Genomic DNA, 56,438 nt, shown 5'->3' on the forward strand with positions numbered 1-56,438 from the left:
AAGGTCGCAAAGCGCCTCGTGGAAGTCGGCCAGACCGTTGATGTCGGCCAGCCGCTCGCCACCCTCGATGAAGTCGATCTGAAGCTGCAGGCCGAGCAGTCCGAAGCGGAATACCGTGCCGCGACCGGCGTGCTGGCGCAGGCCTCCGCGTCCGAGCAGCGCGCCAAGGATCTGCGCGCCAAGGGCTGGACCACGGACGCGCAAATGGATCAGAGCCGCGCCGCCGCCGATGAGGCCCGCGCGCGCTTCTATCGTGCCGAACGTTCGGTCGAACTGACCAAGAACTCGCTCTCTTATGCGACGCTGATCGCAGATACCCGCGGCGTCGTCACCGCGACCCTCATCGACGCCGGCCAGGTGGTCGCCTCCGGCCAGACCGCGGTCCGCGTCGCGCGCTTTGCCGAAAAGGAAGCCGTGGTCGCGATCCCGGAAACCCTTGTTGGCCGCGCCAAGGATGGCGCTGCCTCCGTCACGCTGTGGTCGGACGCCAACAAGAAATACGTCGCAAAACTGCGCGAGATCGCGCCGACGGCGGATCCGGCAACGCGCACCTATCTGGCAAAGTTCTCGCTGCCCGGCGCCGGCGACAGCGTGTCGCTCGGCATGACCGCAACGTTGACGCTGTCCGATCCCGCCACCGAGAACGTCGCGAAGCTGCCGCTGTCGGCGCTGTACAGCCAGGGCGGCAATCCCTCGCTCTACATCGTCGACGATGCCGGCGCCGTGACGCTGAAGCCGGTCGTCGTGAAGTCCTACGAGAGCAATTCCGTCGTCATCACCGGCGGCGTGCCTGAAGGCGCCAGGGTTGTGGCGCTCGGCGTGCAGAAGCTCGATCCGGCCCAGAAGGTCAGGGTCGTCTCGTCGCTGTCGTTCTGATCCGCGGTCGGTAACAACGGAAAACGTTGGAGAGTGACATGAAGCGCTTCAATCTGTCGGGCTGGGCGGTAAGCCATCCGACGCTGATCCTGTTCCTGATGATCGCGCTGGGTGTGGCCGGCTTCTTCTCCTACGAGCGGCTTGGCCGCGCCGAGGATCCGTTCTTCACCGTGAAGGTGGTCAACGTCTCTGCGATCTGGCCGGGCGCCACGGCGCAGGAGATGCAGACCCAGGTCGCCGATCCCATCGAGAAGAAGCTGCAGGAGCTGCCTTACTTCGAGAAGGTACAGACCTATTCCAAGCCCGCGTTTACCGCGATGCAGGTCACGTTCAAGGATTCGACGCCGCCGGCGCAAGTGCCGTATCTGTTCTATTTGCTCCGCAAGAAGCTCGCCGACGTGCAGGGCCAGTTGCCGGCGGGCCTGCTCGGCCCCAACGTCAATGACGAATTCAGCGACGTCGATTCCATCCTCTATATGATGACCGGCGACGGCGCCGATTACGCGCAGCTGAAGAAGGCCGCCGAAGGCATGCGCCAGCGGCTGCTGAAGGTACCCGGCGTCACCAAGGTCAATCTCTACGGCGCCCAGGACGAGCGCATCTTCGTCGAATTCTCGCACGCCAAGCTGGCGACGATCGGCGTCACGCCGCAGGCGCTGTTCGATTCGCTGGCCAAGCAGAACAACGTCACGCCGGCCGGCACGGTGGAAACTTCCTCGCAGCGCGTGCCGCTGCGCGTCACCGGCGCGCTCGACGGCGCCAAGGCGGTTGCCGAGACGCCGGTCGAGAGCAACGGCCGCATATTCCGCCTGGGCGATATCGCCACCGTCACCCACGGCTTCGTCGATCCACCGACCTTCAAGGCGCGCCAGGAAGGCAAGCCCGCGCTCGGTATCGGCGTGGTCACCGCCAAGGGCGCCAACATCCTCGAGCTCGGCAAGGAAGTCGAGAACGCGAGTAATGACTTCATGAAGGCGGTGCCGCAGGGCATCAATGTCGAGCAGATCGCCGACCAGCCCAAGGTGGTCGAGCGCGCGGTCGGCGAGTTCGTGCACTCCTTCGTCGAAGCGCTGGCGATCGTGCTGTTCGTCTCGTTCCTGGCGCTTGGCTGGCGAACCGGCATCGTGGTGGCGATGTCGGTGCCGCTGGTGCTGGCGATCGTCTTCATCGTCATGAACGCGATGTCGATCGATCTGCACCGTATTACATTGGGCGCGCTGATCATCGCGCTCGGCCTGCTCGTCGACGACGCCATCATCGCGGTTGAGATGATGGTGGTGAAGATGGAGCAGGGCTGGGACCGCGTTCGCGCGGCCTCCTTTGCCTGGGAATCGACTGCGTTTCCGATGCTCACGGGAACGCTGGTCACGGCCGCTGGCTTCCTCCCCATCGGCTTTGCCAATTCCGCGGTCGGCGAATATGCCGGCGGCATTTTCTGGATCGTGGCGATTTCGCTGGTGGCGTCCTGGTTCGTCGCGGTGATCTTCACGCCTTATATCGGCGTCAAGCTGCTGCCGAACATCAAGGTCCACCACAACCACGATCCGCACGCGGTCTATGAGACCCGCGTCTATCGCATCCTGCGCAGCATGGTGCAGTGGTGCGTCGACCACCGCATCAAGGTGGTGGTGGCAACCGTCGGCGTGTTCGCGCTCTCGATCGTCGGCTTTGGCAATGTCCAGCAGCAGTTCTTCCCGCTGTCCGAACGCCCCGAACTGTTCCTGCAGCTGCGCCTGCCCGAAGGCACCGCCTTCAACGTTACCGAGAAGTCGGTGAAGAAGGCCGAGGCGCTGCTCAAGGACGACAAGGACATCGCGACCTACACCTCCTATGTCGGCCAGGGTTCGCCGCGCTTCTGGCTCGGCCTTAACCCGCAACTGCCGAACGAGGCCTTCGCCGAAATCGTGATCGTCTCCAAGGACGTCGACGCCCGCGAGCGCATCAAGGCGCGGCTGGAGAAGGCGGTCGCCGGCGGCGACCTCTCCGAGGCGCGTGTGCGCATCGACCGCTTCAATTTTGGCCCGCCGGTCGGCTTCCCGGTCCAGTTCCGCGTGATCGGCCCCGACCCCAACAAGGTCCGCGACATCGCCTATCAGGTGCGTGACGTAATGCGGCAGAATCCCAATGCCCTGGAGCCGCAGCTCGACTGGAACGAGCAGTCGCCCTACCTCAAGCTCGTGGTCGATCAGGACCGTGCCCGTGCGCTTGGTCTTACCCCGCAGGACGTCTCGCAGGCGCTCAGCATGCTGATCTCGGGTGCGCCGGTGACGACCATCCGCGACGGCATCGAGAAGGTCGGCGTCATCGCCCGCGCGGTTCCGTCCGAGCGGCTCGATCTCGGCCATGTCGGCGACCTCACCGTGACTTCACGCAACGGCGTTGCCGTGCCGCTGCAGCAGATCGCCAAGATCGAATACGCCCATGAGGAACCGATCCTGTGGCGGCGTAACCGCGACATGGCGATCACCGTGCGCACCGACGTCGCCGACGGCGTGCAGGCGCCCGACGTCACCAACCAGATCTGGCCGAAGCTGCAGCAGATCCGCGATAGCCTCGAGCCGGCCTACCGGATCGAGCCGGGCGGCGCGTTCGAGGAATCCGCCAAGGGCAACGCCTCGATCGCCGTGCTGTTTCCGCTGATGGCGCTTGTCATGCTGACGCTCTTGATGATCCAGCTGCAGAGCTTCTCGCGCCTGATCCTGGTGTTTTTGACGGCGCCGCTCGGCATCGTCGGCGCCTCGCTCGGCCTCAACATCGCGGGCCAGCCGTTCGGCTTCGTGGCGCTGCTCGGGCTGATCGCGCTGGCCGGCATGATCATGCGCAACGCGGTCATTCTGGTCGACCAGATCGAGACCGACGTTTCCCATGGCATGACGCGCAAGGAAGCCATCGTCGAAGCCACCGTGCGGCGTGCCCGGCCGGTGATCCTGACGGCGCTGGCCGCGATCCTGGCCATGATTCCGCTGTCGCGTTCGGCCTTCTGGGGTCCGATGGCGATCACCATCATGGGCGGTTTGTTCGTTGCAACCTTCCTGACCTTGCTGTACCTGCCGGGCCTCTACGCGCTCTGGTTCCGCAAGAGCCTGGAAGAAAGCGGCCAAACCAAGCAGCCCGATCTTGCGCCGCAGCATGCCGCCAAGGATCTGAGCACGTCTCCGCTCGCATTTCCGCTTGCCGACGCGGCGGAATAATTGAACATTGGTTCTGACATGACGCTGATTGCTGAAAATGTGGAAACCGACACGCGGGAGCGTATTCTCGTCGTGGCGGAGCGTCTGTTCAGGCAGCTCGGCTACCAGAAGACGACGGTCGCCGACATCGCCAAAGAACTGCGCATGAGCCCGGCCAACGTCTATCGCTTCTTCGATTCGAAGAAGTCGATCCACGAAGGCGTGGCGCGCACCCTGATGGGCGAGGTCGAGACCGAGGCGCGGCGGATCGTGGCTGCACCCGGTCCGGCAAAGCCGCGCCTGCGCGATCTGCTCACGACCGTCAATCGCATGAACTCGGAGCGCTATGTTGGCGATAACAAGCTGCATGAGATGGTCGCGATCGCGATGGAGGAGGACTGGGACGTCTGCGTCGCCCATATCGAGTGCGTCACCGGCATGATCGGCGAGGTGATCGGGCAGGGCGTGGCGTCCGGCGAGTTCGAGGCCCCCGACCTGCCGCTGGCCGCGCTCTGTACCTGCACCGGCATGATCCGCTTTTTCCACCCGCAGATGATCGCGCAGGCCGTCAACAAGCCTACCGCCACAATCGACCAGATGATCGATTTCCTGTTCCGCGCGCTGGAGCCGCGGCAGGCGAAATAGCCGGATTTCCGACGTAGGGTGGGCAAAGGCGCATGCGCCGTGCCCACCATTCCTACTTCAATTAGGGCGGTGGGCACGCTACGCTTTGCCTAACCCACCGATTGAAGGAAACACCGGAAAATGGACGCCAAGAGCCCGAAAGACCTGCATTTTTACGAGCCTGCCAAGGGCCACGGCCTCAAGCACGACCCCTTCAACGCCATCATCGCGCCGCGCCCGATCGGGTGGATTTCGTCGCGCGATACCAACGGCAACGTCAACCTGGCGCCTTACAGCTTCTTCAACGCGTTCTGCTACAAGCCGCCGATCATCGGCTTCTCCTCCACCAACTGGAAGGACAGCGCCGCCAATATCCAGGAGACCAAGGAGTTCGTCTGGAATCTCGCCACCATGGACCTGGCGCAGCAGATGAACGCCACCGCGGCCCACGTCGCCCGCGACGTCAGCGAGTTCAATATCGCCGGCCTCACGGCGGTACCCGGCAAGCTCGTCAATGTGCCGCGCGTCGCCGAAAGCCCGGTCGCGTTCGAATGCCGGCTGACGCAGATCATCCAGCTGCAGGGCGCCAATGGCGACAAGGCGCAGGCCTGGCTGACGCTCGGCGAAGTCGTCGCCGTCCACATCGACAAGGCCATGATCAAGGACGGCGTCTACCAGACCGCGATGGCCCGCCCGATCGTCCGCGCCGGCCGCAGCGGCGACTATTTCGAGATCAAGCCGGAAAACATGTTCGAGATGATCCGGCCGGATTGATCGTCTCACTCCGCGCTTCGCGGGGTTCGCAAATCGTTCCTGCGATTGAACCAACACCGGTTCCGGCTACACCCAAACCGTGTAGCGCGGATGCAACGACTGCCGTGACCCGGCCGATTACGGCCTGGTCATCGAAGCAGCGCTTGACGACGGGTGTCGAATGCAGTTTTTCCTTTGTGAGATTGTCGCTCGCCTCGTCGCGATCTATTTTTGCTTCGATTGCGGCCGCAGATTCTGGAATGGCCTCGTCGAAAGAAAAATCGAGCTCGAGGGCGAGGATATTCTGGACTACGAGACCTGGATTTTTCAGAAAGACGAAGCGCCGGTCCGTTACTGGATCTCAATGGGCTGGAATTTGATCACCCTGGCTGCGTGCGTCGTTGTTGCAATATTCGGGTGGTGGCTCCCAAAGACCTGAGCCTCCGCTGTCGCAGCATGCAGCTCAACCCGATCGCCCCGCGCGACAATGGCCGGTCCTGAACCGGCTTGGCACTGGACGCGACTAATTGTCCGGTCGGCCACGCCGGCCAGTCGCCGGCAATGATTTCTCCCTTGATCTAGCCAAATTGGCTTTAGAGATGAACATGAACAAGCGGGCTTTGTTCTCCATCACAGCTGTGCTCGTGGTTGCGCTTCCGTTGGCGTATGGCGCTGCGACGCAGGCGCTGTCGAACGATCCGGTGCACCATGAGCAGGATGGTGACGAACCGTCAAAGGACGACCGCGAGGCCGCTGGTATCCTTCAGTTTGCCGCTGACCAGGGAGACGCCGGCGCGCAGGTCGATCTCGGGATCGTCTATGCGCAAGGGCGCGGCCTGCCGAACGATGACCGCGAGGCCGCGCGCCTCTTCAAGCTCGCTGCGGGCCAGGGAAATCCCGTGGCGCAATACAACCTCGGCGTCTTCTACGACGAGGGACGTGGCGGATTGCAACAAGACGACCGCGAGGCCGCCCGCCTCTTCAAGCTGGCTGCCGATCAGGGATACGCCAGCGCTCAGGTCAATCTCGGGCACTTCTACAGCGAGGGTGCCGGCGGACTGCCGAACGATCGCCGCGAGGCCGCTCGCCTCTACAGGCTCGCTGCGGAGCAGGGCGACGCCACGGCGCAATACAATCTCGGGCTCTATTACGACCAGGGCCGTGGCGGATTGCAAAAGGACGACCGCGAGGCTGTCCGCTTCTACAAGCTCGCCGCCGACCAGGGATACGCCAGCGCTCAGGTCAATCTCGCCTCCTTCTACGACGAGGGCCTTGGCGGACTGCAAAAGAATGAGCGCGAGGCCGCTCGCCTCTTCGAACTTGCTGCGGACCAGGGAGACGCGACAGCGCAATACAACCTCGGGCTCTTCTACAGCGTGGGTCATGGCGGACTGCCAAAGGACGAGCGCGAGGCCGCCCGCCTCTACAAGCTCGCCGCTGACCAGGGCGACGCCAGCGCTCAGCTCAGTCTCGGGAACTTCTACGACGATGGCCTTGGCGGTTTGCAGAAGGATGCGCGCGAGGCCGCTCGGCTCTTCAAGCTCGCTGCGGAGCAGGGAAACCCTGCCGCGCAATTCAACCTCGGGCTCTTCTACAGGCAGGGTCATGGCGGACTGCAACAGGACGACCGCGAGGCCGCCCGCCTCTACAGGCTCGCCGCCGACCAGGGAAGCGTCAGTGCCCAGGTCAGTCTCGGGCACTTCTACGCCGAGGGTATTGGCGGCCTGCTAAAGGACGAAGGCGAGGCCGCGCGCCTGTTCAAGCTGGCTGCGGAGCAGGGAAATCCGACAGCGCAACAAAACCTCGGGCTGTTCTACGAAGAGGGTCGCGGCGGCCTGGAAAAGAATGAGCAGGAAGCGGCTCGTCTCTACAAGCTCGCCAACGAGCAGCGAAGCTTGCTTGAGAAAATGTCACGTTTGGCGATGCAGAGCGCGCGGCTGGCGATTGAGATAGCCTCGCGCTTCTAGCCACGTGCTCCGGTCTATCTGGCTTTAAGCACTCTGAGAGCCGCAATAGCCTCAGCGGAAGGTTCTCGTGCGTGCGGCTCACGAGACATCCAGAACCGATATTTGCGCGGCTCGCGGCGCTTGAGGATCGGCCAGGTAAATGCCATCGCGCGCGTGATACTGCCATCATTATCAACGAGCCAGATCCGACCGAGGCTCAACGGTATCGGTGTTTCTTCTATTCGCTTCCATTTGCTGGGACTGGGTTCGACGGCCCGTCGAAATCGCTTGAACAGCATTGGCTATCCCTCGTTTCCCCGCACGTATTCTACTAGCCAAAACCCGGCCGTCCAGCGGGCGCTTACACGCGCCGCCTGTGCGATGGTCCGGCTTCCGCGCACCCTTCCTGGGGCTTCCGGACCGCTCGGCTCCTGCGAGCTTTTCTAGCTTGACGCAAAGCGCTCTCGCCAGCGGCGCAGTGGCAGGCTTCTGCGAGCTCGTTCAGGAAATGGCGACCGCAGCCTGGAATTGTTCGGCGAAGACGGCGTATTGCGATTGCGAAGGAGTTCGCCGAGCCCGATGCTGAAGTGCAGGCCTGTCCTGTTCACGCTGCTCCTCGAATAGCTGCGGTCTGGCGTCGGCTGATCAACCCTGCTGATGGGTGGTGCGGCGACGATGGGCGTGCCCTTGTCGGCCAGTCTGGCCTTGTATTCAAAGAAGATCTCGCCCGCGACACCTCCAGCCACCAACGCGACGCATATCAATGAAGCCAAGGTCTCGACGCCATGAAACCAAAATATGCAGCTCACAACCTCAAGAAAAAGACCGGCAAGCAGCACATAACCGGCTATGCGCGCGCGACGCAAATTATAGTCGGCGTCTCCGAAGTCTCTACAACGGTCGTCGGAGCGTGTTGTCATAGCTGATAATCCCTGTTTGCAGTCGGGCGGTCCCATCCGTCCCTGTTCGTGATCTACATCTAACCTGCGCGGTGCCACTGTGATGAACGTCACTCGGCACGCGCCGGCGCGGTAGTTGATGGCGGGCACCAGGCTTCGGGCAGGGCGACTCAATCCACCTCACGCACCTCGTGGCTCATTCGATCACACGGTCGGCGCTGGCGGTAACGGACGCTGGTATCGTGATGTTGAGTACGCGCGCGGTGCGCAAATTGAGCCATACTTCATAAACAGTAGGCTCTTCACGGGGATACTGGCCGGGTTCTCCCCTTTCATGATCGGAAGTGGCCGGCTTTAAGGGCGAGCGCCATAAACCTTCGTATAGTTCCGCGACCCGTTGAGATACCCGACGTTTACCTACGTCCAATTGAGCCGCCGATCGCGATCATCTTAGCTAGGGGCTCCGGTAGCGCCCCTCGCGCTATCGCTGCCCTCCTTGGGCGTTTCCTCCCTAGACTTGGGCCGCTTGCACCAACGCAGGCGGCCTTCTTTTTGTGTATGCCGTCACGTCCGCAAACAAATCCGCGCCAGTACGGATTCCAATCCACAACCCGGCCGTGGTGCCTGCTCCTGCCACTTCGGCAAGCAAGGGAAGACGTGGAGGAGGAAATGATCCGGTGGCGCCTCGCCGACGGCGAACGGATGCGCAGGCTGCCTTGAGGACTTCCTGAAGCAGGGCGCGAATGATCGCGTAGAAACCTGCGAGTCCGTTCATGGCACTTGTCGCACATGGCGCGATCCGCCCGGCATGTCCGAGCTGCCGCGGTGAGCGGACATCGACGGGCACGCCAGCATCGACGCGAATGACCCACAGCCGAATTTGTTGGACTTCAATCTGCCTACTTCCAGATGGCCGGTCGGAGCGGCTACAATGCCGGCCGTCGTCCGAGGAAAAATCGATGAGGCGGCGCGAGTTCATCGCTGCAATTGGGAGTGCGGCCGCGTGGTCGCTTCCTGCTCTGGGACAACAGGCGGCTTCGCGGACTCTGGGCGTCCTTGACGTTGGATCGCTCGAGGGGGCACGGAGAAATTTTGGCTCGGTCCAGGACCGCTTGGCCGAAATGGGCTATGTCGAGGGCCGAAATCTCGCGCTTGAATACCGTTGCGCCGATAGTCACGAGGACCGACTAGGTGAGTTGGCCCGTGATCTGGTTCGGCATCGAGTAAATGCCATCGCTGTTTTTGCAGGGCCTTCAATCATGGCCGCCAAGGCCGCCACCACGTCAATTCCGATCATTTTTCTGACCGGTTTTGACCCTGTCGCAAGCGGTTTCGTCGTAAGCCTGAACAGACCGGCCGGCAACGCGACGGGGGTTTCAGTTCTCAATGTAGAGGTAATGACCAAACGGCTGCAGATGCTTTGTGAACTGGTGCCGACGGCGAAGTCTATTGGGTTCTTCTATAATCCAACAAGCCTCGTATCAGGGTACGAGGACACTCTGAGGAGATTGGAACTGGCGGCTGATACCTTGGGAGTGAAGCTGCTCCGTGTCGAGACAGGAGGCCCCGATGATTTCAAGGAGGCTTTCGCAAGGATGGCTGGCGTGCGGCCGGATGCGTTGTTGATTTCGGCTGACGCATTGATGCTTCGAAACCGCGAAAGCCTTGCTGGTCTGACAGCTCAACACCGCATACCGGCACTCTATCCAATTCGTGAATTCGCTGCTGATGGCGGATTGGTAAGTTACGGACCGAACTACGCCGAGGCCCGCCGACAGGTGGGCGACTATCTTGGCCGGGTTCTGAACGGCGAAAGGCCGGAAAACCTGCCGGTCCAGCAAGTCACAAAATTCGAACTCGTCATCAACATGAAGACAGCAAAGGCGTTGGGCCTTGGTGTACCAACTTCGCTGCTTGGCCGCGCCGACGAAGTGATTGAGTGAGCTTGTTGGAGTGCATAGGTCCGTTGTTGGCACCTGTTGGCCATGGCGCGGTCCGCCCGGCAGGTCCGAGCTGCCCAAGTGAGCGGACATCGACGGGCACGCCAGCATCGACGCGAACTGAGATGTTGGCCGAGCACAACGGCAACGCTCTGGATGCGGGTTTCGGCTAGCAGATCAATGGGGCCGGGCGCCGGCGCAGCACGCCTGACCTGCGTGAGTGCTCAGTCGCGTTCGAGGATCTTGGCGCCCGGGTAGACCTGGCGGGCGTAGGCAACGACCAGCGCGCGGTGCTGTGTCTCGAGGAACGGAGTCCGGATCTGACACGACCCGACGATGAGGTGCCACAAGCCGTTAATCTTCTGGATAATGACGTCCATGACTGTGCTTCCTTTGCAGGTTTCGCGGTGGGTTACTCCGCCCAGCGCTCACATTCGCGAGCAACTGGCCGAGCCAATGCCTTGGCCGCATCAGCGTGTGCGGCCTTCTCAGCTCCGCCGCTCGATCCCGGTTCGAACGGCATAACGCCGTTGAACTACAACCTCTCGCACAGGGACGGATCGGACCATTGCACGGACGTTCAGCAGTGCCTTACATTCGTTTGGGACGATGATACTTAGGTTTATGATTGACGACCTGCGGGGCTTGTCGCTGCTTCATCGGAGGTCCGCCGCGCGCCCATCATTGCCGCATGGTCCTGTGCTTTCCCGCGACAAATTGACCCGACGGGCAAATCAGTTCCGATTGTCAGAAATCGTGTCAAGTCAAAAATTTCCGAAAATCAAAAATATTTCTCTTTCCTTCGACCCAAATCACCGGCACATTCTCGCCATCCCGTCCCACTCAGAGGGGCGTTGGCCATCGTCACGACGAGGGACGGGTCGCGGTGGACGCTGAGGTTGCGATTGACGGTCGCGGCTGAAGCGTACGGCGAAAGCGTGTGGTCCTGGCGCCCGTAACGGCGTCAAGTCTTTCGGGAGCCAACGCTTCGGAGGGACGACGGTGGCAATAGAGGCCGTCTCACCGGGGAGAGCGCGTCATAAGCCGTAAAGCCATTGCGCAGGGAATGTCGGATGCTCTCCGCTGCCCTGTATGCTCGTGTGCACCATCTTGTTGCACAATCGCACACGAGACCGCGGGTGCAGCGCGCATCCGGCATTCCCTGCGCCCTCTGAATTGAAGAGGGTAAGGAATTTCTGGCAAAGCTCGGGCGTAATGCGCCGCGAGAATGCGGACGTGCATCTAGGATGACATGCGGCCACACACTCACTGTCGTCCCGGGCTTGGCCTCAGATGCGCAATTGCGCATCGGGGGACCCATACGCCGCGGCCCTTGTTGTTGAAGAAGGTATCTGACGCCAGCGTTCTCACCGATGGGCCGCGGCGTATGGATCCCGGCTCAAGGCCGGGACGACGCGAGGCGGAGAGCGAGCACGCTACCCCTCAGCTCCGGAACTGACACGCCCCACGGCCGTTATCTCCCGCCGCCCGGCCGCGTCAATTTCGCCCGATTTTCAAGGGCGAAGTGTTCACCCAAACCCCGCATCATCAGCTAAAATAGCCTTCCGCGCCGCCGATCCATGAGGACCGCCATGAGCTTCCGCCGCGATTTCATCACCAAGCCGATCTTCTCCTGGGCCCGCGGCGTGTTGCCGTCGATGTCCGACACCGAGCGCGAGGCGCTGGAGGCCGGTGACGTCTGGTGGGACGCCGACCTCTTCACCGGCAATCCCGACTGGTCGAAATTGCTTGGCTACGCGCCGGCGACGCTGACGGCGGAGGAAGAAGCCTTCCTCCATGGTCCGGTCGACGAACTCTGCGCCATGCTCGACGACTGGAAGATCAATTGGGAATGGCGCGACCTGCCGCCGGAGGCGTGGGCCTTCATCAAGCGCCACAAATTCTTCGGCATGATCATTCCCAAAGAGTATGGCGGCCTCGGCTTCTCGCCTTACGCGCATTCCGAGGTGGTGCGAAAACTCTCGTCGCGCTCGCTGACCGCCGCCGTCACCGTGATGGTGCCGAACTCGCTCGGGCCCGGCGAACTCTTGATGCGCTTCGGCACAAAAGAGCAACAGCAGCAATGGCTGCCGCGCCTGGCCGATGGCCGCGACATTCCCTGCTTCGGGCTGACCAGTCCGGAAGCCGGCTCCGACGCCGCCTCGATGATCGACACCGGTATTATCTGCAAGGGTCAGTTCGAAGACCGCGAAGTGCTGGGGCTGCGCCTTAACTGGCACAAGCGCTATATCACGCTCGGCCCGGTCGCGACGCTGCTCGGCCTCGCCTTCAAGGCCTACGACCCCGATCATCTGGTGGGCTCGCAGGAAGAACTCGGCATCACCGTGGCGCTGATCCCGACGCACCTTCCCGGCGTCGAAATCGGCAAGCGCCATCTGCCGGCGATGCAGGTGTTCCAGAACGGCCCGAACTGGGGCCGCGATGTCTTTATCCCGATGGATTACATCATCGGTGGCCAGGAACGTCTCGGCCAGGGCTGGAAAATGCTGATGACCGCGCTCGCCGCCGGCCGCGGCATCTCGCTGCCGTCGCTGTCGGCCGCGGGCGCGGCCTATGCCGCGCGCACCTCTGGCGCCTATGCCCGCATCCGCGAGCAGTTCGGCATCTCCATCTCAAGATTCGAAGGCATCGAGGAGCCGCTGGCGCGCATTGCCGGCACGGCCTATTTGCTCGACGCCGCGCGGCGGCTGACCTGTGCGGCGCTCAACCAGGGCCGTCATCCCGCGGTCATTTCCGGCATCATGAAGCTGCACGCCACCGAGCGGATGCGGATTGCGATCGACGACGCCATGGACATCCATGGCGGCAAGGCGGTCATTGACGGCCCGCAGAACTATCTCGGCAACCTCTATCGCTCGGTGCCGGTCGGCATCACCGTCGAAGGCGCCAACATCCTGACCCGTAATCTGATCGTGTTCGGGCAGGGCGCGATCCGCGCCCATCCCTATCTGCTCGACGAGATGAACGCGCTCGGTGAAGCCGATCGCGCCAGAGGGCTGGATGCTTTCGACAAGGCGTTCTGGAGCCATGTCGGGCATAGTTTCAAGACCATGTTCCGCGCCTGGGGCCGCAGCTGGAGCTTTGGCATGTTCGCGCCGGCGCCAGACGCTGGTGATGCAACCAAATTCTATCGCCAGCTCTCCCGCTACTCCTCGGCCTTCGCGCTCTGCGCCGACATGGCACTGTTGACCTTGGGCGGTGCGCTCAAGCGCAAGGAAATGCTCTCGGCCCGGTTCGGCGATATCCTCTCCGAACTCTATCTGCTTTCGGCCGCGCTGAAACGCTGGCAGGACGAGGGCCGCCAGCAAGCCGATTTCGCCGCACTGGAATGGTGCATGGCGAGCGGCTTCAAAACCATCGAGAACCGCTTTGCCGAGATCCTCAATAATCTGCCCAATCGCTTCGTCGCAGTGATCCTGAAATTCCTGATCCAGCCGTTCGGCTCGCGGGTGGTCGGTCCGACAGACCGGGTCGTCCATCTCTGCGCGCAGCTGGTGCTGTCGCCATCGGCGGCGCGCGATCGGTTGACGGCTGATTTGTCGCATGTCGACGACGACCGCGGCGTTTTCAGGCTGGAGAAGGCGTTCCTGCTCGTCACGGCTGCAGATGACATTTCAAAGAAAATGCACGCCGCGCGGCTGCACGACTGGAACGAAGCGGTGCAGAAGGGCGTCATCACCCAGTCCGAGGGCGAAAGGCTCGCCGCGGCGCATGAAGCTGTCGCAAAAGTGATCGAGGTCGACGATTTTGCGCCGGAAGCGCTGTCACCGATTTACAGGAAAGCCGCCGACGTGCATCAATTCTTCCAGGAATTGGGTGAGCAGAGGGCGGCGAGCTGATGGCGCGACCGGTTTTTATTGTCGACGGCAGCCGGACGCCGTTCCTGAAGGCGCGCTCCGGCCCCGGGCCCTTCACCCCGGTCGATCTCGCCGTGCAATGCGGCCGGCCGCTATTGGCCCGGCAACCCTTTGCGCCCACCACGTTCGATCAGGTGATCTTGGGCTGCGTCAACGTCATTGCCGACGAGATGAACCCGGCGCGGGTCGCAGCGCTCCGGCTCGGCATGGGCGAAAAAATGGTCGCCTTCACCGTGCAGATCAATTGCGGCTCCGGCATGCAGTCGATCGACACGGGCTACCGCTACATCCGCGAGGGCGTCTCCGACCTGATCCTGGCCGGCGGCGCCGAGGCGCTCAGCCACGCGCCGCTGGTGTGGCCGCAACAGGGCGTGCGCTGGTTCGCCGGCCTTGCCGGAGCCCGGGGTATCGGCGCAAAGATCATGGCCGCGCTTAAGGTGCGGCCGTCTTATCTCAAGCCGATCATCGGCCTCGAACGCGGGCTGACCGATCCCATCACCGACCTCAACATGGGCCAGACCGCGGAAGTGGTCGGGCATCTCTTCGGCATCACCCGCGCGCAATCCGATGCCTATGCCGCCGAGAGCCACAAGCGGCTCGCCAATGCCCAGAGCCAGGGCTGGCTGAAGGGCGAGGTCGAAACCGCGTTTGCCCGCGACGGCAAATTCTATGACCATGACGACGGCGTGCGGCCGGACTCCACGGCCGAGACATTGGCAAAACTGAAGCCGGTGTTCGAACGGCCCTGGGGCAAGGTCACCGCCGGAAATTCCTCGCAGATCACCGACGGTGCGTCATGGGTGATCCTCGCTTCCGAGAAAGCCGTTGCCAAGCACGGCCTGACGCCGAAGGCGGTCATCCTCGACAGCCAATGGTCGGCGCTCGATCCCTCGATCATGGGTCTCGGGCCGGTGCTGTCGGCGACTGAACTATTGAAGCGAAATAGTCTGACTCTCGGCGATATCGAGACCTGGGAATTGAACGAGGCCTTTGCGACGCAGGTGCTGGGCTGTCTCGCAGCCTGGAACGACGAAAAGTTCTGCAAGGAGATTTTGGGCCTCGACGGTGCGGCCGGTGCCATCGACCAGACCAGAATGAATGTCGATGGCGGCGCGATCAGCCTTGGCCATCCGGTCGGCTGCAGCGGCAACCGCATCGTGCTGCATCTCGTCAACGCCATGAAGCGGTTGGGCACACGGCGCGGCATCGCCACCGAATGTATCGGCGGCGGGCAGGGCGGCGCGATGCTGATAGAGACGGTGTGATCATGGAATCAGAGATCATGGGCGTTCTCGGCGATCGCGTGCTCGAACTCGGGCCGAAGCCCGACGCGGGCGGACCGTACAGGAATTTCAAGCTGACCCGCGACTCCGACGGGATCGCCTGGCTGCTGTTCGACCGCGAAGGCGCCAGCGCCAATACGCTGTCGGCGGATCTGATCGAAGAACTCGGCAAGGTGCTCGGCGAACTCGAAAGCGCACGGCCCGCGGGCCTCGTGATCCGTTCCGCAAAGGAATCCGGCTTCATCGCCGGCGCTGATGTCAACGCGTTTCGTGGTGCGAGCGATGTGCTGTCCGTCGAGACCGAAATCGGCCGGGCACATGCTGTCATCGACCGGCTCGAAGCGCTGCGGATCCCCACGGTCGCCGTGATCCACGGCTTCTGTCTCGGCGGTGGCCTTGAGGTTGCGCTGGCCTGCCAGATGCGGATCGCGATCGATGATGCGCGCTTCGGCTTTCCCGAGGTGATGCTCGGTCTGCATCCCGGTCTCGGCGGCACCGTGCGCTTCACGCAACTGGTCAATCCGATGCAGTCGATGCCGTTGATGCTGACCGGAAAGACCATCGACGCGCGCAAGGCCAAATCGCTGGGTCTGGTCGACGCGGTGACGCAGGAGCGGCACGTCCGCAGCGCGGTGAAGGATGCCGTGTTCGGGCGGCTGAAGCGCGCCGCACCTGGCCTGCTCACCTCGGTCCTGAACTGGGAGCCGGTGCGCAAACTCCTCGCCTCGCGGATGCGCGGCGAGGCGGCCAAGGCGGCGCCGCAGGAACATTATCCCGCGCCCTATGCGCTGATCGATCTCTGGGAAAGTTATGGCGGTGACAGGTACGGCATGCTGCGGGCCGAACAGGCGTCGTTCGCCAAATTGATGGTGACGCCAACGGCGCAGAACCTGATCCGGGTGTTCTTCCTGCGCGAGCAGATGAAGAAGCTCGCCGGCAGCGGCAACAAGATCAACCACGTTCATGTCATCGGCGCGGGCGCGATGGGCGGCGATATCGCGGCCTGGTGTGCAGGTCAGGATATGCGGGTGACGCTGGCCGACATGAAGCCCGAGCCGATCGCCGGCGCGATCAAGCGCGCGTCTGACTTGTTCGGCAAGATCCTGCGCAAGCGCACCAGCGTGCGCGATGCGCTGGACAGGTTGATACCCGACATGGGCGGCGAGGGTGTCCGCAGCGCCGATCTCATCATCGAGGCGGTGCCGGAAAAGCTCGCTCTGAAGCAGAAGGTCTATGCCGGGCTCGAGCCCATCATGAAACCCGGCGCCATCCTTGCCACCAACACGTCGAGCATTCCGCTGCAGGATCTGCGCACCAGTCTGCAAAAGCCCGAGCGGCTGCTCGGCCTGCACTTCTTCAACCCGGTGTCGCGGCTGCAACTGGTCGAAGTGGTCAGCCACGACGGCACGGATGCGCAACTGTTGAAGGAGGCGCTGGCCTTCGTCGGCGCCATCGACCGCCTGCCGCTGCCGGTCAAGTCTTCGCCGGGCTTCCTCGTCAACCGTGCGCTGACGCCTTACATGCTGGAAGCGATGGTGATGCTCGACGAAAAGATCGACAAATCGGTCATCGACGCTGCGGCGAAAAAATTCGGCATGCCGATGGGCCCGATCGAACTCGCCGACCAGGTCGGCCTCGATATCTGCCTCGATGTCGGCGACATGCTGCGCTCGAAATTCGGCGACGCCCTGCCGCCCACACCCGCGTGGCTGCGCGAAAAAGTCGCCAAGGGCGAACTCGGGCGCAAGACCGGCAAGGGATTTTACGTCTGGAAGGACGGCAAGGCGGACACCTCGTCGGCCGCGCCTTCCACCTCGGAACCATCCGCCGAAATGATCGATCGCCTGATGCTGCCGATGTCGAATGTCTGCGTCGCGTGCCTGCACGAAGGCATCGTCGACAATGCCGATGTGGTCGACGGCGCCGTCATCTTCGGCACCGGATATGCGCCGTTCCGTGGCGGCCCGCTGAATTATGCCCGTACCCGCGGCGTGGACAATGTGGTCGCGACCCTGCGCGCGCTCACCGAAAAATTCGGCGGCAGATTCACGCCCGATGCCGGCTGGGAGAATTTCAAGTGAACGAGACGCATGCTCCCCTGAGCACCGAAACCGAGCCGCGCGGCGATCTTTGCATCCGTACCTTGGCGATGCCCGCGGATACCAACGCCAATGGCGACATCTTTGGCGGCTGGCTGCTCAGCCAGATGGATATCGGCGGCGGCGTGTTCGCTTCCAAGATCGCGAATTCGCGCACCGTCACGGTCGCGATCGATGCGATGAATTTTCGCAAGGCCGTCTATGTCGGCGACCTCGTCTCGGTGCACGCCAATCTGGTCCGGATCGGCCGGACCTCGATCACGGTCCATCTCGAGGCCTGGTCGCTGCGCCGCGAAGACAGGCTGTCGATCCTGGTGACCGACGGCAATTTTACCTACGTCTCGATCGACGAGCAGGGCCACCCTCAAGCCATCAAGCGTGAGGGGGCTCCAATCTCGACTTGAGTCTTATGGGCAGGGACGCTCGTAACCGTCACGGCCGATGAACGTGCCGCGGCGCGGATCATAGCTCCGCGAGCGCATGCAGCGCGGCGTGTCGTCGTAAACCCGGGCCGGCGGCGGCGCGACGTATTGCGCTTCCATGCCGCAATAACGCGGCGAAACGGCCACCCAGCCGCCGGGTTGCTCCACATAGCAGCCGTTGTTGTAATAGCGGTAACCGCCCGGGCGGGGCTCGCCCTGGGATGCAATCGCAGCTCCTGTGCCGGCGCCGATGATGGCGCCCGCCGCCGCGCCGCCGCGTCCACCGAGGGCGCCGCCGACGACACCGCCAAGCACGCCACCGACGATCGCGCCGCCGATCGCATCCTGCGCGGCGGCCTGCTGGACCGGTGCGCAAATCGCGAGGGCCAGAAGCGTCGTAACCGCCAATTTCGATACCATGTCCGTTCTCCGGCCTGTTTGTCGCAAATCACTGGATTCGCGGGGAACACTGGCGGCGACTTTGCCGCAGGTCAAGCCCGCGGAGGGGCCGCTTGTCCCACGAATCCGTATTGAACCGGCCTTGCCGGGCGCTGATTCGCCAGACAATCGTCGATGACGTTTCCGTGCAGGCGCGGCTTTCCGGGCTGAGGAACATTTCGGCAGACGCTCCGTTATTTGCGCGGAATGCCATCGAGGCTGGATAATATGTCGGATACCTACATTATCGAAGTCGGTTCGCAGACCGCCGGGATCGTCGTGCGTGGCCCCGGCGGCTATCGTTTCTTTGCGGCCTCTCATCGTTTCGACCAGCTGGAAGGCCAGCTGTTCCGCAACGCGCGCGAAGCCGAGCGCGCGGCGAGACGTCTTGCCACCGGCGTTCTGACGCTGGCCGCGTGAAGCGGCCGTCCCTGCGATATTCAGAAGCGCCGAAAGGCCGGCGGCGTAGATTCGGCATTTCCGGTCCGTATTAATACCGGCCAGGTTCACCGCCTGATGGACAGCGCAGCGCGTTGGAACTGCGCTGATTTCCGACGATTTTAAGCTCACCCTTTACCAAGGTTTTTTACGCGCAATTTCCTTCCCCCCGCTAGCCTTGCCGACCAATCGGTATGGCGCCCTGATGAACATTCGCAGGTATTTTCGACGGTGGTTTTACATCGGCAGCGCCGCCACACCGGCGGGCGGTGCGTTGCTCATCGAGCAGTTCCGCATTCTGACGAGCCAAATTCCCGTCCTCTACGGCGTGCTGATTGTCGAGAGCGTCAGCGTCTCCTACGTCTTGCCGGCCTCGCTGCCGCTCTGGTTCCGCTTCGGTGTGCCGGGGGCGCTGCTGCTGATCAGCGTGATCAGGATGATCTACTGGATCAAGCTCCGGAAGGTGGTGCCGACAGCTGAACAGGCGCTGAAGCATCTGTTCAAGACCCGCATCCTGGCGTCCGCGCTCAACGCCGTCTTCGCGGTCTGGACCCTGGTGCTGTTCGACAGCGTCGAGGCGGACTCGCGCGCGCCGTTGGCGCTGCTGGTTTTCCTGGGTTCGGTCGGAAGCGCATACTGCCTCGGAAGTTTCCCGAGTGCCGCCCGGCTCACGCTGCTGATTTCGGCGGTTCCGATCTCGCTGCGGTTGCTGATCTCGGGCGAAGCACTGCACGTCTGCATCGGCATCAATCTTTGCATGCTGGTGGTGCTGTTGATCCGGATGATCAACACCAACTACTCCGATCTGGTGAATCTCGTCGCTTCGCGCGCGGACCTCGCCGTCGAAGGCGAGCGGGCGCGAAGCGCCGAGGTGGCTGCCCTTACGGAACAAGCCAATGCGCGCGAGATCGCCGACCGTTTCGATTCGGCGCTCAACAACATGTCGCAGGGACTTTGCTTCTTCGACGGTGCGCAGCGGCTCATTGTGTGCAACCGCCGCTACGTCGACATGTACGATTTGCCGCCGGACAGCGTCAAACCTGGTATCTCGCTCAGAGAGATCGTCCAGCTGCGTTACGAGGCGGGAAGCCATCCCGCGATGACCGTGGACGAATATCTCGCCTGGCGCGATCAGCTTGCCGTCAGCGCGGAGCAGCACGACTCGGTTGTTGAACTGGCCAATGGCCGCGTTGTCCGGATTTACCACCGGCCGATGCCGGATCGCGGCTGGGTGGCCACGCACGAAGACATCACCGATCTGAGGCGTCGCGAAGCCTCGTTCCGCCTGTTGTTCGAGGAGAATCCGCTCCCGATGTGGGTGGCCGACGTCAATACGCTCGAGCTTCTGGCCGTCAATGCCGCGACCTGCCGGCACTACGGCTACTCTCGCGAGCAGATGCTGTCGATGAACGTGGAGAATCTGCGTATTCCGGAGGACATCAGGAAGGTTCGCGACGAATTCCGGCAGCATCAGGGCATGCAGACGGCGCACGATACCCGCCGACACGTCACGGCCGATGGAAGAATAATCGAGGTGGCGATCGAGGCGCGCCCGCTGCGCTACAACGGCCGCGATGCCTGCGTTGCGGTGGCGTTCGACATGACCGATCGCAAGCGCGCGGAACAGCGGATCCTGCATCTGGCCTGGCATGACGCGCTGACGGATCTGCCGAACCGCGCCGCGCTGGATGGTCATTTTTCGAAGGTGCTCGACGCGGCCCGGGAACGCAGCGGAAGCTTCGCGGTCCTTTGCATCGATTTCGACCGCTTCAAGCAGATCAACGATCTGTTTGGGCATTCGATGGGCGACGCGGCGTTGCGCGAAGCTTCGCGGCGTCTGCAGACGGCGTCACAGGGTGCCTTCCTGGCGCGGATCGGCGGCGACGAATTCATCGCGATCACCGAACAGGACCCGCTGCCATCGAGTGCGGAGCTGCTCGCCGACCGGCTGCGCGGCGCGCTGGACCAGGATATCGAAATCGACGGCCATTCCTTCGAGCTTGATCTCAGCATCGGGATCGCGGTCTATCCTCGCGACGGCCATGACGCGCGGTCGTTGTTCGCCAACGCCGATGCGGCGCTGTATCGTGCCAAGCACGAAGGCCGCGGGGCGATACGGTTCTTCACCGCCACGATGGATCAGCAGTTGCGCGACCGCCGGGCGCTGGAACACGATCTGAAATCGGCCGTCGCAAACGGCGAGCTCTATCTGGAATATCAGCCGCAGCGGCATGCCGGGGGCGAGATCATCGGATTTGAGGCGCTGGTGCGCTGGATGCATCCGCAACGCGGCATCGTTCCGCCCGCGGAGTTCATCCCGATCGCCGAGGAAACCGATCTGATCGTCGAGATCGGGGAGTGGGTCTTGCGGGAGGCATGCCGCGAAGCCGCGTGCTGGAAGGCGCCGCTGCAGGTCGCCGTCAACGTCTCGGCGATTCAATTCCGCCGCGGCAATCTGCAGCAATTGGTAGGCGATGTTCTGCGCGAAACCGGCATCTCGCCGGCGCGTCTCGAACTCGAAATTACCGAGGGCGTGCTGATCGAGAACGTTGCACGTGCGACGCTGATGCTGAAAGGCCTCAAGAGGCTGGGCGTCAGCATTGCATTGGACGATTTCGGAACCGGATATTCCTCGCTGTCCTATCTGCAAAGCTTCCCGCTCGACCGGATCAAGATCGATCGGTCCTTTATCGCCAGTCTTGGCCGCACCGATCGATCGCTGGCGATCGTTCGCGCCGTCATTGGTCTCGCGCACGGGCTCGGACTTCCGGTGCTGGCGGAAGGTGTCGAGACCAATGATCAGCTCAGGACGCTGATATCAGAGGGATGCGATGAAATGCAGGGCTATCTGATCGGCCGTCCGCGCCGGATCGAAGTTTATGCCAATCTGCTGGGCCGCAGCGATGCAGCCGGCCACATGCGCACCGCGACATAACTCAAAGGCGTCTCGCGGACCGCGCGAGCGCCGGAGCCGCGTTCAGCTCTGACCGATCAGCCGCTTGCAAAATGCAGCGCTATCGCTGATCGCATCGCGGCCTTTCCAGACCAGGCCGGACAACATTCCATTGCCGTGCGCACCGCGCAGTTGCAGGATGTGGCCGACTTCATCGGGAAACCGGCTCACTTCGGTCTCCACATCGGCCACGATCGCGCTCCTGATGTCGCGCAGCCGCGCGCCCCATTCGGAGGCAGCGAGTTCGCGGATGGCGGCCTGCACCGCTGCTTCTGTCTTGTCGATGTCGGCCAGGATGTCGCGCGCGTCGACGACACGGTTTTTCTTCAGGGCAACGCGCAAGGCGATGCGTTTGTCGTCGATCTGGTCCAGCACCATCGAGACGGATATCGCATAGGGCGTGGCAGCAACATCAACGGCGCGCCGGCTGCGCGCGGGTTTGGTGGCAAGACGGAGCAACTCGCGGGGCGTCTTGAGACGTCCAGCAACCAGCGCCAGCGCAAAGGGTACCGCGCCGGGATCCTTTTTCCGGAATGCATCCAGCAGCGCCGTGACCTTGTCGACCTGCGCGTCGTTGAATTTCAGGATCTTTTCCGGCAAGGCTTTGCTGAACCCTGCCAGCGCCTCGCGTGCGCGCAGCGCGCCCATGATCTTGACGAGGTCGCTATAGACCGACGGCGAAGCCGTGTAGGCCGCAAGCTTCTTGCGTGCCCGCTCCGCGCCATCCGCCGAAGCCAGATTTCCCTCCAGCGATTTTGCGACCTTGGTCTGGAAGATCGATGCCGCCTGTTGCGCGTCGCGCGGCCGGTTGGAAGCGATAAACCCCTTCATCTGGCCTTCGTAGTCGCGGGCCATGATCGGCAAGAGATCGCGGTTGATCCATTCCCAGATCGGAACAAGTGAAGTCCGCGCAATCCGGCCCGTATTGGCATGCTCCGGCGCACCCGCGACGACCAGCGGCTCCAGCGGCGCGAAGAAATATTTCGACGGCGTTGGGGTCTCGTTCGGTCCGTCCGGGCGCAGTTCGGCCCGCAGCCTGGCCTGCAAGTCCGCGGTGCCCGGCATGTCGACGCCGCACGCCTCCAGCCGCTCCAGCTCGGTGAGCAGGCAGCTGCGCGTCAGCGGGCTCAACCGCTGGAGGAATTCCCAGATTCGATCGACCCGCATTGCAGCGATTTTCCGATATCTGGCCCGTTTCCCGGGCCTAGCGACGGCAATGCAATCACAAAACCGTTAAGAACGGCAAAATCGCACCGGTAAAATGCGGCTGGCGCAATGCCAATGGGCTTATCATGCCTCTCGAACGCCGCCTTTTTAACAGATGGTTAACCATGATGTCAGGCGCATCCGGTTTCGGCCGCGTTGACCGGAACCACAAACCACCGCACCATAAGAAACTTCTTCCTTGAGGCGCCACCCGTGGCCGGACTGTCCAACCGCCAGACTGAAATTCTCAACATCGCCCGCGCCTTCGGCCGGGTGATGGTGGAGGATCTCGCCAAGCGTTTCGAGGTTTCGGCGCAGACCATCCGCAAGGACCTCAACGATCTCTGCGACCAGCGCTCGCTGACGCGGATCCATGGCGGCGCCATCATCGCCTCCGGCGTCGAGAACCTCGCCTATGAAGCGCGGCGCTTCGTCGCCGCCGAGGAGAAGCGGGCGATCGGCATTGCCGCCGCCTCGCGAATTCCGAACGGCTGCTCGCTGTTCATCAATATCGGCACCACGACGGAAGAGGTCGCCAGCGCGCTGACCTCGCATGAGGACCTGCTCGTCATCACCAACAACCTCAACGTCGCGATGCTGCTGTATCGCCATCCGCGCATCGAGGTGATCGTGGCGGGCGGGGCGGTGCGCCGCGCCGATGGCGCGGTGATCGGTTCGACCGCGATCAGCCTGATCGGCCAGTTCAAGGTCGACTACGCCATCATCGGCGCCTCCGCGATCGACGAAGAGGGCGCGCTCCTGGATTTCGACTACCGCGAAGTGCAGGCCGCGCAGGCGATCATCGCGAACGCGCGCAGCGTGATGCTGGTCGCCGACTCGACCAAGCTCAGGCGCAGCGCGCCGGTGCGCATCGCCCATCTCAGCCAGATCCAGACCTTCGTGACCGACGCCGCGCTTCCCGCCGGTCTCGCCAACATCTGCCACACCCGCGGCATCGAGGTGGTCGAGGCGATGGACAAGCCGGCCCCCGATATCGACGAACCGGTGGCGGAGACGGCTTCGACTGTCACGCGTCTGCGCTAGACGCAAAAAACCCTTCACTTCGTTCCAGCATGAAATGGCCCCGGCATCGTCCGGGGCCTTTTCATGAGAATTCTGACCTGGAATAGAAAATCTAATCCAGCAGTGCAGAAAAAATGGTTTGTGCTGGACGAACCTGCCGGTGCACGAGGTGTCCTCTCAGGAAAAAGGAGAACCGAATGCAAATCCGACGCATCAATTCCGAAGCGGCACTTGTGCCGACGACGGGCTATAGCCAGGCGCTTGAGGTCGCAGGCCATACAAGGATGCTTTTTGTCAGCGGCCAGATTCCAGTCGGGGCCGACGGTGCCGTGCCCGAGGGCTTTGAAGCGCAGTGCAGGCTCGCCTGGAGCAACGTCGAAGCGCAGATCAAGGCCGCCGGCATGACGCTCGACAATCTGGTCATGCACCGGACCTATCTCGCGGATCGGCGCTACACCATGCTCAATCGCGCGGTGCGAAGCGAGGTGCTTGGCGGCCGGGAAACCGCGCTGACCGTCGTCATCGCCGGAATCTTCGACGAGGCCTGGCTGCTTGAGATCGAGGCCGTCGCCGCGGGTTAGGCGATCATCGCGAAGGTGCGTGGCGTCCAATTTTCGGCGCCGCGCGCCGATGCGCATCGATCGCGTTACGCTTTGCCTCAAATCCGATGACCGTTCGCGATCTGGATGATGCGGTCAGCCAATTGGAACTGGTTCGTTATCTCGTATTTCTCCGATGGCGGGGTCCAAACTTCTCCATTCCAGCATTGATGAAGTAGCTTGGCGACAACGAGCTTGTTCAACGGACGCTCCGAAAAGTGCGCAGCCTGAATTGATTCAGGGATCGTCTGCCACGCAAGCGTTGCTTCTGCATCAAGCTTCGCTTGTTCGGTCTCGGCGAAAGAAACAAAGTTCTCATCCCACACATAGGCCGCACGCATCGCGGGACCGATGAGCTCTGACCAACGAAATTCATTGCCGATTCTTTCAGCGTATCCTGATCGCGCCAGCACGGACATGGATGCCAGGAGGTATGCCGGCGGCGAGAACGGCGCATGCCGATCGGAGAGATAATCGTAGTGGCAAAACACCTGCAGGAAGGCGACCAGCAGGTCGAACAGCCGGCCGTCACCTTGAGGAACGCTGCTTGACAGGAGTTTCGGCATGTCGTTCGCGTCAATGGTCAAGGCGTGAAGGCAATACCAGGTCTCGCCGGGCATATCGGCGCGAGGGACCGGCTCCAGCAGGCCGAACTTCGTCAGCACCTCTGTCGTCGCCTCGAAGGCTGACATTGAATCGTGGTAGAATGCAGCGCCTTTGGCGCCGGGCTGCTGAGGTCCGTGAGGTTGAGCGGTCACTCGCCGCGCGAGGGCCGCGGCCAATTCTCCGCTAAGCCGCCCGTCTGAACTGCCGAATTTCGTAACGTCCGCCATCGACATCAAATCATGTCAGGCAGTCGCTCACGAACTCTTAGCGGGCGCATGGCGTTTTCAAGCGAAGTGGATCCCGGTTCGCGCGAAGAAAACGCATCCAAGCAAAAGCGGTGGCCCGGTGATGTACCCCCAACTCCATACATCCCGACCGATGCAAATTCCCACTTCCGGTTCCGCTTTCACTTCCCGTTTTCATCTTGCTTTCGTTTTTCTTTGTGATTAACTCCGATCCGAAAGTTAAATCGCCGAAGTGAAGAGGCGATCGCCGGGGAAGCGTCTGTTGGATCGGATTTTCGACCTCGCCATCATCGGAGGCGGCATCAACGGCTGCGGCATCGCGCGCGACGCGGTGGGCCGGGGAAATTCCGTTTTCCTTTGTGAAATGAATGATTTGGCGAGCGGGACGTCGTCCTGGTCGACCAAGCTGGTGCACGGCGGCCTGCGCTATCTCGAATATTACGAGTTTCGTTTGGTCCGCGAGGCGCTGATCGAACGCGAAATCCTCTGGCAGATCGCACCCCACATCATCCGCCCGCTGCGTTTCGTTTTGCCGCACCATTCGGGGTTGCGGCCGGCATGGCTGCTGAGGCTAGGGTTGTTCCTGTACGACCACATCGGCGGCCGTCATCTGCTGCCGCCGACACGTTCGGTCGATCTCGCGCATGACGAGGTCGGAAAACCCTTGATCGCCAACCGCTACACCAAAGGTTTTGAATACTCCGACTGCTTTGTCGATGACGCGCGCCTGGTCGTGCTCACGGCGCGGGACGCGGCAGATCGCGGCGCCGAGATCCACACGCGCACGCGGGCGGTCGAGATCAGGCAGGTCGACGGCATCTGGCAGCTCACCGTCGAGGATACGCAAAGCGGCACGCGCACCACGATCCAGGCGCGCGCGCTGGTCAATGCCGGCGGCCCCTGGGTCGAACAGGTGCTGTCGTCGGGATCGGGCGTCAACGCGCGCGCAAAGGTTCGCCTGGTGCAGGGCTCGCATATCGTGGTGCGCAAGCTCTACGACCACGACCGTGCCTACATTTTCCAGAACGCCGACGGCCGCATCATCTTCGTCATTCCCTATCAGGATGATTTCACGCTGATCGGCACCACCGATCGCGATTATGACGGCGACCCGGCCAAGGTGAAGGCCTCCACCGATGAGATCGCCTATCTCTGCGCCTCCGCCAGCGAATACCTCGCCAAACCGGTCAAGCCGGAGGACGTGGTCTGGACTTATTCGGGCGTGCGCCCGCTGTATGACGACGGCGCCAGCGAAGCAAAAGCTGCGACGCGAGATTATGTGTTCGAGCTCGATACGCCCGGCGGCGCGCCGCTGCTGTCGATCTATGGCGGCAAGATCACGACTTATCGGCGGCTGGCCGAAGAAGCGCTGGAACGGCTGGCGCCCTATTTGCGCAGTTCAAAGAAGGAAGGCTGGACCGGCAAGGCCGCGCTGCCCGGCGGCGACATGGATGTTTCCGCAATCGCGGCGCTGACGGCGGAACTGACGCGGGACTATCCGTTCCTCATTCCCGCACATGCGAAGCGGTTGGCGCATGCCTATGGCACCCGCGCCAGCAAGGTGCTTGGCAACGCGAAATCGGCGGCCGATCTCGGCCAGTCCTTTGGCGCGACCTTGACGGAGAGCGAAGTCAGGTACCTGATGTCGGCCGAATGGGCCTGCACCGCCGAAGACGTTGCGTGGCGCCGCTCCAAGCTCGGATTGCGGCTGTCCGCGGGCGAAATCGCCGTCCTCGATGAATGGATGGCCGCCCATCGCGCGTCCGGTGAACGACCCCTGCGTGAAGCGGGAGGACGGACATGAGCGTCACGCTCGAACACGTCACACGAACCGTCGACGGCATCGCGACCATCCGCGATGTGTCGCTGACGCTTGAGCGCGGCACGCTGAGCGTACTGCTCGGACCGACGCTTTCCGGCAAGACCTCGATCATGCGGCTGCTCGCCGGGCTCGACAAGCCGGGATCAGGCCGCGTGCTGGTTGACGGAAAGGACGTTACAGGATTCGACGTGCGCAAGCGTTCGGTCGCGATGGTCTATCAGCAGTTCATCAATTATCCCTCGCTGACGGTCTATGAGAATATCGCCTCGCCGTTGCGGGTGCAGGGCAAGCCGCGCGCGGAAATCGAGAAGCGCGTGCAGGAGGCGTCGCGCCTGCTCAAGCTCGAGCCGTATCTGCACCGCACGCCATTGCAACTGTCCGGCGGCCAGCAGCAGCGCACTGCGATTGCACGCGCGCTGGTCAAGGGCGCCGATCTGGTGCTGCTCGACGAGCCGCTCGCCAATCTCGATTACAAGCTGCGCGAGGAGTTGCGCACCGAACTGCCGCGCATCTTCGAGGCGTCGGGCGCGATCTTCGTCTATGCGACCACCGAGCCTTCCGAAGCCCTGCTGCTCGGCGGCCGAACCGTCTGCATGTGGGAAGGCCAGGTCCTGCAGGCCGGCGATACGGCAAAGGTCTACCGGCATCCCGATACGCTGCGCGTGGCGCAGGTGTTTTCCGATCCACCGCTCAATATTGTCGGCATCGAAAAGAAGAACGGCACGGTGCAATATGCCGGCGGTATCCAGGCGCCGGCCAGCGGGCTCTATGCCTCGCTTGCCGACGGGCCCTATCGCGTCGGCTTCCGCGCCCATCAGCTTGAAGTCGCCAATGGCATCGCCGGCCGCCACGCGTTTCAGGCCACCGTCACCGTGACCGAAATCACCGGTTCGGAAAGCTTCGTGCATCTCAACCGCGACGCGTCGAACTGGGTCGCGGTGCTGCAGGGCATCCATGAGTTCGAGCCGGGCCACGTGCTCGACGCCGTGCTCGACCCTGACAATCTGTTCGTGTTCGACGCGGCTGACCGTCTGGTCGCCGCGCCTAACCAGCCCATAGCGTTTTCAAGCGAAGTGCATAGCGGTTCGCGTGAAGAAAACGCGTCCAAAAACAAGCACGCGTGAGGGAGATGCCGCATGGCCCGCATTGACCTCGTCGATCTCGCGCATTCCTACGGCGGCAATGACGCCGCGCCCGAATCCTTTGCGCTGAAGCCGGTGACGATGACCTGGCGGCAGGGCGGCGCCTATGCGCTGCTCGGGCCGTCCGGCTGCGGCAAGACCACGCTGCTCAACCTGATTTCCGGGATCGTGACCCCGTCGCGCGGCCAGATACTGTTCGACGGCGCCGATATCACACCGCTGTCAACCCAGAAGCGCAATATCGCGCAGGTGTTCCAGTTTCCGGTGATCTACGACACCATGACGGTCGGGCAGAACCTCGCATTCCCCTTGAAGAACCGCGGCGTCCCGAAAGCCGAAATCGACGCGCGCGTGAAGCAGATCGCCAATTTGCTCGACCTCACGCCGCATCTCGACCGCAAGGCAACGCGGCTGACCGCGGACGCCAAGCAGAAGATCTCGCTCGGCCGCGGCCTGGTGCGATCAGACGTTGCCGCGATCCTGTTCGACGAGCCACTGACGGTGATTGATCCCGAATTGAAGTGGCAGTTGCGCTCCAAACTCAAGGCGCTGCATCGCGACCTCGATCTCACGATGATCTACGTCACCCATGACCAGACCGAGGCGCTGACCTTTGCTGACACTGTGGTCGTGATGCATGACGGCAGGGTGGTGCAGAGCGGCACGCCGGCCGAACTGTTCGACAAGCCCGCGCATACGTTCGTCGGTTACTTCATCGGCTCGCCCGGCATGAACATCGTGCCGGCCGAGGTGAAGGGCCGCGAGGCCCGGATCAGCGGCCATCCGATCGCGCTGAACCGCAGCTATGATTCGCTGCCGCCGGGCGCGAAGATCGAAGTCGGCGTGCGTCCGGAATTCGTCGACGTCGCCGCGCCCGCGCCGGGATTGCTGTCCGCCAATATCGAGCGCATCGACGATCTCGGCCGCGTCCGCTTCGCGCGCGTGCGGATCGGCGACGCCAAGTTCGCTGCGCGCGTGCCGCCGGGGTTTTCAGTCTCCGGCGAAACCGCCGGGCTGGTTTTCAATCCGTCGCATGTTCACGTCTATGCCGACAGCCGTCTGGTCGAGGGGACAGCCTGATGGACAAGACGATCAACCAAAAAGCCTGGTTCCTGGTGCTGCCGGTGTTTCTGGTGGTCGCGTTCTCCGCGATCCTGCCGCTGATGACGGTGGTGAACTATTCGATGCAGGACACCTTCGGCAACAACCAGTTCTTCTGGAACGGCGTCGGCTGGTTCAAGGAATTGCTCGACCCGTCGACCGATCTCGGTGGACGGTTCCTGGCGTCGCTCGGCCGCAACCTGCTGTTCTCGGCCATCATTCTCGCGATCGAGGTGCCGCTCGGGATCGTGGTCGCGCTGTCGATGCCGCGCGACGGCTGGAGCGTCGCCGCCTGCCTGGTGATCCTGGCGCTGCCGCTTTTGATTCCGTGGAACGTGGTCGGCACCATCTGGCAGATCTTCGGACGGCCCGACATCGGCCTGCTCGGCTACACGCTGAACAGCCTGGGCATCAACTACAACTACGTCTCCAACGAGTTCGACGCCTGGGCCACCGTCATCGTGATGGATGTCTGGCACTGGACCAGCCTGGTCGCGCTGTTGTGCTACGCCGGACTGAAGTCGATCCCCGACGCCTATTACCAGGCGGCGCAGATCGACGGCGCCTCGCGCTGGGCGGTGTTCACGGCGATCCAGTTGCCGAAGATGAATCGCGTGCTGCTGATCGCAGTGCTGCTTCGCTTCATGGACAGTTTCATGATCTACACCGAGCCGTTCGTGGTGACCGGCGGCGGTCCCGGCAACTCGACCACCTTCGTCTCGATCGAACTGGTCAAGATCGCGCTCGGCCAATTCGACCTCGGCAAGGCCGCCGCACTCTCGCTGGTCTACAACCTCATCATCCTGATCGTGTGCTGGGTGTTCTATACCGTGATGACAAACGCCGGGGCCGAGCGCCCGGTCAAACAGGGAGCTGAATGATGCATTCGATTCCCGGACGCCGCATCATCCTCGTCAGCTTCCTGATCTTCCTGCTGTTGCCGATCTACTGGCTCGTCAACATGAGCTTCAAGACCAATGCCGAAATCGTCTCCACCATGACGCTGTGGCCGCACCAGCCGACGCTGGAAAACTACAAGCGCATCTTCACCGACGAGAGCTGGTATTCCGGCTACATCAACTCGCTGACCTATGTCCTGATCAACACTGTGATCTCGATTGCCGTGGCGTTGCCGGCGGCCTACGGCTTTTCGCGCTACCGTTTTCTCGGCGACAAGCATCTGTTCTTCTGGCTGCTGTCGAACCGCATGGCGCCGGCGGCGGTCTATGCGCTGCCGTTCTTCAATCTCTATTCGGCGATCAATTTGTTCGATACGCCGTGGGCGGTGGCGCTGGCGCACTGCATCTTCAACGTCCCGCTCGCGGTCTGGATCCTCGAAGGCTTCGTCTCGGGCGTGCCACGCGAGATCGATGAGACGGCGTTCCTCGACGGTTATTCGTTCCCGCGCTTCTTCATCAAGATCCTGGTGCCCTTGATCGCAAGCGGCATCGGCGTCGCGGCGTTCTTCTGCTTCATGTTCTCCTGGGTCGAACTGCTGTTGGCGCGCACGCTGACGTCGGTGAACGCAAAACCGATCTCGGCGATCATGACCCGAACGGTCTCGGCCGCCGGCATGGATTGGGGCCTGTTGGCGGCGGCCGGTGTGCTCACCATCATCCCCGGTGCGCTGGTGATCTGGTTCGTCCGCAACTACATCGCGCGCGGTTTTGCGCTCGGCCGAGTGTAGGGGGCATTCATGGAACACATTGCATGGATGGCCTGGACGCTTCCGACCGCGATCTTCTTCGTGATGCTGTCGCTGACGCTGGGTGTCATGACCTGGCTTGCGGCGGCGTATCCCGAGGCCGAGCGCGTCGGCGTGTTGCAGATTCCGACCACGCGCGGCGACCGGTTGTTCATCTCGCTGGTGCTCGCTGCCGTCATCCACCTGTTGTGGATCGCCTTTGTCGGCATCGATGCAATCGCGACGCTGCCGATCGGAGAGGGCGTTGAAATATCGAGCCTGTGGCTCGCTACCGTGATTTCGCTTGTTTCGGCCGTGGTGGTTTTCCGCACCGTCTGATGAAGCGAAAAAAGACAGATCCGGGATCAACCCGGGCCTGAAAATTGTTTGTCGCTGCAACCGGAGGACTCAACATGCGACGTTTTAGAGGAAAGAACGGGCCATTGACCAAGGAGAGCTTTCTGACGATGACCAGCGCGGCCGCGCTGATCGCAGCTTCCGTGACGATCGCCGCACCTGCTCGCGCGGACGATGCGGTCAATCAGCGCTGGATCGACAGCGAATTCCAGCCCTCGACGCTGTCGAAGGCCGACCAGCTGAAGGAATTGCAGTGGTTTGAAAAGGCCGCCCAGCCCTTCAAGGGGATGGAAATCAACGTGGTGTCGGAAACCATCACCACGCATGAATATGAATCCAAGACCCTGGCGAAGGCCTTCACCGAGATCACCGGCATCAAGCTCAAGCACGATTTGATCCAGGAAGGCGACGTGGTCGAAAAGCTGCAGACCCAGATGCAGTCCGGCAAGAACGTCTATGACGGCTGGATCAACGACTCGGACCTGATCGGCACCCACTTCCGCTACAATCAGACGGTCGTGCTGTCGGATTACATGACCGGCGAGGGCAAGGACGTCACCAACCCCGGGCTCGACGTCAACGACTTCATCGGAAAATCCTTCACCACGGGGCCGGACGGCAAGCTCTATCAGCTGCCCGTCCAGCAGTTCGCGAACCTCTATTGGTTCCGCTACGACTGGTTCTCCAATCCGGACTACAAGGCCAAGTTCAAGGCCAAATATGGCTACGATCTCGGCGTTCCCGTGAACTGGTCGGCCTATGAAGACATCGCCGAGTTCTTCACCAACGACATCAAGGAGATCAACGGCGCCAAGGTCTATGGTCACATGGACTACGGCAAGAAGGATCCCTCGCTCGGCTGGCGGTTCACCGATGCCTGGCTGTCGATGGCCGGCAACGGCGACAAGGGCATCCCGAACGGCAAGCCGGTCGACGAATGGGGCATCCGCATGGAAGGCTGCCGTCCGGTGGGTTCATCCGTCGAGCGCGGCGGTGACACCAACGGTCCGGCGGCGGTCTATTCGATCGCCAAATATCTCGACTGGATGAAGAAGTATGCCCCGCCGCAGGCGCAAGGCATGACCTTCGGCGAAGCTGGACCGGTACCGGCGCAAGGTAACATCGCCCAGCAGATCTTCTGGTACACCGCCTTCACCGCCGACATGGTGAAGCCCGGTATTGCCGTCGTGAACGCCGACGGTTCGCCGAAGTGGCGTATGGCGCCGTCGCCGCACGGCTCGTACTGGAAGGAAGGCATGAAGCTCGGCTACCAGGACGCCGGCTCGGCGACGCTCCTGAAGTCGACCCCGGCGGACCGCCGCAAGGCGGCCTGGCTCTATCTGCAGTTCATCACCTCCAAGACGGTGAGCTTGAAGAAGAGCCATGTCGGTCTCACGTTCATTCGTGAATCCGACATCTGGGACAAGTCGTTCACCGAGCGTGCGCCGAAGCTCGGCGGCCTGATCGAGTTCTACCGCTCGCCCGCGCGCGTGCAGTGGACCCCGACCGGCAACAACGTGCCTGACTATCCGAAGCTCGCGCAATTGTGGTGGCAGAACATCGGCGATGCGTCGTCCGGTGCGAAGACGCCGCAGGCCGCGATGGACGCCCTGGCGGCAGCCCAGGACTCCGTGCTCGAGCGTCTGGAGAAATCCAACGTGCAGGGCGCCTGCGGACCGAAGCTGAACAAGAAGGAGACCGCCGAGTTCTGGTTCGCCAAGTCGGAGAAGGACGGCAACGTCGCTCCGCAGCGCAAGCTGGCGAACGAGAAGCCGAAGGGCGAAACCGTCGACTACGACACGCTGGTGAAGTCGTGGCCGGCAACGCCGCCGAAGCGGGCGGAAGCGAAGTAAACTTCGCCATTGTGAGTGATGCAAAAACTAAAGGCCGGGAGCGATCCCGGCCTTTTTTCTTTCTTACCTCGCCCCGCTTGCGGGGAGAGGTCGGATCGCTCTTGCGATCCGGGTGAGGGGGTACAGGTCCAGCAACTACCGCCGACTTCGCGGAGAGAGCCCCTCACCCCAACCCTCTCCCCGCAAGAGCGGGGCGAGGGAGCGCACCGAATTTCTACTCCGCCGCCTGCTTCGCGCCGAGCGTCGGATAGTCCGTATATCCCTTGGCGCCGCCGCCATAGAACGTCGCCTTGTCGAACGCGTTGAGCGGTGCACCCTTCTTCAGCCGCTCGACCAGGTCGGGGTTGGAGATGAACGGTTTTCCAAATGCGATCAGGTCGGCCGCGTTGGCATCGAGTTGCTTTGTGGCCAGATCGAAATCGTAGCCGTTGTTGGCGACATAGGCCTGCTTGAAGCGCTTGCGCAACGAACCGTAGTCGAACGGCGCGTGATCGCGCGGGCCGCCGGTCGCGCCCTCGACGACGTGGATGTAGGTCAGCTTCAGCGCGTTGAGCCCATCCACGATGTGATCGAACAGCGGCTGCGGATTTGAATCTGACACATCATTGGCCGGCGTCACCGGCGAAATGCGGATGCCGGTGCGTTCCGGGCCGGCGACCGCGGCTACCGCCTGCGATACTTCCAGCATCAATTTGGCGCGGTTCTCGATTGCACCACCATAGGCATCGGTACGCTTGTTGGTGCCGTCCTTGGCGAACTGGTCGAGCAGATAGCCGTTGGCGCCGTGGATTTCGATGCCGTCGAAACCGGCGGCGAGCGCATTCTCGGTGCCGCGCTTGAAGTCTTCGATGATCCCCGGAATTTCCGACAGCTCGAGCTCGCGCGGCTCGGAGATGTCGGTGAAGGTGCCGTTGACGAAAGTCTTGCCCTTGGCGCGGATCGCGGATGGAGCCACCGGCTTGCCGCCGCCCGGCTGCAATGAATCGTGCGAGATGCGGCCGACATGCCAGATCTGGATGAAGATGCGCCCGCCCTGTTCATGCACGCGGTCAGTGACCTTGCGCCAGCCCGCGACCTGCTCCTTCGAATAGATGCCGGGTGTGTCCTGATAACCCTGGCCCTGCTGCGAGATCTGGCTGGCCTCGGTGATCAGCAATCCTGCGGAAGCGCGCTGGCCGTAATAGTCGATGGCAAGCTCGCTCGGCACAAAGCTGCCAGGCACCGCGCGGTTGCGGGTCAGGGGCGCCATGACAAGGCGGTTCGGCAGCGTGATTCCGCCAAGCTTGTAGGGCTCAAAAAGTTTGGTCTGGCTCATGAAGGGATTTCCGAAAGGTGGATGATGGGGAACAGTTGGGCATTACGGCGGATTGCGCAATGCCCAAAGGTACTCGGAAGCCATTCGGCCGGTGCAGGCTAGGCCCGCACAATCCCGGCCATATGACCGGCGTCGAGGAACAGGGTGTGGGCGTTGACGTAGGATGATTCATTCGAAATCAGGAACAGCGCAGCATAGGCCACCTCCCAGCCGGTGCCCTGGCGGCCGAACGGCACCGTCAGCGCGCGGTCGGCACGCCTGCGGCTGGCGTCGCGGCCCATCGGGGAATCGATGAAGCCCGGCGCGATCACATTGCAGCGAATGCCCTTTTCCTCGCCGGCCCGCGCGATGGCGCGGCCGAGCGCGATCTGGGCGGCCTTGGAGGATTCATAGGCCGGGTTGCGGCCATTGGCGCGCTGGCTCGCCATCGACGAGGTCAGCGTGATCGCGCCGCCCGGCGCCATCACTTCGAGCGCGGCTTGCGCGAACAGCATGTGGCTGCGCACGTTGACGGCATAATCCTTGTCCCAGGCTTCCGCCGTCATTTTGGGCAGCGACAGCCCGCAGGAAATGCCGACATTCAGCGCGAGCCCGTCGAGCCCGCCGAGTTGCTTCGTACAGCGCGCGATCGCCGGCCCAATCGCTGATGCGTCGGAGACGTCGACGACGTCGGTAAAGGCCTTGCCACCTTCGCTGGTGATTTGCTTGACCGTGTCGTCGGCGGCCTCCTTGTTGATGTCGATGCAGGCGACATGCGCGCCCTCGCGCGCGAACAATACCGACATCGCGCGGCCATTGCCGATCGGCGGCTCCTCGTCGACGATGTTGCGCTGGCCGGCCCCGACCACGATGATGCGGCGGCCTTCCAGCCGGCCGCGACCTTTCGCGAGCCCGAGCGTTTCGGCGTGAAGCGAAGCGGCGGGATCGAGTTGCTTTGGTGCTTGCGTGGTGGTGGACATGAGCGGTCTCCCTTCAGTATTTTGTTCTTGCTGAAGGGAGCACTAGCACGGCGTAGCCTGTGACGCTAAGGCGTCCGGTCTTGCAAGGCGAAACAGATCACTTCGCGCCCATGTAATCGCGCTTGCCGACCTCGACGCCATTATGGCGCAGGATGCCGTGGGCAATGGCGGCATGGAAGTAGAATTGGGGCAGCGAGAAGTTCGAGATGAATTGCTGGCCCTTCAGCGTCATGGTCTTGTCCGGCCCCATCGGAAAGGTGACGTCTTTGGTGTCGGCGCCCTCGAACTGCTCGGGCTTGAACGACTTGACGTAGTCAACGGTCTTGGCGAGCCGCTGGCGCAATTCCTCAAAGGTCTTTTCGGTATCGGGTGTCGACGGCACTTCGCTGTGGGTGACGCGGGCGCAGCCCCTGACCGCAAAATCGGTGGCAAGCTGAATCTGCTTCGAGAGCGGCAGCATGTCCGGATAGAGGCGCGAACCTAACAGCACCTCGGGCTGGATCTTCTTCGCCTCGCAATGCGCTTCTGCTTTGGTGAGCAAGCCGGAGAGGCTACCTAGAATTTGCAGATAGGCCGGAACGGTGGCGTCGTAGAAAGACATATGATGCTCTTTTCGTTGTGTGGAATTTTATGGCATGCAGAGACTGCGCTGCTGCAAGTGGGGCGGGGGAGAGGGAATTGCAACGCTCGGAAGGCGTGAAGTGTAGTCAAATATTTCCGGCGCTTGCTTACCTCGCCCCGCTTGCGGGGAGAGGTCGGATCGCTCTTGCGATCCGGGTGAGGGGGTACAGGTCTATCCGCAACGTCGAACTCGCGGTGAAAGCCCCTCACCCGACCCTCTAAGAGCGAGCTTCGCTCGTCTCGACCCCGCAAGAGCGGGGCGATGGAGCACAGAGAGCGGAGCTTGCCTCACCTTGCCTGCGGCATCACAGCCGCCGCCGGCTCGGCGCGCGGCCCGCGCATGCGCGCCAGCAATTCGGCCGTAGGCCAGGAATCCGCCGGCAGGCCGTATTTGATCTGCATCGTCTTCACGGCGGTGCGGCTGAGCTGTCCCATGATGCCGTCGACCTTGCCGACGTTGAAACCGGCGCGCACCAAAAGTTGCTGCAATTCCTTGAGCTCGTTGAGCGGCAGTTGCGCCACCGGTGCGCTGGGCTGGCGCATCGGTGCGGCACCCGCGATACGGGCCGCGAGATAGCCGGCGGTGGTCGAATAGATCAGCGAGTTGTTCCATTCGGTGTAGGCCGCGAAATTCGCGTAGGCCAGGAACGCCGGACCGGTGCGGCCCATCGGCAACAACATCGACGCCGGCAGATCGTCGTTCGGCAACGGTTTGCCGTCGGCAAAGGTGACGCCGAGCTGCGCCCATTTCGAGCGCGGCAGTTTGATCGTCAGATCGGCCTGATCCCAAGGGAGGTTTTGCGGGGCGCGCACTTCCTGCAGCCATGGCTCGCCGCGCCGCCATTTCAAACCATTGGCGATGTAGTTCGCGGTCGAGCCGATCACATCGGGTGCGCTGCTCAGGAGATTGCGATGGCCGTCGCCGTCGTAATCGACCGCATAGTTGAAATAATGCGTCGGCAAAAACTGCGTCTGGCCGAGTTCGCCGGCCCACGATCCGATCATCTCGCTTGCCGTGAGATCGCCGCGATCGACGATCTTCAGCGCGGCGATGGTCTCCTTCTGGAACATCTCCGAGCGGCGGCAGTCATACGCCAGCGACACCAGCGAGGGGAGCGTATGCAGCTTGCCGAGCTCGGCGCCAAAACTGCTCTCCAGCCCCCAGAACGCCGCGATCACCGCCGGCGGCACGCCGTATTCCTTTTCGGCGCGATTGAACGCTGCCTGATGCATCCGGATTCGCGCCTGCGCATTTTTTGCAGCACCTTCGGATGCTCTATTCCGCGAAAACTCGGTGAACACCTGGCCGAACACGCGCTGGCCGCGGTCGCGGTTGACGATGCTCTGGTCGTAGACGAGGTAGGGGGCGGCTTCCGCCATCGCGCGCTGCGAGACGCCTTCCGCCACCGCCTGCTGCTTGAGCTCAGTGAGGAAGCGATCGAAACTCATGCCGTTGTGGCACGCCGCACCGCCGCGCGGGCTTGCTGCGACCGGTCGCGCGGCCGGCTGTTGGCCCGGCACCGCAGCGGGCCTGGGCACCGCGGCCGGCCTGGGCTGAGGCGCAGCCGCGGGCCTGGCGGGAGCGGGGCGCACGGGAGCCGGGGCCGGTTGGGACAACGCCTGCTGCGGTCCGTAGAGGATCGCCAGCAACACTGCGCCAGGAAGGAAATGGGTCGTTGAAAAATTTCGCATGCAGTTTCCGAGCAAACGGCGAGAAGGTGATGTTCACCCTCCCCTGGAGGGGGAGGGTCGGCTCACATTGAGCGTAGCGAAATGTGAGACGGGGTGGGGTGACAGTCTCTCAACTGGAACACTTGTCGAGAGGATAGACCGTCACCTCACCCCGCCGCTCATTTCATGAGCGTCGACCCTCCCCCTCCAGGGGAGGGTGAAGGCAAGTGCCCATGCGGCTGGTAGACGAGGCCACGTGGCGGGCGCTGGCGTCAAGGATATCCGTGCTTCCGACGATGTGAGAACAAGCCCGCTTCCTGCATAGGAGCCTGCCGCCAGAACCGCAGCCCGGAGGCTGTTCCAACCCGCATCGCCCGTGTAGGCTACCGCAACTGCCGGCCACATAGGCCGACGTCCAAATGGGGCGGGCAGAAAAGGGGAGATGACGGACAACCATGACGGAACTCCGATATTTGGCGCCCAATTCGCTTGATGAAGCGATCAAGGCGTTCGCCGCGGCCGGAAGTGCAGGGCGCATCCTGGCCGGCGGTACCGATCTTCTGGTGCAGATGCGTGCCGGCGTCGTGAAACCGGGCCTGATCGTCGACATCAAGAAAATCGCCGAGATGACGAAAATCGAGCAAACCGCCGATGGCGGGTTTCGCGTCGGCGCCGCCGTCTCCGGCATGGCGCTGCATGATCATGTCAGTTTCGGCAAGGTCTGGCCCGGCGTGCTGGAGGCCGTCAACCTGATCGGCTCCAAGCAAGTCCAGGGGCGGGCGTCCGCCGGCGGCAATCTCTGCAACGGCTCGCCGGCCGGCGACAGCGTGCCCGCCATGGTCGCGGCCGGCGCCATCGTCACGGTGCAAGGGCCGGATGGCCGCCGCGAAATGCCGGTGGAACAGGTGCCGGCGGGTCCCGGCCGTACCAATTTCAAGCCCGGCGAAATCCTCGTCAGCTTCACGCTGCCGCCGCGGCCCAAAGGCTCGAGCGACGCGTATTTGCGCATGATCCCGCGCACTGAAATGGACATCGCCGTGGTTGGCCTCGGCGTCAGCCTGACGCTGAAGGACGGCGTCTGCACCGCCGCCCGCGTCGGTCTCGGAGCTGTCGCGCCGACCGTGCTGCTGGTTGAAGCGGCCGCCAAAGCCCTGATCGGCAGCAAGCTCGACGAAGCCGCGCTCAATGCCGCCGCCGCCGCCTGTTCCGCCGCCTGCCGTCCGATCGACGACAAGCGCGGCACGATCGCTTACCGCACCAAAGTGGCCGGTGTGCTGCTCAAGCGCACCACCGCGATTGCCGCCCAACGCGCCAAAGGGAATTAAGCTTCATGGCCAAGGTCCACGTGTCAACCACCATCAACGGCGAACCGTCAGAGTTTCTCTGCGAGCCCAACGACACCATGCTCGATGCGCTGCGCGGGCCGCTCGGCCTCACCGGCTCCAAGGAAGGCTGCGCCTCCGGCGACTGCGGCGCGTGCAGCATCACGGTCGACGACAACCTCATCTGTTCCTGCCTGATGCTCGCGGTCGAATCCGAAGGCCACGAGCTGCGCACCATCGAGGGCATGGCCCAGGGCGAGAAGCTGCATCCGCTGCAGCAGAAGTTCCTGGAAATGGCCGCGCTTCAGTGCGGCATCTGCACCTCGGGCATGCTGGTGGCGTCCGACGCGCTGCTGAAGCGGAATCCGAAGCCGAGCGAGGAAGAGGTTCGCTTCTGGCTCGCCGGCAATCTCTGCCGGTGCACCGGTTATGACAAGATCGTTCGCGCTGTCATGGACACCGCGGCCGAAATGCGCGCCCAATAACAGCCGGAGCCAGCATCATGACCGTCGTTACCAACAACAAGTGGATCGGCCAGCGCACCATTCGTCCTGATGGTATGGACAAGGTGACCGGCCGCGCGCAGTTCGCCGCCGACACCAACATGCCCGGCATGATCTGGGGCAAGGTGTTGCGCAGCCCGCACGCGCATGCGCGCATCAAATCGATCAACACCGCGAAGGCGGAAGCGCTGCCCGGCGTCAAGGCCGTCGTCACCGCGCGCGACATCGTCGATTTCCCGATCGAGAAGGGCGCGGTCATGCTCGGCATCCAGGACATGCGCTGGATGTGCCGCAACGTGATGGCGCGCGAGAAGGCGCTGTTTCCCGGGCACCCCATTGCGGCCGTTGCCGCCACCACCGAAGCGATTGCGGCGGAAGCCTGCAAGCTGATCGAGGTCGACTACGAAGTGCTGCCTTTCGTGATCGAGATCGAGGACGCGATCAAATCCGACGCGCCGATCCTGCACGAGTTCAACAAGTTCGAAGGCAAGCCTTCCAACATCGCCGGCCGGATCGAGCACAAGAAGGGCGATCTCGCCGAAGGCTTCAAGAAGGCCGAAATCGTCATCGAGCGCAGCTTCACGACGCGCCCGGTGCATCAGGGCTATATCGAGCCGCATGCCTGTCTGATCAGCGTCGCGCCCGATGGCAAGACCACGATCTGGAGCTCCAGCCAGGGCCAGTTCATGGTCCGCGCGATGACGGCCCATCTCACCGGCATCCCGCAGAGCGACATCCGCGCCATCCCCGCCGAGATCGGCGGCGGTTTTGGCGGCAAGACCATCGTCTATCTCGAGCCGCTGGCGACGCTGCTGGCGAAAAAGTCCGGCCGCCCGGTGAAGATGGTGATGACGCGCGAGGAAGTGATGCGCGCGACCGGGCCGACGTCAGGCTCAAAGAGCACGGTGAAGATCGGCGCCACCAAGGACGGCAAGATCGTCGCCGCGCACGGCACCTTCTATCTGCAGGCCGGCGCCCTCCCGGGCTCGCCGATCCGCGGCGCCGTCGGCTGCAGCTTCACACCCTACGACATCCCGAACCTGCTGTCGGAAGGCTATGACGTCTGCTCCAACCGCTCGAAAGTGGCGGCCTATCGCGCGCCGGGCGCGCCGATCGGCGCTTACGCGGTGGAATGCGTGCTCGACGAGGTCGCCGAGGCCCTGAAGATGGACCCGCTCGACTTCCGCCTGAAGAACGCCGCCAAGGAAGGAACGAAAGCCGCGCACGGCCCGACCTTCCCGCGCATCGGCTACATCGAGACGGTGGAAGCGGCAAAGGCGTCGGATCACTACAAAGCGCCGCTGGGAAAACTTCAAGGACGCGGCGTCGCTTCCGGCTTCTGGTTCAACGCCGGCGGCGAATCCTCCGCGCAGGTCAACATCACCGAGGACGGCAACGTCGTCGTCACCACGGGCCATCCCGATATCGGCGGCTCGCGCGCCGGCATCGCCAACATCTGCGCCGAGTTGCTCGGCATCGACTATCGCCGCGTCTCGGTCCTGATCGGCGACACCGCCACCATCGGCTTCTCGAACCTCACCGGCGGCAGCCGCGTGCTGTTCGCCTCCTCGATCGTGGTGACGCAGTCGGCCGAAAAGATCATCCACACCCTGCGCGAGCGCGCGGCCAAGATCTGGGAAATCGATCCTGAAGCCGTGAAGTGGGAAGACGGCGCGGCGCATCCGGTGAGCCCGAATGCCGGCCAATTCCCGCCGTTGACGCTGAAGGATCTCGCCGAGAAGGCGCCCGCGATGGGCGGTCCGATCGGCGCCGGCGTGCAGCTCAACACGCAGGGCGCGGACGGCGGCTTCGGCACGCATATCTGCGACGTCGAGGTCGACGTCGATCTCGGTATCGCGCGCGTGATCCGCTACACCGCCGTGCAGGATGTCGGCCGCGCCATCCACCCCGGCTATGTCGAGGGCCAGCTGCAGGGCGGCGTCGCGCAAGGCATCGGCTGGGCGCTGAACGAGGAATACATCTACACCAGAGAGGGGAAGGTCGATAATCCCGGCTTCCTCGACTATCGCATGCCGGTGTGTTCGGACCTGCCGATGATCGACTGCATCATGGTCGAGGTGCCGAACCCGAAGCACCCGCAAGGCGTCAAGGGCGTCGGCGAAGTGCCGCTGGTCCCTGTGATGGCCGCGGTGGCGAATGCGATCTACAACGCCCTCGGCAAACGCTTCTACGCCTTGCCGATGTCGCCGCCGAAGGTGTTGGAAGTGATCGACGCGCCGGAGACCCGTCAAGCGGCGGAGTAAGCCAGCGTCGTTGCTTAGCTTCGTAGGGCGGGTTAGCGTAAGCGTAACCCGCCTTTTCGTTGCGCCAACGCGGCGGGTTACGCCTTCGGCTAACCCGCCCTACGCACCAGCCATGATGAGACAATCCGATTCAACCTTCGAAATCTGCCGCCGTGCGCTGGCATTGGTCATTCTGTCGCTCGCGCTTTTCGTGTTCAAAGACGCGCATGCCCAATCCGCGGCGCCCGTTCCTCAGCCCAGGGATTACCCGGCAGGCGAGGTTTTTCGAGGCCGCGCTGCCAAGGTCGATTTGAAACGACCGGAGAACCGGGGATATCGGACGCGGCTCCGGGAAGCCGCCGGCCAGCCGGCCAATTTCGCCGGCCACTACGTTCTCACCACATGGGGCTGTGGCACCGGCTGCGTGCTCGGCGCCGCGGTGGACCTGAAGTCGGGAAAGGTGATTTTTCTGCCGGGCTCGGTTTGCTGTTGGGCGATCGACGTTCCCCAGAATTTCGAGCCGGTCGAGTTTCAGTTGCAGAGCCGCCTCATAACCCTGAACGGGCAACTCAACGAACAAGGCCCGGCAGGTCCGCATTACTTTGAATTGGCCAATGGGGCATTCAAGGCGGTATCGTCTGGCAAACGCTAGGATAAGAAATCGATATGGCGCCGACCTACACGGAAAATGACATCCAGATCGTTGGTGACGCGGTCTCTTACATTCGCACGCACTCAGATAGATTTTTCAACGGAGATGCGACCGGCCCACGACTCGCGTCACACCTTGTTGAGTGTCTGATCCTGCTGGATACGGGCTCTGTACGTATCGAGAGATACGGGACGTGGTACTCGATATCTGCAGAAAAGGACTGGCTGGCCTTTGGGAACGATGGCGTGTCCTTTGAGGTTTTTCACCGTTTCATCCCAATGCCAAGTGGCGGTTTGCTTTTTGATAGAGGAGAGGTCTTCCTGACGGCGCTCGCAGATGCGGTCGTGACATCCGGATCAGACGGAACGAATTGGGTCAGTGGTGATGGGGCTGTCTGGAAGCTTCCAGGCGAACTTGCGCTTTTGCTTCCTCCGAAGAGAGGTCGGATCATTGCTTTCCACCACTCGAAGTTCAGCGCCGTTCAGTCGGCGTAGCCCGGATGAGCGAAGAGACATCCGGATCTTCTTTCGAATCCCGCATATCGCTGCGCTCATGCGGGCTACAAGATATCTGCGTAGGGTGGGTGGAGCGACTTGTCCGCCGTAGCTCAAAGAGCGAAGGCGGAAGCGATACCCACCAGTTGTTCCGACGAATGAAGTGGTGGGTTACGCTTCGCTAACCCACCCTACGAACCGCGCTCATGCGGGCTACAAGAAAACAACAGGGAGGCTACCCATGGAAGACGTTGCAGCCCGGCGCGCGGCGCAATCGCTGCTCGCGGCACACAAGGCCAACGTTCGGTTCACGTCGCTTGCTCCGCCGGACAAGCCCGCCACGATCTCGGACGCCTATGACATCCAGGACAGCTATGTCGCGCTGCTTCGTGGCGAGCACGGCGACGCCGTGGGCTACAAGGTCGGGCTGACGTCGGCAACGATGCAGAAATTCTGCGGGATCGATCATCCGATTGCTGGCGTCGTGCTCGCAAGCCGCGTGCATCGATCCGGCGCGATCGTCCGTCGTGCGGATTTCGGGCGGCTCGGTCTCGAATTCGAAATCGCCGTTCGCATCAAATTCGACGTGCCGGTCACGGCTGCGCCGGTGACCGCCGCAATGATTGCGCCGCATGTCGGCGGCGTCAGCGCGGCCATCGAACTGGTGGATGACCGCAACGCCGATTACGGCAATCTCGATGTGCTTTCGCTGGTATCGGATAATTCCTGGAACGGCGGCATCGTCCTGTCGGAATTCGCGGCGAAATGGCCCGACCTGGAGCCAGTGATGGGACGTGCCACAAAGGATGACGTTGACCTCGGCGAGGGCCATGGCCGCGACATCCTCGGTCATCCCTTCAACTCCGTCGCCTGGCTTGCCACGCAGCTCAATTCGCGAGGGGCGGGGCTGAAAGCCGGCCAGGTGGTGATGACCGGCAGCGTCATGAAGACGGTGTTTCCGGACAGCGAAGCCAGCTATCGTTTCAGTCTCGAGGGCATCGGCGTCGTGGACGTGCAGGTGCGTTAGAGCGGCGAAGGGCTGCGGTCGACCGTTGGCAACGGTGATGTCGTCGCGCGCGACTACTGCGCGCGCTACGTCGTCGTGGCGACAATTGCGGTCTGTGGCACTTGCTCGCCGCCCACTGCTGCGGGCTTGGTCGCGGCGTTGCGCTGATATCCTCCGAGACTGCGGCGATAGCGTTGCAGTGGCCGTTCAACAGCCAGGTAGCTGACCGTAGCCATGGCGATCGAAAAGCCGAGGACGATCGGGCCAGTCAGGTACCAGGGAAACAATTCTCTGAAGTAGATGGCTGCCGGATAATGCCACAGATACATGCCGTAAGAGATGACGCCGATGCCAACCAGCGGCGGTGCGGACAATACCAAACTGACCCTCGATTCTTTTTTCGAGGCCGAGATCAGCAAACCAAACGCGGCGATATGGGCAACATTGGTCATGATCACCAACGACCAGGGCGCGCGCCAAAAGCCGATCGAGAGGCAGACGGTGAGTGCTGCCCACGCGACGACGCCCGCGATATTGGCTGCTCTTTCCGAGATCAGGTCCTTGTGCCGGAGGGCTGTCGCCAGCAGCGCGCCACAAATCAGGCCGTCGATCCGCGTATCAAAGCGATAATACGTCGCGTCCCATCCCAGGGTTTCATAGATGTATATGCGCCATGCGCTGGCGAGCACGTAGAGGCCGAAGAGAACGACCACACGCCCGCGAGGCCCGATGCGCGCGAGCAGCAGAACTGCGAACGGCCAGATCAGATAAAAGTGCTCCTCGACCGAGAGCGACCATGTGTGAATCAGCACTTTCGGATTATGCCAGAAAGCCTGCGAATAATCGGACAGATAAAATGCCACCAGCGCGGCGTCGCGCACATGCGACATGAGGTCGAGCTGCGGCCAGAGCAGGGGGGCAATCAGCAGATACGCCGCCAGCAACAGAAGCAGGGGCGGGGTGAGACGGAGTAACCGGCGCAGATAGAATCTCCGCAGGTCGATCTTTCCCGTCGCGTCGATTTCGTCCACGAGAAGCCGCGTAATCAGAAAGCCGCTCAGAACGAAAAACAGATCGACGCCAAAATAACCCTGGTCGAATACAGTAACGTCGCAATGGTCTGCGATGACCAGGAGCACTGCGACCGCCCGCAATCCATCCAATGCTGGATTGTATGGAAACGGCAGTGCCAACAGAGCCCCCTAGCGCGGCGCAGCCGCGACGGTTGTTGTTATTGAAGCGGCCGCAGCCATGGGTTCTTTCCGGGACCCTGGCAGTTCGATATAGGGGAAAATACTGAGGAAAGTTTACGCACTCCTTAACTTCACAACCTAAACTTGCTAACCTCTCAGGTTGGGTCCGTTATGTACTGTGTGCTACAGCGCTATGGCCGGCGGTAAATCCTGCGGTAATGTCGTCACGCGTGACGGTTGTCTTGTCCAGGAAAGGATGCCGCGGCACTTGCGAAAGCTTCTGTTAACTGAAACTCACGTGAACATTTGAAGCGCGCGAAAAGCCAGGCATCGGACCGCGGCCGCCGTTCGCGCGCGCATCGGCATGCGCATTCAGTTTGCAAATCAGCTCACGTGTTGAGGCAATTACAATTTTCTCCTCGCGTTTTCTGGATCATTAACTACCGCGCGACGCCTTTGTAGCGGTTCGATGCGCCAACCCTTAGTTGGTGCCGATTGTTAGTTCTCCTCATGCGAGAGTTTCTTCATGCGCAGGGACGGCCAGTATGCGGTTTGGTTCAAGACGTCGCGCGGCGAAGGCACCGGCATCGTGCACCTTGCAAATGGCATTATATCGGGCGGCGACAGCTTCTTCACCTATAGCGGCTCCTACCAGGTCGATAACGACCATTTCACGGCGGCGTTGACGACCACGCGGCATGCCGCAGGTCCGCCCACGCTGTTCGGCCTCGACGTGGTTGACGTAGAACTTGCGGGGAGATTCAAGGGCAGGCTGGCGTCGTGCTCGGGAACCGCCAAGCAGGCGCCGGGCCTGCCGTTCGAGGCCACGCTGATCCCGCGCGAAGAACAGTCGCCTGAACCCGATCGAAACCGCGCGGGAAAATTGCCTGATGGCTTCGATGCCAGGCACCCGGTCCGCAATCGCGTTGTGCGTGGATTATCCAGGGGCTGATCGCCCGAGCAGAATTGGAATTATTTAAGGCGGCTTCCGGGCGCGCGCGAAATTGCGCGCCGCAGAAACGCGCCAATTGCGCATGAGAAGGACATGCCGCAGGGAATTGCACCCAGGGAGGTTTTGCCCATGTCTGAAGTGATACCGTTCCCACCCAAGCCCCAGCCGAAGTCGATCGCGGACGAAACCGCTGAATTCCTGCAACTGCTGGAGCGGATCAGATCTTCGTCGGATAAGGTCGAGACAGAGGAATTGCAGACAACAGAGGAATAGGCGGACGGGGCCCTCGTGATATGCGGGGGCCCTTTTTGCCTGGCAGCCCGGGAAGATTGAGCTGCCCGGCCGCGCGAATACGCGTCACGGTTGGCGCTGCGCCGGTTTCATCACCCCTCGGCAAGCGGAGCCCCGTTCCTATTGAATTGGAACGGGGCTCCAGATTCTTGATTTGACGTGTTTTCTTGAAGCGAACCGGTATCCACTTCGCTGGAAAACGCTCTAATATCGCCGAATCGGGGGGACAGATGAATTTTTCGAAAGCGCATTTCATTGGCATTGCCGGAAAGGGCATGAGCGCAACCGCGCTGCTGCTCCGGCAGATGGGCGTGCAGATCAGCGGCTCCGACGAAGGCTTTTACCCGCCGGTCAGCGACTATCTCAGGAACGAGAAGATCCCGTTTGCCGCGGGATACCGGAAAGAGAACATTCCTGACGATGCCGATGTCATCGTGATCGGCAAGAACGCAAAGCTTCAGCCTGACAGCAATGAAGAAGTTCGCGCGGCGATGGACAGCGGAAAGCTGGTGCGATCGTTTGCGGATTTGCTGCACGACATGACCGTCAATTCCGAGACGATCGTAGCCGCAGGAAGCTACGGCAAATCGACCTGCTCTGCGCTGCTGGCGTGGTGCCTGAAGGTCTCGGACAGGGATCCTAGCTATTTTATCGGTGAGATCACCAATGGGTTCGAGCGCCACGCGCACCGCGGGCAGGGCCCGACATTCGTTCTCGAAGGCGACGAATACCCGGCCTCGAACTGGGACAACCGGTCGAAATTCCTTCGCTACAACGCTAAGAACGTCCTGCTCACCTCGGCGACCCACGACCACATCAACGTCTTTCCGACGCACGCGGATTATCTGGCCCCGTATCAAAGCCTGCTTGGCTCACTGCCTTCAGACGGACTTCTGGTGGTCTGCAGCAGCGAGCCTCACGCGCGCGCCCTGGCCGAAAGCCTCGCCTGTCCCGCGGTTTTTTATGCCTTGGACGACAAGGCGCATTGGCATGCCGCCAACATCGAGCGTGGCGCGGAAACCGGTTTCGACCTGATGCGCGGCAGCGAAAAGATCATTCGGCTCTCGACCCGGATGCTCGGCGATCACAACATCGAAAATATCGTGGGCGTCAGCGCGATGCTGCTGGAGAAGAAGCTGCTGTCGCCCGAGGAGCTGAAGGCCGGCATAAGCACGTTCCTGGGCGTCAAGCGCCGCATGGAATTGCTCTCGCCCGCATCGAAGGTGCCGGTCTACGAAGGTTTTGGATCGTCCTACGAAAAGGCCAGAAGCGCCATCGTCGCCACGAAACTCCATTTCCCCGATCGTCGGCTGATCATCGTGTTCGAGCCGCATACGTTCACCTGGCGAAACCGGGCGGCGATATCAGCCTATGACGACGCATTTGCAGGAGCGTCCAGGATTTTCATCTATCAGCCGGCTTCGCAGGGCGCCGGCACCCATGCCCAATTGACCCAGGATGAAATCGTCGCCCGCGTCAGGGCGGCGAACTACGATGCCGAGGCGATAAGCGACCCGGACGAGGCATTGGCGAGATTGGACGACATCTTGCGGCCGGATGATGTTGTCCTGTTGCTGACGTCAGGCGAGCTTGGCGGGCTGATACGAACCATTCCGCAACTCGTTGAGGCGAAATATCCCAGCTAGGGGCCACGGCTTGATGGTGCTGAGCGGTTCTTGCTATTCCGCCTGCAAGTCATCGAACTGCAACAGCTTTTGTCTAATCCACGCGCAGCACCAAATCCTGAAAAATGCGCTTAGCGGGGACAATCGATGATGAAGCCTTCCTTCGTGGTTGCAATTGCCGCCGCCATTGCGGCAACCGCGGCCAGCCCGGCAGCGGCCGGCAAAGCGACCCTGAATCTCGTGCCTGTGCTCGACGGCTTGCGGCCCGATTCCATTACCGAGCAGGAAACCCCCAATCTTTGGCGGCTGCGCGAGGAGGGCGTGAATTTTCCAAACGGTCACGCGGTATTTCCGACCGTGACCCGGGCCAACGCGGCAGCGATCGGGACCGGCGTCTATCCCGACCGCAACGGCATTTTCGGCAACAGACTCTATGTCCGGCAGGTCGATCCGAACCGGGCATTCAACAATGATAATCACAAGAACCTGCTCCACCTCGATGCCGTCACCGGCGAGCGCATGGTGCTGACCAAGACCTTGGGTGAAATTCTCGCCGAGCGCGGCAAGACCCTAGCCGTCGTCAGTTCGGGTTCGACCGGGAGCGCGCTTTTGGTCAACCCGCGCGCGCCAAAGGGCGTCGGCGTGCTCGTGAATGCCGATTGGGAGCCGGGCGTGCGGGTGGCATTCCCCGACAATGCGAACGAGGCAATCCTGCGCCGCTTTCCGGCCGCACCGAAAAAGGGCGGCGCCAAGGATCCGTATCTCGAGCAGGTCAGCTGGACCGGGCAGGTGCTGCGCGACTACGTGCTGCCCGAGCTCAAGCCCGATGTGATCGTCAACTGGCTCACCGAGCCCGACCACGTCCAGCACGCGGCCGGCGCAGGCTCCACGGAGGCCCGCGCCGCCATCCGTCACGACGACCGCGAGGTCGGCCTCGTGCTCGACCGGTTGCGCGAACTCGGACTGATCGACAAGACCAATATCATCGTCGTTTCCGACCATGGCTTTGGTCACGGCATCTTCGGCGTCAATGTCGCTGATGAACTGATCAAGGCCGGGCTCAAGCTCGGTCCTGACAGCGATGACGTCGTCCTGGCCAGCAGCGGACAGACCATGTCGCTGCATGTCCGCGATCGAAATCGGGAGCGGATCGGCGCCATTGTTTCCTTCCTGCAGCGGCAGCAATGGGTCGGCGTGCTTTTCACCGCGGGTAAACCCGGCGGCTCGGGCGTGCCGGTGGAGGGGCAGGTGCCCGGCACCTTCGCGCTCGAACTGGTTCATCTCGCCAACAGCGAGCGCGGTCCCGACATCGTGTTTACCTTTCCCTGGAGTTCGGCGAAGAGCCCCTCGGGCGTGAGCGGATCCGACTACACCGAGGCGGCCACCACGGGGCCGCTCACCGGCACCGCCGGCAACCACGGCAGCATGAGCCCATGGACCGTCCGCAACACGTTCCTGGCCTGGGGCGCCGATTTCAAGCGTGGCGTGACCGTGCGCACGCCCTCGAGCAATGTCGACCTTGCGCCGACCTTGCTGGCACTGATGAATCTCGATGGTGAGGTCGACCTCACCCGCTTTGATGGGCGGCCGCTGCGCGAGGCCTTCGCTGGTGGCCCCGACGAGGAGCAGGTGCCGATCCAGGTCAAAACCTATTTCGTCAAAACCGATGACGACAGCTATCGCGCCGCGTTGCAGCTGACCGAACTCGACCGCCAGCGCTACATCGACAAGAGCTGGCGCATGCGCTGAGCGGGCACCGGCGCGCCTCCCGGGCGGGTCGCACAGGCGCGCGAGCGATGCTAACCTCCCCGCATTCGGGGAGGAAAACAACATGCAAAAAGTTCTGGTCGAAAACAATTCCGACGGCACCACGCTGGTCACGATCAACCGGCCCGAGCGCCGCAACGCCATCTGCGCCGAGACGGCGTTGTTGCTGCAGAAGGCCTTTGTGGAGTTCGAGCGCTCGCCGACGCAGAGGGCCGCGGTATTGACCGGCGCCGGCAATGAGGCGTTTTCCGGCGGTGCCGATACCGGCAATTTTCCCGAACTGTGGCGCTGCATCCCGACCGTCGGGTTTGAGACGACAAAGCCGATCATATCGGCGGTGGGCGGCTGGTGCGTCGGCGGCGCGCTGGTGCTGTCGATGATGTGCGATCTCACGGTCGCGGCCGAGAACGCCAAATTCTCCTACCCCGAAGCGCGGATGGGATTTACCGGCGGCATGATCGCGGGGTTAGCTGCGCGGATCCCGCACAAGATCGCGATGGAGATGATGCTGCTGTGCCGCATCGTCGAGGTGCAGCGCGCCTGGAATATCGGCCTCGTCAACGAGGTGGTGCCGGTCGGGCAGCAGGTCGAGGTCGCGCTGAAGATGGCGCGCGAGATGGCCGAGTTCTCGCCGCTGGTGCTGAAAACCCTGAAGCGCTTTGTCACCGAAGGCGTCCTGCCGCACGGACCCTCCGAACAATCCGGCCGTGCCCAGCGCCAGCTTCATGAAGTCAAGGAAAGCGAAGACGCGATCGAGGCGGCCGCCGCGGTCAAGGAAAAGCGCCGGGCGGTTTATAAGGGAAGGTAGTGGTTCTGCTGCTTCGTAGGGTGGGTTAGCGAAGCGTAACCCACCATCTTCGTGGCCACATCTGCGGTGGGTTACGGCTTCGCCTAACCCACCCTACGGACCTCATGCGGGGTACTGACTAGTCCGGCTTCAATCCGCCCGCCTGAACCACCTTGGCCCATTTCTCCGTCTCTTCCGCGATCAGCTTGCCGAAATCGGCCGGCGTGCCCGGCAGTGGTTCGCCGCCGATCGCGGCGAGGCGGGCTTTCATGCGGGCGTCGGCGATGGCCGCGTTGATTTCCCTGTTGAGCTTGCCGATGATGTCAGCTGATGTCTTGGCGGGCGCGCACATGCCGTACCACTGGCTGGTCTCGTAGCCCGGCACGAAATCGCCGACCGGCGGCAGCTCCGGCGCTACTTCCGCCCGCGCCGCCGTGGTCACCGCCAGCGCGCGCAGTCTGCCGCTCGCGATGTAATCCGTCGTGCCCGGCGCGGTTGCGAACAGCACCTGCACCTCGCCGCCCAAGAGATCGGTCAGCGCCGGGCCCTGGCCGCGATAGGGCACGTGCACCATGTTGACGCCGGTCATCATCTTGAAAAGCTCGCCCGCCATATGCGGCGCGCTGCCATTGCCCGCGGAGGCCATGTTGACCTTGCCCGGATTGGCCTTGGCATAGGCGATCAATTCAGGGACGGTTTTGACCGGCATCGTTGGATGCAGCAGGATGATCATCGGCACGCGGATGATGCCGGCGACCGGGGCGATGTCGCGGATGAAATTGAACTTCAGATTATTGTAGAGCGCGGCGTTGACCGCGTTCGGCACGGTGGCGAGCAGCAGCGTGTAGCCGTCGGGCGCGGCGCCGACCACGGCCTCGGTGCCGATATTGCCGCCGGCGCCGGTGCGGTTCTCGACCACGAAGGATTGCCCGAGCCGCTCGTTGAGCCACTGGCCGATCAGCCGCGCCGTGATGTCGACGCCGCCGCCGGCGGCAAAACCGGCAACGATGCGCACCGGCCGGGACGGGTAATCCTCCGCCACGGCGGAATGTGGAAACGCCGGCGCGGCGAGGCCGGCGGCCGTGAGCTGCAGGAATTGTCGGCGTTGAATTTGACGGTGAATTGTCATTGGCGTCCCCCGGGAACGCCAATGCTAGCTCAATTTACAGGGCCGGCCTAATCTTCGCGACCCGAAGTCGTGGACCTTGCGTTTGAGGACTCACGGCTTGAGGACACCAGCGCCGAGGTGGCGAACTTTTCGGCTTCGGCTTCGCGAAGCTCCTTGCGAATTCTTCTCGCATCCCGCAGCGTCCGCTGGATGTTCTTGTCGGCGGACCCGTCGTCAAAGAACAGCATCGTTTCGCAGCTGATGCACTGCCGGGAGTAGCCGCTCTGCAGCCGTCGCGCCTTTTCGCGAAAACACGATTTGCAGCGGTGGCAGCGGATTTGAACCGAATCGTCCATCGTCAGGTCCCTGGGCCGCGGGCCGTCGTTACCCGTCTTGTTTGGAAGGTCGATTATCGGGCAGCTGTACCGGAGCTTCCTTAAGAGATCGTCCTCGCATCCAGTGGCCATTTAGCTTTCGGCAATGCGATTCCAGGCCAATCCCTTAAGCTTATGATTAACCGTCCCGAAATTTCGTCTCGCCAAACGAAAAGGCCCGCCTGAGAGCGGGCCTTTGCAGTCTTTGCGCGGCGGCGGTGACTACATCGCGATGCCGTAATAGTCGTTGACCGTGCGTACCCGCGCAGGGTCGGACCAGTTCCAGGCGTTGTCATTGCCGTATCTCGGCGCGCCTTGCAGCTGCGTCTCGGTAATGCCGGTGCGATAGCCGCCGAGATTGGTGTCGTATTTCAGCGACTGCCAGGGCAGCGGATAATGGTCGTCACCGATCCCGAGAAAGCCGCCAAAGCTCAACACGGCATACGAGACCTTGCCGCTCGTCTTGTCGATCATGACGCGTTCGATCGACCCGATCTTGGTGTCGTCGGCGCCGTACACGGCGGTTCCTTCCACCTTGTCGCTGCCGATCAGGGAACCGGTCTCTCTTGCTTCCGTAACCATGGTTGCTCCTCCATTGTTTGAGAACGAGCAACCGGCGGAATCACGAATTGTTCCTGCGAAGATTCGACGCGCCGCGGTCATGGCAACGCGGCCGAGTGGCAATCGTAGCCCGGATGAGGCAAGCGATATATCCGGGATCTTGGATCTACCCGCATATCGCTCCGCTCATGCGGGCTACATTCGCCTCTCTACATTCGCCTCACGCCACGCGGTGCAGCGCGCAGAGCTTGTTGCCATCAGGGTCGCGCAGATAGGCGATGTAGAGTTTCACCCCGCTGCCTTCGCGGATGCCGGGCGGATCCTCGCAGGTCTTGCCGCCATGGGCGAGGCCGGCCGCATGAAACGCGTCGGCCTGTTCGGGGGAATTGGCGGTAAAGCCGATGGTGCCGCCATTGGCGTGGCATGCTTCCTTGCCGTCGATCGGCTTCGAAACCGAGAAGGTGCCGGTTTTGCTGCGGTAGAAGATGCGGTGGCGGTCGACCCGCCCGGGCGGAATGTCGAGCGTGCCCAGCAAGGCGTCGTAAAACACCTTGGCCTTTTCCAGATCGTTGGTCCCGATCATGACGTGCGAAAACATCTTGTCTTTCTCCCCGAAGTTGCGCCGAGCGGCCGGCGACGTGCCGTGTTTTTGTGGGGCCGAACGTAACAGCGCAGGCGGGAATAGGGAAGTGATTGACGTCGGGCTCATCGGGCAACGTGAGGTGAGGCTGCGTTCGGCCGTTGCTTACGCGGTTGCCGGGCCGGCATTCAGCAACTGGGAAACCGCCGTGACGAGTTGCGCCGGCGCGAACGGCTTTTGCAACAGCACGCTGTTGGGCACGCCCCGCGATGACCATTCATCCGCAGCCAGGCCCGTCATGTAGATGACCGGACAATGCGGGTCGATCTCCCTGACCTGTCGCGCCACGTCCCAGCCGCTCATCGTGCCCTTCAGGCTGACATCGGTGACGAGCGCCCGGTAGTTCTTGATCCGGCCTCTGACCAGGGTCAGCGCCTCTTCGCCCGACGACAGAATGTCGGCTGCAAAACCGCCGTCGATCAGCGCGGCCTCGACGACGCCCTGCAACTGGTACTCGTCTTCGACGACGAGAATGAGTGGAGATTCCGACAACGCTGACCTCTGGCTTGGTCGACCATACTGGGTGCGCGGCGCGCGGGCTCCTGCGCCATTCAACCAACCGAAATCCTGTTCAGGCCAGAACGTTGGCAAGATGATGACCAGGCGCGCGAAGGGCACTGGTTCATGAAATCGTGAACGATGATCGCCTTCCAACGCATGTCCGTTTTTGCGCGATTTACGCCATTTCGGCGCGGTCATGCGCGCAGTAGCTTGCGCGCCAAATCGCAATGGATGTCAGAGCCAAGCAACCATGAACTGGCGACTTGTAAAATGGATCGGCCTGGGCGCCCCGGCACTGTTCGCAATCATCTTTGCGGGCTGGATTTTCACGCTGCCTCCGGCGGCCTCGTTTGCGGCCGCGCCGCCGATCGCGAAAGAGGAGGCTGAGGCCACGATTGCCGCGCTGAAGCCGCCGAAGCGCCAGCGTCCGCTGATCGCGATCATCGGCATCAATGATGCCACCGAGACCACGGACTATCTGATGCCCTATGGCATTTTGCGGCGCGCCGATGTGGCCGATGTGGTGACGCTGGCAACCAATCCGGGGCCGATGTCGCTATTCCCGGTGCTGAAGGTGGAGCCGCAGGCGACCACCGCTGATTTCGACGCGCAGCATCCAGATGGAGCCGACTATGTCATCGTCCCCGCCATGAGCCGTGACGACGATCCGTCCGCGCTGCAATGGATCAGGAGCCAGGCCGCCAAGGGAGCGATCGTTATCGGCGTCTGTGCCGGGGCAAAAGTCGTCGGCGACGCCGGATTGCTCCACGGCAAACGGGCGACGACGCACTGGTATTCGCTGCAGGAGTTGCAGGGCAAGCATCCGTCGATCCGCTATGTCGCGAACCGGCGGCTGGTGGTCGACGGCGCCGTTGCGACGACGACCGGGATCTCAGCGTCGATGCCGATGTCGCTGACCCTGATCGAGGCCATCGCCGGCCGCGCCAAGGCCGAAGCCGTCGGCCGCGACATCGGCCTTGCCGACTGGGACGCGCGTCACGACAGCAACGCCTTTCAGTTGACGCGCTCGTTCGCGCTGACGGCGATGCGCAATGTCATGGCCTTCTGGAATCGCGAGCAACTCGGCATCGAGCTTTCGCCCGGCATGGACGAAGTGTCGCTGGCCCTCGTCGCGGACGCCTGGTCGCGCACCTATCGCTCACGCGCAGTGATTTTTGCCGCTAGCGCGGGCGCGCTAGCGACCCGCAACGGCATTCGCATTGTGCCCGATGAGGTCGCCGCCACCTGGCCGGCGGAGCGGCGGCTGCCTGATATCGGCGTTTCGCCGCCGGCGAAGGCGCTGGACCAGACGCTTGCCGCAATCGAGGCGCGCTACGGCATGCCGACCGCCGACTTTGTCGCGATGCAGCTGGAATATCCGAGGCATGGTGCGCGCGTTGAGATGGGCAGAGCGGCCGCGCCGTCGTTGGGGCAGAATCGCTTACCTTAGGTCGGGGAGTCGACTCGAATCCGCCGATGGGGCAGTCTGCAAGGCATACTTGCAGCCATTGCGCGCACAAACGGGAGCTTCCATGAGCGCTATCAATCGCATTTCTTACGGACTATCGGCCGTTGCAGCTTGCTTCTTCACCTTCGCCGCGCCGGCCGGCGCACAACAATTGGCGACCAACGGGATCGGCGTCGCGTCTTGCGAAAAGCTGGCCAAGGACATGAATCCGGCAGAGGGCTTCAACAATGTGACCAACTCCCTGATCTTCTATTGGGTCCAGGGTTATATGAGCGCCGCCAACATCGCATTGCTCGAGGGCGACAGCCAGTATGTCGACCTCTATTTGATGAACGAAAAGAAGATCCTCCCGCTGATCTACGAATTCTGCCAGAAGAACCCGGGCAAGAAGCCGATCAGCGTCATCGATCAACTGATCGAGGATACCGACAAGGTCGAAGGCAAGTGGAAGAGCGGCACCGTTCCCTGGGCCGCGGACGACGATTAGAATTCGTCCGCCTGGGAGGGAAGTATTGCTTCCGGCTTGTTGATTTGCGCCGCGAGGAGCGGCTGCAGCCGTAACGCGTTGGCAGCCACATGCTTGCGATACATGTCGATAACCTGAGCGGAGCTTCCTCCAGCCAACAGAACCGACCCCGCCTGAAACAAGGCATCGACCTTCTCTTGGACCATCAGATGACTTTCGGCCGCCCCTTCGGCCCCGCCCTGGGCTATCTTCCACAATCTCCTGTCGATAACGGTGCCTGCTTCAACGGCAAGCATCATGGCGGAATACCAGGGGAAGAAAAACATGTCCGTTAAAGGCCTATATGTTCGACCGCGAACTGCGTCGATGACTGATCTCTCATGTTGAGTGTCGATGTTCGGCAAAGAAGCGGCCCGCCGGGGCGGGCCGCCTTGATGCTTTGCTTAGCGAAGTCCGCCGCCGTAGAGCTGCCGCTCCTTGCGGACTTCCTCGGCGCCGTAGGGCTTGCTGGCGGGATCGAACGACTTCCACCCGGTCTTCTGCCAGGCGGCGCTGCGGTCGC

The 56,438-nt window shown here is 62.5% G+C and carries 52 protein-coding genes (2 of these 52 only partly in view); 35 read left to right on the plus strand and 17 right to left on the minus strand.

Going from position 1 to position 56,438, the window contains the following annotated elements; all coding sequences use genetic code 11:
• From JQ611_RS27585 to JQ611_RS27610, 6 genes are all read left to right on the plus strand, one after another.
• On the plus strand, positions 1-876 hold the 3' portion of the coding sequence (locus JQ611_RS27585) for an efflux RND transporter periplasmic adaptor subunit (RefSeq protein WP_212467166.1). Its footprint begins 231 nt before the window's first position; the window shows 876 of its 1,107 coding nt (coding positions 232-1,107); the start codon falls outside the window, past its left edge; it ends in the stop codon at positions 874-876.
• Between the two features lie 38 nt (positions 877-914).
• A complete protein-coding gene (locus JQ611_RS27590; RefSeq protein WP_212262641.1) occupies positions 915-4,067 on the plus strand; it encodes an efflux RND transporter permease subunit in 3,153 nt (1,050 codons plus the stop codon).
• Between the two features lie 18 nt (positions 4,068-4,085).
• Positions 4,086-4,691, plus strand: coding sequence for a TetR/AcrR family transcriptional regulator (locus JQ611_RS27595; RefSeq protein ID WP_212467195.1), 606 nt, complete (start codon positions 4,086-4,088; stop codon positions 4,689-4,691).
• A gap of 120 nt (positions 4,692-4,811) precedes the next feature.
• Positions 4,812-5,444 (plus strand): flavin reductase family protein, encoded by a 633-nt coding sequence (locus JQ611_RS27600; RefSeq protein WP_212467167.1) that lies wholly within the window; start codon positions 4,812-4,814, stop codon positions 5,442-5,444.
• Positions 5,445-5,604: 160 nt separating this feature from the next.
• Positions 5,605-5,862 (plus strand): hypothetical protein, encoded by a 258-nt coding sequence (locus tag JQ611_RS27605; protein WP_212262637.1) that lies wholly within the window; start codon positions 5,605-5,607, stop codon positions 5,860-5,862.
• 166 nt (positions 5,863-6,028) lie between these two features.
• On the plus strand, positions 6,029-7,390 hold the full coding sequence (locus JQ611_RS27610) for a tetratricopeptide repeat protein (protein WP_212467168.1): 1,362 nt from the start codon (positions 6,029-6,031) through the stop codon (positions 7,388-7,390).
• Positions 7,391-7,812: 422 nt separating this feature from the next.
• Here JQ611_RS27610 and JQ611_RS27615 read toward each other — a convergent pair whose 3' ends face one another.
• A complete protein-coding gene (locus tag JQ611_RS27615) occupies positions 7,813-8,289 on the minus strand; it encodes a hypothetical protein (RefSeq protein WP_212262633.1) in 477 nt (158 codons plus the stop codon).
• Between the two features lie 938 nt (positions 8,290-9,227).
• Between JQ611_RS27615 and JQ611_RS27620 the strand changes: the two genes are divergently transcribed.
• Complete coding sequence (locus JQ611_RS27620) at positions 9,228-10,211, plus strand: ABC transporter substrate-binding protein (RefSeq protein ID WP_212467169.1); 984 nt, start codon at positions 9,228-9,230, stop codon at positions 10,209-10,211.
• A gap of 221 nt (positions 10,212-10,432) precedes the next feature.
• Here the strand turns inward: JQ611_RS27620 and JQ611_RS27625 are convergent, their stop codons facing one another.
• On the minus strand, positions 10,433-10,588 hold the full coding sequence (locus tag JQ611_RS27625) for a hypothetical protein (protein WP_212262629.1): 156 nt from the start codon (positions 10,586-10,588) through the stop codon (positions 10,433-10,435).
• Between the two features lie 1,212 nt (positions 10,589-11,800).
• Between JQ611_RS27625 and JQ611_RS27630 the strand changes: the two genes are divergently transcribed.
• The 4 genes from JQ611_RS27630 (at position 11,801) to JQ611_RS27645 (ending at position 17,872) form a co-directional block, all read left to right on the plus strand.
• The gene (locus tag JQ611_RS27630) at positions 11,801-14,068 is read left to right on the plus strand and encodes an acyl-CoA dehydrogenase (RefSeq protein WP_212467170.1); all 2,268 of its coding nucleotides are present in this window, start codon (positions 11,801-11,803) and stop codon (positions 14,066-14,068) included.
• A complete protein-coding gene (locus tag JQ611_RS27635) occupies positions 14,068-15,351 on the plus strand; it encodes an acetyl-CoA C-acetyltransferase (protein ID WP_212467171.1) in 1,284 nt (427 codons plus the stop codon). The genes JQ611_RS27630 and JQ611_RS27635 overlap by 1 nt, the downstream gene beginning before the upstream one ends.
• A gap of 2 nt (positions 15,352-15,353) precedes the next feature.
• On the plus strand, positions 15,354-17,450 hold the full coding sequence (locus JQ611_RS27640) for a 3-hydroxyacyl-CoA dehydrogenase NAD-binding domain-containing protein (protein ID WP_212467172.1): 2,097 nt from the start codon (positions 15,354-15,356) through the stop codon (positions 17,448-17,450).
• Between the two features lie 68 nt (positions 17,451-17,518).
• Entirely contained in the window at positions 17,519-17,872 is a 354-nt protein-coding gene (locus tag JQ611_RS27645) for an acyl-CoA thioesterase (RefSeq protein ID WP_249133500.1), read from the plus strand.
• Positions 17,873-17,875: 3 nt separating this feature from the next.
• Here JQ611_RS27645 and JQ611_RS27650 read toward each other — a convergent pair whose 3' ends face one another.
• The gene (locus tag JQ611_RS27650; protein ID WP_212262618.1) at positions 17,876-18,310 is read right to left on the minus strand and encodes a BA14K family protein; all 435 of its coding nucleotides are present in this window, start codon (positions 18,308-18,310) and stop codon (positions 17,876-17,878) included.
• Positions 18,311-18,556: 246 nt separating this feature from the next.
• Here JQ611_RS27650 and JQ611_RS27655 point away from each other — a divergent pair, with 246 nt between their 5' ends.
• On the plus strand, positions 18,557-18,748 hold the full coding sequence (locus JQ611_RS27655; protein WP_212262616.1) for a hypothetical protein: 192 nt from the start codon (positions 18,557-18,559) through the stop codon (positions 18,746-18,748).
• Positions 18,749-18,971: 223 nt separating this feature from the next.
• Positions 18,972-21,701 (plus strand): bifunctional diguanylate cyclase/phosphodiesterase, encoded by a 2,730-nt coding sequence (locus JQ611_RS27660; RefSeq protein WP_212467173.1) that lies wholly within the window; start codon positions 18,972-18,974, stop codon positions 21,699-21,701.
• A gap of 42 nt (positions 21,702-21,743) precedes the next feature.
• On the opposite strand, the gene JQ611_RS27665 is transcribed toward JQ611_RS27660, so the two are convergent.
• Entirely contained in the window at positions 21,744-22,886 is a 1,143-nt protein-coding gene (locus JQ611_RS27665; RefSeq protein ID WP_212467174.1) for a hypothetical protein, read from the minus strand.
• 252 nt (positions 22,887-23,138) lie between these two features.
• Here JQ611_RS27665 and JQ611_RS27670 point away from each other — a divergent pair, with 252 nt between their 5' ends.
• Entirely contained in the window at positions 23,139-23,969 is an 831-nt protein-coding gene (locus tag JQ611_RS27670) for a DeoR/GlpR family DNA-binding transcription regulator (RefSeq protein ID WP_212033172.1), read from the plus strand.
• Between the two features lie 176 nt (positions 23,970-24,145).
• Positions 24,146-24,529: a RidA family protein gene (locus tag JQ611_RS27675; protein ID WP_212467175.1), complete on the plus strand. Its 384-nt coding sequence runs from the start codon at positions 24,146-24,148 to the stop codon at positions 24,527-24,529.
• Between the two features lie 77 nt (positions 24,530-24,606).
• Here JQ611_RS27675 and JQ611_RS27680 read toward each other — a convergent pair whose 3' ends face one another.
• Positions 24,607-25,380 carry a hypothetical protein gene (locus JQ611_RS27680; protein WP_212467176.1) on the minus strand — a complete coding sequence of 258 codons (774 nt, stop codon included), beginning with the start codon at positions 25,378-25,380 and terminating at the stop codon, positions 24,607-24,609.
• A 280-nt stretch (positions 25,381-25,660) separates the two neighbouring features.
• On the opposite strand from JQ611_RS27680, the gene glpD reads away from it, so the two are divergent.
• The 7 genes from glpD to JQ611_RS27715 all read left to right on the plus strand — a co-directional run bounded on the left by glpD (position 25,661) and on the right by JQ611_RS27715 (position 33,357).
• A complete protein-coding gene (gene glpD, locus JQ611_RS27685) occupies positions 25,661-27,202 on the plus strand; it encodes a glycerol-3-phosphate dehydrogenase (RefSeq protein WP_212467177.1) in 1,542 nt (513 codons plus the stop codon).
• Positions 27,199-28,344, plus strand: a complete 1,146-nt coding sequence (locus JQ611_RS27690) for an ABC transporter ATP-binding protein (protein WP_212467178.1) — start codon at positions 27,199-27,201, stop codon at positions 28,342-28,344. The genes glpD and JQ611_RS27690 overlap by 4 nt, the downstream gene beginning before the upstream one ends.
• Positions 28,345-28,356: 12 nt before the next feature.
• Positions 28,357-29,442: an ABC transporter ATP-binding protein gene (locus tag JQ611_RS27695; RefSeq protein WP_212467179.1), complete on the plus strand. Its 1,086-nt coding sequence runs from the start codon at positions 28,357-28,359 to the stop codon at positions 29,440-29,442.
• Positions 29,442-30,344, plus strand: coding sequence for a carbohydrate ABC transporter permease (locus tag JQ611_RS27700; protein ID WP_192738501.1), 903 nt, complete (start codon positions 29,442-29,444; stop codon positions 30,342-30,344). The genes JQ611_RS27695 and JQ611_RS27700 overlap by 1 nt, the downstream gene beginning before the upstream one ends.
• On the plus strand, positions 30,344-31,150 hold the full coding sequence (locus tag JQ611_RS27705) for a carbohydrate ABC transporter permease (RefSeq protein ID WP_212262606.1): 807 nt from the start codon (positions 30,344-30,346) through the stop codon (positions 31,148-31,150). Before JQ611_RS27700 ends, JQ611_RS27705 begins: the two co-directional genes overlap by 1 nt.
• A gap of 9 nt (positions 31,151-31,159) precedes the next feature.
• A complete protein-coding gene (locus tag JQ611_RS27710; RefSeq protein WP_212467180.1) occupies positions 31,160-31,486 on the plus strand; it encodes a DUF2160 domain-containing protein in 327 nt (108 codons plus the stop codon).
• Between the two features lie 74 nt (positions 31,487-31,560).
• The gene (locus JQ611_RS27715) at positions 31,561-33,357 is read left to right on the plus strand and encodes an ABC transporter substrate-binding protein (protein WP_212387522.1); all 1,797 of its coding nucleotides are present in this window, start codon (positions 31,561-31,563) and stop codon (positions 33,355-33,357) included.
• Between the two features lie 214 nt (positions 33,358-33,571).
• On the opposite strand, the gene JQ611_RS27720 is transcribed toward JQ611_RS27715, so the two are convergent.
• From JQ611_RS27720 to JQ611_RS27735, 4 genes are all read right to left on the minus strand, one after another.
• The gene (locus tag JQ611_RS27720) at positions 33,572-34,672 is read right to left on the minus strand and encodes an alkene reductase (protein WP_212467181.1); all 1,101 of its coding nucleotides are present in this window, start codon (positions 34,670-34,672) and stop codon (positions 33,572-33,574) included.
• Between the two features lie 98 nt (positions 34,673-34,770).
• Entirely contained in the window at positions 34,771-35,631 is an 861-nt protein-coding gene (locus tag JQ611_RS27725) for an SDR family NAD(P)-dependent oxidoreductase (protein WP_212467182.1), read from the minus strand.
• A 97-nt stretch (positions 35,632-35,728) separates the two neighbouring features.
• Positions 35,729-36,232 (minus strand): DUF1993 family protein, encoded by a 504-nt coding sequence (locus JQ611_RS27730; RefSeq protein ID WP_212467183.1) that lies wholly within the window; start codon positions 36,230-36,232, stop codon positions 35,729-35,731.
• A 308-nt stretch (positions 36,233-36,540) separates the two neighbouring features.
• A complete protein-coding gene (locus JQ611_RS27735; protein ID WP_249133493.1) occupies positions 36,541-37,944 on the minus strand; it encodes a lytic murein transglycosylase in 1,404 nt (467 codons plus the stop codon).
• 434 nt (positions 37,945-38,378) lie between these two features.
• On the opposite strand from JQ611_RS27735, the gene JQ611_RS27740 reads away from it, so the two are divergent.
• The 6 genes from JQ611_RS27740 (at position 38,379) to JQ611_RS27765 (ending at position 44,164) form a co-directional block, all read left to right on the plus strand.
• On the plus strand, positions 38,379-39,248 hold the full coding sequence (locus tag JQ611_RS27740) for a xanthine dehydrogenase family protein subunit M (protein WP_212440231.1): 870 nt from the start codon (positions 38,379-38,381) through the stop codon (positions 39,246-39,248).
• Positions 39,249-39,253: 5 nt separating this feature from the next.
• The gene (locus JQ611_RS27745; protein WP_211997762.1) at positions 39,254-39,730 is read left to right on the plus strand and encodes a (2Fe-2S)-binding protein; all 477 of its coding nucleotides are present in this window, start codon (positions 39,254-39,256) and stop codon (positions 39,728-39,730) included.
• A gap of 17 nt (positions 39,731-39,747) precedes the next feature.
• Positions 39,748-42,012, plus strand: coding sequence for a xanthine dehydrogenase family protein molybdopterin-binding subunit (locus JQ611_RS27750; protein ID WP_212467184.1), 2,265 nt, complete (start codon positions 39,748-39,750; stop codon positions 42,010-42,012).
• A 163-nt stretch (positions 42,013-42,175) separates the two neighbouring features.
• Positions 42,176-42,643: a hypothetical protein gene (locus tag JQ611_RS27755; protein WP_212262589.1), complete on the plus strand. Its 468-nt coding sequence runs from the start codon at positions 42,176-42,178 to the stop codon at positions 42,641-42,643.
• Positions 42,644-42,657: 14 nt separating this feature from the next.
• Positions 42,658-43,137 carry a hypothetical protein gene (locus tag JQ611_RS27760; protein WP_212262587.1) on the plus strand — a complete coding sequence of 160 codons (480 nt, stop codon included), beginning with the start codon at positions 42,658-42,660 and terminating at the stop codon, positions 43,135-43,137.
• 241 nt (positions 43,138-43,378) lie between these two features.
• A complete protein-coding gene (locus JQ611_RS27765) occupies positions 43,379-44,164 on the plus strand; it encodes a 2-keto-4-pentenoate hydratase (RefSeq protein WP_212467185.1) in 786 nt (261 codons plus the stop codon).
• Positions 44,165-44,229: 65 nt separating this feature from the next.
• Here the strand turns inward: JQ611_RS27765 and JQ611_RS27770 are convergent, their stop codons facing one another.
• Positions 44,230-45,336 carry an acyltransferase gene (locus JQ611_RS27770; protein WP_212387550.1) on the minus strand — a complete coding sequence of 369 codons (1,107 nt, stop codon included), beginning with the start codon at positions 45,334-45,336 and terminating at the stop codon, positions 44,230-44,232.
• A 526-nt stretch (positions 45,337-45,862) separates the two neighbouring features.
• Between JQ611_RS27770 and JQ611_RS27775 the strand changes: the two genes are divergently transcribed.
• The 5 genes from JQ611_RS27775 (at position 45,863) to JQ611_RS27795 (ending at position 50,779) form a co-directional block, all read left to right on the plus strand.
• Entirely contained in the window at positions 45,863-46,288 is a 426-nt protein-coding gene (locus JQ611_RS27775) for a hypothetical protein (protein ID WP_212387551.1), read from the plus strand.
• A 129-nt stretch (positions 46,289-46,417) separates the two neighbouring features.
• Positions 46,418-46,561: a hypothetical protein gene (locus tag JQ611_RS27780; protein WP_212262579.1), complete on the plus strand. Its 144-nt coding sequence runs from the start codon at positions 46,418-46,420 to the stop codon at positions 46,559-46,561.
• A 248-nt stretch (positions 46,562-46,809) separates the two neighbouring features.
• Positions 46,810-48,225: a UDP-N-acetylmuramate--L-alanine ligase gene (gene murC, locus JQ611_RS27785; protein WP_212467186.1), complete on the plus strand. Its 1,416-nt coding sequence runs from the start codon at positions 46,810-46,812 to the stop codon at positions 48,223-48,225.
• A 126-nt stretch (positions 48,226-48,351) separates the two neighbouring features.
• A complete protein-coding gene (locus JQ611_RS27790) occupies positions 48,352-49,953 on the plus strand; it encodes an alkaline phosphatase family protein (protein WP_212467187.1) in 1,602 nt (533 codons plus the stop codon).
• An 82-nt stretch (positions 49,954-50,035) separates the two neighbouring features.
• Positions 50,036-50,779 carry an enoyl-CoA hydratase/isomerase family protein gene (locus JQ611_RS27795; RefSeq protein WP_212467188.1) on the plus strand — a complete coding sequence of 248 codons (744 nt, stop codon included), beginning with the start codon at positions 50,036-50,038 and terminating at the stop codon, positions 50,777-50,779.
• Positions 50,780-50,897: 118 nt separating this feature from the next.
• Here JQ611_RS27795 and JQ611_RS27800 read toward each other — a convergent pair whose 3' ends face one another.
• From JQ611_RS27800 to JQ611_RS27820, 5 genes are all read right to left on the minus strand, one after another.
• Positions 50,898-51,887 carry a tripartite tricarboxylate transporter substrate binding protein gene (locus JQ611_RS27800; RefSeq protein WP_212467189.1) on the minus strand — a complete coding sequence of 330 codons (990 nt, stop codon included), beginning with the start codon at positions 51,885-51,887 and terminating at the stop codon, positions 50,898-50,900.
• A gap of 47 nt (positions 51,888-51,934) precedes the next feature.
• The gene (locus JQ611_RS27805) at positions 51,935-52,222 is read right to left on the minus strand and encodes a hypothetical protein (protein ID WP_212262567.1); all 288 of its coding nucleotides are present in this window, start codon (positions 52,220-52,222) and stop codon (positions 51,935-51,937) included.
• Between the two features lie 240 nt (positions 52,223-52,462).
• Complete coding sequence (locus JQ611_RS27810) at positions 52,463-52,822, minus strand: PRC-barrel domain-containing protein (protein ID WP_212262565.1); 360 nt, start codon at positions 52,820-52,822, stop codon at positions 52,463-52,465.
• A 199-nt stretch (positions 52,823-53,021) separates the two neighbouring features.
• The gene (locus JQ611_RS27815) at positions 53,022-53,399 is read right to left on the minus strand and encodes a VOC family protein (RefSeq protein WP_192738521.1); all 378 of its coding nucleotides are present in this window, start codon (positions 53,397-53,399) and stop codon (positions 53,022-53,024) included.
• Positions 53,400-53,546: 147 nt separating this feature from the next.
• On the minus strand, positions 53,547-54,140 hold the full coding sequence (locus JQ611_RS27820) for a response regulator (RefSeq protein WP_212467190.1): 594 nt from the start codon (positions 54,138-54,140) through the stop codon (positions 53,547-53,549).
• Positions 54,141-54,192: 52 nt separating this feature from the next.
• Between JQ611_RS27820 and JQ611_RS27825 the strand changes: the two genes are divergently transcribed.
• Both JQ611_RS27825 and JQ611_RS27830 read left to right on the plus strand, forming a co-directional pair.
• Positions 54,193-55,392 carry a DJ-1/PfpI family protein gene (locus JQ611_RS27825; RefSeq protein WP_212467191.1) on the plus strand — a complete coding sequence of 400 codons (1,200 nt, stop codon included), beginning with the start codon at positions 54,193-54,195 and terminating at the stop codon, positions 55,390-55,392.
• Positions 55,393-55,474: 82 nt separating this feature from the next.
• Entirely contained in the window at positions 55,475-55,897 is a 423-nt protein-coding gene (locus JQ611_RS27830) for a hypothetical protein (RefSeq protein WP_212262557.1), read from the plus strand.
• Here JQ611_RS27830 and JQ611_RS27835 read toward each other — a convergent pair.
• Positions 55,894-56,202 carry a hypothetical protein gene (locus JQ611_RS27835; protein WP_249133494.1) on the minus strand — a complete coding sequence of 103 codons (309 nt, stop codon included), beginning with the start codon at positions 56,200-56,202 and terminating at the stop codon, positions 55,894-55,896. The two genes, JQ611_RS27830 and JQ611_RS27835, sit on opposite strands and share 4 nt — an antisense overlap.
• Before the next feature lie 117 nt (positions 56,203-56,319).
• A protein-coding gene (locus tag JQ611_RS27840) for a hypothetical protein (protein WP_212262555.1) crosses the window boundary here: on the minus strand, positions 56,320-56,438 show its end. 502 nt of this gene lie beyond the right edge of the window; 119 of the gene's 621 nt are visible here — the last part of the coding sequence; the start codon falls outside the window, past its right edge — the gene reads right to left on this strand; the stop codon is at positions 56,320-56,322.

The organism is Bradyrhizobium sp. AUGA SZCCT0182, from assembly GCF_018130185.1.
In the GTDB taxonomy this organism is placed as follows: Bacteria; Pseudomonadota; Alphaproteobacteria; order Rhizobiales; family Xanthobacteraceae; genus Bradyrhizobium.

What these genes read in the sequence shown, in the direction of transcription:
- JQ611_RS27765 (WP_212467185.1), top strand. Translation starts at nt 43,379, where the DNA reads ATGGAAGACGTTGCAGCCCGGCGCGCGGCGCAATCGCTGCTCGCGGCA.
- JQ611_RS27795 (WP_212467188.1), top strand. Translation starts at nt 50,036, where the DNA reads ATGCAAAAAGTTCTGGTCGAAAACAATTCCGACGGCACCACGCTGGTC.
- JQ611_RS27635 (WP_212467171.1), top strand. Translation starts at nt 14,068, where the DNA reads ATGGCGCGACCGGTTTTTATTGTCGACGGCAGCCGGACGCCGTTCCTG.
- JQ611_RS27645 (WP_249133500.1), top strand. Translation starts at nt 17,519, where the DNA reads ATGCCCGCGGATACCAACGCCAATGGCGACATCTTTGGCGGCTGGCTG.
- JQ611_RS27620 (WP_212467169.1), top strand. Translation starts at nt 9,228, where the DNA reads ATGAGGCGGCGCGAGTTCATCGCTGCAATTGGGAGTGCGGCCGCGTGG.
- JQ611_RS27750 (WP_212467184.1), top strand. Translation starts at nt 39,748, where the DNA reads ATGACCGTCGTTACCAACAACAAGTGGATCGGCCAGCGCACCATTCGT.
- JQ611_RS27650 (WP_212262618.1), bottom strand. Translation starts at nt 18,310, where the DNA reads ATGGTATCGAAATTGGCGGTTACGACGCTTCTGGCCCTCGCGATTTGC.
- JQ611_RS27805 (WP_212262567.1), bottom strand. Translation starts at nt 52,222, where the DNA reads ATGGACGATTCGGTTCAAATCCGCTGCCACCGCTGCAAATCGTGTTTT.
- JQ611_RS27780 (WP_212262579.1), top strand. Translation starts at nt 46,418, where the DNA reads ATGTCTGAAGTGATACCGTTCCCACCCAAGCCCCAGCCGAAGTCGATC.
- murC (WP_212467186.1), top strand. Translation starts at nt 46,810, where the DNA reads ATGAATTTTTCGAAAGCGCATTTCATTGGCATTGCCGGAAAGGGCATG.
- JQ611_RS27835 (WP_249133494.1), bottom strand. Translation starts at nt 56,202, where the DNA reads ATGTTTTTCTTCCCCTGGTATTCCGCCATGATGCTTGCCGTTGAAGCA.
- JQ611_RS27675 (WP_212467175.1), top strand. Translation starts at nt 24,146, where the DNA reads ATGCAAATCCGACGCATCAATTCCGAAGCGGCACTTGTGCCGACGACG.
- JQ611_RS27595 (WP_212467195.1), top strand. Translation starts at nt 4,086, where the DNA reads ATGACGCTGATTGCTGAAAATGTGGAAACCGACACGCGGGAGCGTATT.
- JQ611_RS27680 (WP_212467176.1), bottom strand. Translation starts at nt 25,380, where the DNA reads ATGGCGGACGTTACGAAATTCGGCAGTTCAGACGGGCGGCTTAGCGGA.
- JQ611_RS27690 (WP_212467178.1), top strand. Translation starts at nt 27,199, where the DNA reads ATGAGCGTCACGCTCGAACACGTCACACGAACCGTCGACGGCATCGCG.
- JQ611_RS27705 (WP_212262606.1), top strand. Translation starts at nt 30,344, where the DNA reads ATGCATTCGATTCCCGGACGCCGCATCATCCTCGTCAGCTTCCTGATC.
- JQ611_RS27600 (WP_212467167.1), top strand. Translation starts at nt 4,812, where the DNA reads ATGGACGCCAAGAGCCCGAAAGACCTGCATTTTTACGAGCCTGCCAAG.
- JQ611_RS27810 (WP_212262565.1), bottom strand. Translation starts at nt 52,822, where the DNA reads ATGGTTACGGAAGCAAGAGAGACCGGTTCCCTGATCGGCAGCGACAAG.
- JQ611_RS27820 (WP_212467190.1), bottom strand. Translation starts at nt 54,140, where the DNA reads ATGACCGCGCCGAAATGGCGTAAATCGCGCAAAAACGGACATGCGTTG.
- JQ611_RS27745 (WP_211997762.1), top strand. Translation starts at nt 39,254, where the DNA reads ATGGCCAAGGTCCACGTGTCAACCACCATCAACGGCGAACCGTCAGAG.
- JQ611_RS27815 (WP_192738521.1), bottom strand. Translation starts at nt 53,399, where the DNA reads ATGTTTTCGCACGTCATGATCGGGACCAACGATCTGGAAAAGGCCAAG.
- JQ611_RS27825 (WP_212467191.1), top strand. Translation starts at nt 54,193, where the DNA reads ATGAACTGGCGACTTGTAAAATGGATCGGCCTGGGCGCCCCGGCACTG.
- JQ611_RS27665 (WP_212467174.1), bottom strand. Translation starts at nt 22,886, where the DNA reads ATGCGGGTCGATCGAATCTGGGAATTCCTCCAGCGGTTGAGCCCGCTG.
- JQ611_RS27740 (WP_212440231.1), top strand. Translation starts at nt 38,379, where the DNA reads ATGACGGAACTCCGATATTTGGCGCCCAATTCGCTTGATGAAGCGATC.
- JQ611_RS27625 (WP_212262629.1), bottom strand. Translation starts at nt 10,588, where the DNA reads ATGGACGTCATTATCCAGAAGATTAACGGCTTGTGGCACCTCATCGTC.
- JQ611_RS27610 (WP_212467168.1), top strand. Translation starts at nt 6,029, where the DNA reads ATGAACAAGCGGGCTTTGTTCTCCATCACAGCTGTGCTCGTGGTTGCG.
- JQ611_RS27615 (WP_212262633.1), bottom strand. Translation starts at nt 8,289, where the DNA reads ATGACAACACGCTCCGACGACCGTTGTAGAGACTTCGGAGACGCCGAC.
- JQ611_RS27800 (WP_212467189.1), bottom strand. Translation starts at nt 51,887, where the DNA reads ATGACAATTCACCGTCAAATTCAACGCCGACAATTCCTGCAGCTCACG.
- JQ611_RS27760 (WP_212262587.1), top strand. Translation starts at nt 42,658, where the DNA reads ATGGCGCCGACCTACACGGAAAATGACATCCAGATCGTTGGTGACGCG.
- JQ611_RS27830 (WP_212262557.1), top strand. Translation starts at nt 55,475, where the DNA reads ATGAGCGCTATCAATCGCATTTCTTACGGACTATCGGCCGTTGCAGCT.
- JQ611_RS27775 (WP_212387551.1), top strand. Translation starts at nt 45,863, where the DNA reads ATGCGCAGGGACGGCCAGTATGCGGTTTGGTTCAAGACGTCGCGCGGC.
- JQ611_RS27700 (WP_192738501.1), top strand. Translation starts at nt 29,442, where the DNA reads ATGGACAAGACGATCAACCAAAAAGCCTGGTTCCTGGTGCTGCCGGTG.
- JQ611_RS27640 (WP_212467172.1), top strand. Translation starts at nt 15,354, where the DNA reads ATGGAATCAGAGATCATGGGCGTTCTCGGCGATCGCGTGCTCGAACTC.
- JQ611_RS27790 (WP_212467187.1), top strand. Translation starts at nt 48,352, where the DNA reads ATGATGAAGCCTTCCTTCGTGGTTGCAATTGCCGCCGCCATTGCGGCA.
- JQ611_RS27720 (WP_212467181.1), bottom strand. Translation starts at nt 34,672, where the DNA reads ATGAGCCAGACCAAACTTTTTGAGCCCTACAAGCTTGGCGGAATCACG.
- JQ611_RS27660 (WP_212467173.1), top strand. Translation starts at nt 18,972, where the DNA reads ATGAACATTCGCAGGTATTTTCGACGGTGGTTTTACATCGGCAGCGCC.
- JQ611_RS27695 (WP_212467179.1), top strand. Translation starts at nt 28,357, where the DNA reads ATGGCCCGCATTGACCTCGTCGATCTCGCGCATTCCTACGGCGGCAAT.
- JQ611_RS27605 (WP_212262637.1), top strand. Translation starts at nt 5,605, where the DNA reads ATGCAGTTTTTCCTTTGTGAGATTGTCGCTCGCCTCGTCGCGATCTAT.
- JQ611_RS27710 (WP_212467180.1), top strand. Translation starts at nt 31,160, where the DNA reads ATGGAACACATTGCATGGATGGCCTGGACGCTTCCGACCGCGATCTTC.
- JQ611_RS27655 (WP_212262616.1), top strand. Translation starts at nt 18,557, where the DNA reads ATGTCGGATACCTACATTATCGAAGTCGGTTCGCAGACCGCCGGGATC.
- JQ611_RS27715 (WP_212387522.1), top strand. Translation starts at nt 31,561, where the DNA reads ATGCGACGTTTTAGAGGAAAGAACGGGCCATTGACCAAGGAGAGCTTT.
- JQ611_RS27590 (WP_212262641.1), top strand. Translation starts at nt 915, where the DNA reads ATGAAGCGCTTCAATCTGTCGGGCTGGGCGGTAAGCCATCCGACGCTG.
- JQ611_RS27735 (WP_249133493.1), bottom strand. Translation starts at nt 37,944, where the DNA reads ATGCGAAATTTTTCAACGACCCATTTCCTTCCTGGCGCAGTGTTGCTG.
- JQ611_RS27730 (WP_212467183.1), bottom strand. Translation starts at nt 36,232, where the DNA reads ATGTCTTTCTACGACGCCACCGTTCCGGCCTATCTGCAAATTCTAGGT.
- JQ611_RS27725 (WP_212467182.1), bottom strand. Translation starts at nt 35,631, where the DNA reads ATGTCCACCACCACGCAAGCACCAAAGCAACTCGATCCCGCCGCTTCG.
- JQ611_RS27630 (WP_212467170.1), top strand. Translation starts at nt 11,801, where the DNA reads ATGAGCTTCCGCCGCGATTTCATCACCAAGCCGATCTTCTCCTGGGCC.